This is a genomic window from Leuconostoc fallax (assembly GCF_004354645.1).
Classification (GTDB): Bacteria; Bacillota; Bacilli; order Lactobacillales; family Lactobacillaceae; genus Leuconostoc_B; species Leuconostoc_B fallax.
In genome coordinates this window covers 288,358-332,586 of the sequence record NZ_PUFI01000005.1, presented here as the reverse complement: position 1 = coordinate 332,586, position 44,229 = coordinate 288,358, and the positions used below count along the sequence as shown (strand labels likewise).

Annotated in this window: 42 protein-coding genes (1 of these 42 only partly in view); all 42 read right to left on the bottom strand. The window is 37.8% G+C overall.

The annotated features are described in order from the left end of the window. On the bottom strand, positions 1 to 1,413 hold a 1,413-nt coding region (locus C5L23_RS02185; RefSeq protein ID WP_133264226.1), incomplete at its 3' end, for an ABC transporter substrate-binding protein/permease. Positions 1,414 to 1,540: 127 nt separating this feature from the next. Next, positions 1,541 to 2,002 carry an SsrA-binding protein SmpB gene (gene smpB, locus C5L23_RS02180; RefSeq protein WP_010008679.1) on the bottom strand — a complete coding sequence of 154 codons (462 nt, stop codon included), beginning with the start codon at positions 2,000 to 2,002 and terminating at the stop codon, positions 1,541 to 1,543. Between the two features lie 36 nt (positions 2,003 to 2,038). Then, positions 2,039 to 4,372 carry a ribonuclease R gene (rnr, locus tag C5L23_RS02175; RefSeq protein WP_010008680.1) on the bottom strand — a complete coding sequence of 778 codons (2,334 nt, stop codon included), beginning with the start codon at positions 4,370 to 4,372 and terminating at the stop codon, positions 2,039 to 2,041. Positions 4,373 to 4,486: 114 nt separating this feature from the next. Continuing rightward, positions 4,487 to 4,723 carry a preprotein translocase subunit SecG gene (secG, locus tag C5L23_RS02170; protein WP_010008682.1) on the bottom strand — a complete coding sequence of 79 codons (237 nt, stop codon included), beginning with the start codon at positions 4,721 to 4,723 and terminating at the stop codon, positions 4,487 to 4,489. 70 nt (positions 4,724 to 4,793) lie between these two features. Continuing rightward, on the bottom strand, positions 4,794 to 5,567 hold the full coding sequence (locus C5L23_RS02165) for a TrmH family RNA methyltransferase (protein ID WP_010008684.1): 774 nt from the start codon (positions 5,565 to 5,567) through the stop codon (positions 4,794 to 4,796). A 67-nt stretch (positions 5,568 to 5,634) separates the two neighbouring features. Then, positions 5,635 to 6,576, bottom strand: a complete 942-nt coding sequence (gene yidC, locus C5L23_RS02160; RefSeq protein ID WP_010008687.1) for a membrane protein insertase YidC — start codon at positions 6,574 to 6,576, stop codon at positions 5,635 to 5,637. A 60-nt stretch (positions 6,577 to 6,636) separates the two neighbouring features. After that, on the bottom strand, positions 6,637 to 6,912 hold the full coding sequence (locus C5L23_RS02155) for an acylphosphatase (protein WP_010008688.1): 276 nt from the start codon (positions 6,910 to 6,912) through the stop codon (positions 6,637 to 6,639). Next, positions 6,912 to 7,994, bottom strand: coding sequence for a sensor histidine kinase (locus C5L23_RS02150; protein WP_029508731.1), 1,083 nt, complete (start codon positions 7,992 to 7,994; stop codon positions 6,912 to 6,914). Before C5L23_RS02150 ends, C5L23_RS02155 begins: the two co-directional genes overlap by 1 nt. Before the next feature lie 22 nt (positions 7,995 to 8,016). Beyond that, the gene (locus C5L23_RS02145) at positions 8,017 to 8,706 is read right to left on the bottom strand and encodes a response regulator transcription factor (RefSeq protein ID WP_133264217.1); all 690 of its coding nucleotides are present in this window, start codon (positions 8,704 to 8,706) and stop codon (positions 8,017 to 8,019) included. A 98-nt stretch (positions 8,707 to 8,804) separates the two neighbouring features. Next, positions 8,805 to 9,353 carry a YceD family protein gene (locus tag C5L23_RS02140; protein WP_029508732.1) on the bottom strand — a complete coding sequence of 183 codons (549 nt, stop codon included), beginning with the start codon at positions 9,351 to 9,353 and terminating at the stop codon, positions 8,805 to 8,807. Positions 9,354 to 9,389: 36 nt separating this feature from the next. Then, positions 9,390 to 10,592 (bottom strand): nucleotidyltransferase, encoded by a 1,203-nt coding sequence (locus C5L23_RS02135; RefSeq protein WP_133264216.1) that lies wholly within the window; start codon positions 10,590 to 10,592, stop codon positions 9,390 to 9,392. Between the two features lie 18 nt (positions 10,593 to 10,610). Beyond that, positions 10,611 to 11,351: a class I SAM-dependent DNA methyltransferase gene (locus C5L23_RS02130; protein ID WP_133264215.1), complete on the bottom strand. Its 741-nt coding sequence runs from the start codon at positions 11,349 to 11,351 to the stop codon at positions 10,611 to 10,613. Between the two features lie 69 nt (positions 11,352 to 11,420). After that, on the bottom strand, positions 11,421 to 11,786 hold the full coding sequence (gene rsfS, locus C5L23_RS02125; RefSeq protein ID WP_010008696.1) for a ribosome silencing factor: 366 nt from the start codon (positions 11,784 to 11,786) through the stop codon (positions 11,421 to 11,423). A gap of 35 nt (positions 11,787 to 11,821) precedes the next feature. Next, positions 11,822 to 12,400, bottom strand: coding sequence for a bis(5'-nucleosyl)-tetraphosphatase (symmetrical) YqeK (gene yqeK, locus C5L23_RS02120; RefSeq protein ID WP_010008697.1), 579 nt, complete (start codon positions 12,398 to 12,400; stop codon positions 11,822 to 11,824). After that, on the bottom strand, positions 12,393 to 13,025 hold the full coding sequence (locus C5L23_RS02115; RefSeq protein WP_133264214.1) for a nicotinate-nucleotide adenylyltransferase: 633 nt from the start codon (positions 13,023 to 13,025) through the stop codon (positions 12,393 to 12,395). Before C5L23_RS02115 ends, yqeK begins: the two co-directional genes overlap by 8 nt. A gap of 15 nt (positions 13,026 to 13,040) precedes the next feature. Then, positions 13,041 to 13,355: a ribosome assembly RNA-binding protein YhbY gene (gene yhbY, locus C5L23_RS02110; RefSeq protein WP_010008701.1), complete on the bottom strand. Its 315-nt coding sequence runs from the start codon at positions 13,353 to 13,355 to the stop codon at positions 13,041 to 13,043. Further along, the gene (gene yqeH, locus C5L23_RS02105) at positions 13,355 to 14,494 is read right to left on the bottom strand and encodes a ribosome biogenesis GTPase YqeH (RefSeq protein WP_010008702.1); all 1,140 of its coding nucleotides are present in this window, start codon (positions 14,492 to 14,494) and stop codon (positions 13,355 to 13,357) included. The genes yhbY and yqeH overlap by 1 nt, the downstream gene beginning before the upstream one ends. Next, complete coding sequence (locus C5L23_RS02100) at positions 14,484 to 15,020, bottom strand: YqeG family HAD IIIA-type phosphatase (RefSeq protein WP_010008703.1); 537 nt, start codon at positions 15,018 to 15,020, stop codon at positions 14,484 to 14,486. Before C5L23_RS02100 ends, yqeH begins: the two co-directional genes overlap by 11 nt. 170 nt (positions 15,021 to 15,190) lie before the next feature. Beyond that, positions 15,191 to 16,507 (bottom strand): APC family permease, encoded by a 1,317-nt coding sequence (locus C5L23_RS02095; RefSeq protein WP_133264213.1) that lies wholly within the window; start codon positions 16,505 to 16,507, stop codon positions 15,191 to 15,193. A gap of 130 nt (positions 16,508 to 16,637) precedes the next feature. After that, entirely contained in the window at positions 16,638 to 17,876 is a 1,239-nt protein-coding gene (locus tag C5L23_RS02090; protein ID WP_010008706.1) for a PTS sugar transporter subunit IIC, read from the bottom strand. Positions 17,877 to 17,947: 71 nt separating this feature from the next. Beyond that, complete coding sequence (locus tag C5L23_RS02085; RefSeq protein WP_010008707.1) at positions 17,948 to 18,943, bottom strand: D-2-hydroxyacid dehydrogenase; 996 nt, start codon at positions 18,941 to 18,943, stop codon at positions 17,948 to 17,950. A 165-nt stretch (positions 18,944 to 19,108) separates the two neighbouring features. Next, the gene (locus tag C5L23_RS02080) at positions 19,109 to 19,717 is read right to left on the bottom strand and encodes an ATP-dependent Clp protease proteolytic subunit (protein WP_010008709.1); all 609 of its coding nucleotides are present in this window, start codon (positions 19,715 to 19,717) and stop codon (positions 19,109 to 19,111) included. An 85-nt stretch (positions 19,718 to 19,802) separates the two neighbouring features. Next, positions 19,803 to 20,750 (bottom strand): DNA-binding protein WhiA, encoded by a 948-nt coding sequence (gene whiA, locus C5L23_RS02075; protein ID WP_010008711.1) that lies wholly within the window; start codon positions 20,748 to 20,750, stop codon positions 19,803 to 19,805. Continuing rightward, complete coding sequence (locus C5L23_RS02070; RefSeq protein ID WP_010008712.1) at positions 20,750 to 21,736, bottom strand: gluconeogenesis factor YvcK family protein; 987 nt, start codon at positions 21,734 to 21,736, stop codon at positions 20,750 to 20,752. The genes whiA and C5L23_RS02070 overlap by 1 nt, the downstream gene beginning before the upstream one ends. Before the next feature lie 93 nt (positions 21,737 to 21,829). Next, positions 21,830 to 24,697 (bottom strand): excinuclease ABC subunit UvrA, encoded by a 2,868-nt coding sequence (gene uvrA / locus C5L23_RS02065; protein ID WP_133264212.1) that lies wholly within the window; start codon positions 24,695 to 24,697, stop codon positions 21,830 to 21,832. A gap of 31 nt (positions 24,698 to 24,728) precedes the next feature. Beyond that, entirely contained in the window at positions 24,729 to 26,741 is a 2,013-nt protein-coding gene (uvrB, locus tag C5L23_RS02060; RefSeq protein ID WP_133264211.1) for an excinuclease ABC subunit UvrB, read from the bottom strand. An 85-nt stretch (positions 26,742 to 26,826) separates the two neighbouring features. Beyond that, positions 26,827 to 28,608, bottom strand: a complete 1,782-nt coding sequence (locus C5L23_RS02055; protein ID WP_010008717.1) for an ABC transporter ATP-binding protein — start codon at positions 28,606 to 28,608, stop codon at positions 26,827 to 26,829. 1 nt (position 28,609) lies between these two features. Then, positions 28,610 to 30,322: an ABC transporter ATP-binding protein gene (locus tag C5L23_RS02050; RefSeq protein WP_010008720.1), complete on the bottom strand. Its 1,713-nt coding sequence runs from the start codon at positions 30,320 to 30,322 to the stop codon at positions 28,610 to 28,612. 63 nt (positions 30,323 to 30,385) lie between these two features. Next, on the bottom strand, positions 30,386 to 31,039 hold the full coding sequence (locus C5L23_RS02045; protein ID WP_029508735.1) for a YfbR-like 5'-deoxynucleotidase: 654 nt from the start codon (positions 31,037 to 31,039) through the stop codon (positions 30,386 to 30,388). Between the two features lie 155 nt (positions 31,040 to 31,194). After that, positions 31,195 to 32,898, bottom strand: a complete 1,704-nt coding sequence (locus C5L23_RS02040; RefSeq protein WP_133264210.1) for a phospho-sugar mutase — start codon at positions 32,896 to 32,898, stop codon at positions 31,195 to 31,197. Between the two features lie 83 nt (positions 32,899 to 32,981). Further along, a complete protein-coding gene (gtfA, locus tag C5L23_RS02035) occupies positions 32,982 to 34,433 on the bottom strand; it encodes a sucrose phosphorylase (RefSeq protein WP_010008723.1) in 1,452 nt (483 codons plus the stop codon). 40 nt (positions 34,434 to 34,473) lie between these two features. Further along, positions 34,474 to 35,691 carry an MFS transporter gene (locus tag C5L23_RS02030; protein WP_010008724.1) on the bottom strand — a complete coding sequence of 406 codons (1,218 nt, stop codon included), beginning with the start codon at positions 35,689 to 35,691 and terminating at the stop codon, positions 34,474 to 34,476. Between the two features lie 197 nt (positions 35,692 to 35,888). Further along, positions 35,889 to 36,839, bottom strand: a complete 951-nt coding sequence (locus C5L23_RS02025) for a LacI family DNA-binding transcriptional regulator (RefSeq protein ID WP_133264209.1) — start codon at positions 36,837 to 36,839, stop codon at positions 35,889 to 35,891. 77 nt (positions 36,840 to 36,916) lie between these two features. Continuing rightward, positions 36,917 to 37,861, bottom strand: coding sequence for a thioredoxin-disulfide reductase (gene trxB, locus C5L23_RS02020; RefSeq protein WP_010008726.1), 945 nt, complete (start codon positions 37,859 to 37,861; stop codon positions 36,917 to 36,919). An 85-nt stretch (positions 37,862 to 37,946) separates the two neighbouring features. Next, a complete protein-coding gene (gene galU, locus C5L23_RS02015) occupies positions 37,947 to 38,822 on the bottom strand; it encodes a UTP--glucose-1-phosphate uridylyltransferase GalU (RefSeq protein WP_010008728.1) in 876 nt (291 codons plus the stop codon). Positions 38,823 to 38,909: 87 nt separating this feature from the next. Next, positions 38,910 to 39,920: an NAD(P)H-dependent glycerol-3-phosphate dehydrogenase gene (locus tag C5L23_RS02010; RefSeq protein ID WP_029508736.1), complete on the bottom strand. Its 1,011-nt coding sequence runs from the start codon at positions 39,918 to 39,920 to the stop codon at positions 38,910 to 38,912. A 1-nt stretch (position 39,921) separates the two neighbouring features. Further along, positions 39,922 to 40,878: an HPr(Ser) kinase/phosphatase gene (gene hprK / locus C5L23_RS02005; protein ID WP_010008730.1), complete on the bottom strand. Its 957-nt coding sequence runs from the start codon at positions 40,876 to 40,878 to the stop codon at positions 39,922 to 39,924. A gap of 2 nt (positions 40,879 to 40,880) precedes the next feature. Beyond that, entirely contained in the window at positions 40,881 to 41,237 is a 357-nt protein-coding gene (locus tag C5L23_RS02000; protein WP_010008733.1) for a phage holin family protein, read from the bottom strand. Between the two features lie 140 nt (positions 41,238 to 41,377). Further along, positions 41,378 to 42,052, bottom strand: a complete 675-nt coding sequence (gene phoU / locus C5L23_RS01995; RefSeq protein ID WP_010008735.1) for a phosphate signaling complex protein PhoU — start codon at positions 42,050 to 42,052, stop codon at positions 41,378 to 41,380. 99 nt (positions 42,053 to 42,151) lie between these two features. Beyond that, complete coding sequence (gene pstB / locus C5L23_RS01990; protein WP_133264208.1) at positions 42,152 to 42,922, bottom strand: phosphate ABC transporter ATP-binding protein PstB; 771 nt, start codon at positions 42,920 to 42,922, stop codon at positions 42,152 to 42,154. A 29-nt stretch (positions 42,923 to 42,951) separates the two neighbouring features. After that, entirely contained in the window at positions 42,952 to 43,794 is an 843-nt protein-coding gene (gene pstB, locus C5L23_RS01985) for a phosphate ABC transporter ATP-binding protein PstB (protein WP_010008737.1), read from the bottom strand. A 21-nt stretch (positions 43,795 to 43,815) separates the two neighbouring features. Beyond that, positions 43,816 to 44,229, bottom strand: partial view of a phosphate ABC transporter permease PstA gene (gene pstA / locus C5L23_RS01980; RefSeq protein WP_133264207.1) — the end only. The gene runs 474 nt beyond the window's last position; 414 of the gene's 888 nt are visible here — the last part of the coding sequence; the start codon falls outside the window, past its right edge — the gene reads right to left on this strand; the stop codon is at positions 43,816 to 43,818.

Sequence of the window (44,229 nt, the reverse complement as noted above, 5' to 3'; positions counted from 1 at the left end):
CCATGTTAACAATGTAATGACAATCAAGTACATCACCGCAATGATTGCCCACACTCTGAAGCCTTGTGAATTACGTGCCACAATTAAGGTTCCGGTCTGCGTCAATTCTAACAACCCGATCGCTGATAAAATAGACGTGTCCTTTAACGTAATAATGAATTGGTTAATAAAGCTCGGTACCATAATCCGCAACCCTTGCGGAACAATGACCTTCCGCATCGCTTTACCATATGGCAAACCTAATGATCGTGCTGCTTCCATTTGACCCTTTTCAACTGCCTCAAAACCACCGCGAACAAACGCTGCTGTATAAGCACCCTCATTCAATACCAAAGTGATAATTCCTGCTAAGAAGGCTGGTACCTTGGTACCAATAACTGTTGGTAAACCAATATAGATGAAGAATGCCAACACCATCAAAGGTAACCCACGGAAAATATAAATCACCGTTGTGGATACGCCGCGCAACCACTTTGTTTCACTGATACCTAGAATACCTAAGAAAATACCCCAGATAGAAGCCAAAATAATAGCGAGTACTGTTAACTTAATCGTTTCAATCAAGCCATCAATGAAGGCCTTTCGATTAGTCTTTAACAAACCAAGTACTGAATTATTGTCACTTGTCTTACCAGTGAAGTGTTCTTGACTTTTACCAAGATAAGACTTCACAATTTTGTCATATGTGCCATCTTTTTGAATTGACTTGAGCCCCTGGTTGAAAGCAGTTAACAAGGCTTTGTTTTCACCCTTTTTTACAGCAAAACCAGACCAGCCGGCATCAAATAATTTATCAGCATTCATTATTTTAAGCTTCAATCCATTTTTGATCGCATATTGAATTACTGGTGCATCTTCAAATGTCGCAACCGAGTTACCAGAAACAACATCGTTATACATAATATTTGAATCATTGAAATATTTAACTTTAAAGCCATACTGAGACTGAATCTTCTTAGCATAATCAGCACCTGCAGTACCTGTCTTTAATGCAACCGTTTGTCCTTTCAATTCGCTAAGAGATTTAATATTGCTACCTTTTTTAGTGGCCCAAACAACGCCAGTTTTATAATAAGGCGTACTGAAATCAAAAACTTCTTTTCGCTCATCAGTAATTGACATACCGGCAATGACACCGTCGGCTTGGCTACCAGCAACTAATTGAGTAGCAGAATTGAAACTCATTGCTTTTAACGTGTAAGTAAACCCTTCACGCTTAGCAATTTCTTTTAGAATATCAAGATCAATCCCCACATATTGATTATTTTGATCTTGAAAATCAAACGGTGGAAAACTTGCATCAGTTGTAATAACATAATGCGGTTGTTTATCTGCATTAACCTGTTCACTTTGTGTCACTATCGTGATTGTTGCAATAAATATTGCAATACATATTAACCATATTTTTTTCATCATGATTTTATTTTAGCAAAAAAAGAATGTAAGTTTTCATACCATGTCATGTTTTATTATTTAAAATATAAAAATATTATATTTTTTATCAGTCACAAATAAAAGAGAATATACTCATCGTATATTCTTAATGTTTTAACCGACGCCCCAACTCTCGTTCTTGGTCACGGCGCTTGATATCTTCACGTTTATCGTACTTTTTCTTACCTTGTCCGATACCAATTAATACCTTAGCAAAGCCGTGTTTCATATACACTTTCAGTGGCACGATTGTAATTCCGCTTTCCTGAACTGCTTTTTCTAGCGCAACAATTTCTCGTTTGTGTAACAATAATTGTCTCGTTCTTAGCGGATCAACATTGAACTGATTACCTTGTGCATAAGTCGATATGTGAACATTGGTTAATAATGCTGTTTTATTATGAACTGTCACAAAACCATCGCTAATTGTTATTTGTCCAGCACGGACTGACTTAATCTCCGTACCTGTTAATGCAATGCCTGCTTCATATGTATCGATAATGTTATAGTTGAAACGTGCTTTACGATTTTGTGCAATAACATTATCATTTACATTCTTTTTTGCCAATTAACTCCTCCCAAAATATTACATCAAATATTATTGTCAAAAATTACGCTTATTGTCTCGTTTTTGTCCTTTCTTCTGATCCAGCTGGCCATGCTTTAATTTAGGACCTTCAGACTGACCACGGCGTTCTTTTTTCCGACGTTCCTGACGATTACGGCCACCTGCTTTTCCGTATGAACCACCTGACTTTGACGCAACACGTAGTTCAGTAGTTGGTGCACTCTCAGGATTAACTAAGATAAAATCTACCGTTTTCTCTTCTTTATTGACGCGTAATACTTTAATCCGTACTTTCTGGCCTATTTGGAAAATACGATGAGATGAACGGCCAATTAATGCCGCATGTTTTTCATCATATTCATAATAATCGTCCGTTAAGTTAGAAATATGCACCAAACCTTCAACCGTATTATCCAAGCTGATAAATAGTCCAAACTTCAAAGCGGAATTAACAACACCGTCAAATTCCAGACCAACCTTATCCATCATATACTCAGCCTTCTTCAAAGCATCAACATCGCGCTCTGTATCAATAGCGCGTCGTTCACGTTGACTCGTATCTTGGCCAATTTTCCCTAAATGACTGGCATACCGCTCTTGTGCAGCCACACCTGTACCATGTTGCGCATACCACTTAATCAAACGATGGACCGTTAGATCAGGATAACGTCGAATAGGCGATGTAAAGTGTGTATAGTATGATGCGCCTAAGCCAAAATGTCCCAATGGTTCTGGTGAATATTTGGCTTGTTTCATCGCACGTAACATCATCGTCGCAATCATTTGTGCTTCTGGCTTACCCTCAACATCTGTCATGAGTTGCTGAAGCATAGCAGGCGTTACTTTACTTGGATCACCATATACAGGGTGTCCGAGTGCCTTTGCGAACTCAAAAAAGCTCTTAGCACGTTCTGCATCAGGGACTTCGTGGATACGATATAAGAAAGGTACTTTCAACTGATCAAAATGCTCAGCTACGGTTTCATTAGCCGCTAACATAAAGCTTTCAATCATTCTTTCAGCCGTACCACGTTCTCTTAATTGAATATCGACGGCTTTACCTTCATCATCAACAATAATTTGTGCTTCTGGTGCATCAAAATCAATGGCGCCACGACTTTTTCTCATATTTAACAAAATATCATGTAACTCACCCATTGTTTTAAACATTGGCACTAGGTTCGCATACTCATCCTGTACGAAAACATCACCTTCGAGTATCTTATTAACAGCATCATATGTCATACGAGCATGAGATTTAATGACACTCGTGTGCAAACGATGGTTAACGATATTACCTCTTGGATCAATCTCCATTTCAGCAGACATCGCCAAGCGAATGACATTGGGATTCAATGATGCAATACCATTAGAAATATTACGCGGTAACATTGGAATAACGCGATCAGTTAGATAAACTGAAGTACCACGATTATAGGCCTCAACGTCGATATCAGCCCCCTCTTTAACATAGTGACTAACATCAGCAATGTGCACGCCCAAATGATAATTACCATTATCCATTTTCCAAGCAACTACGGCATCATCAATATCCTTAGTATCTGCACCATCAATTGTAACCAAGGTCTGATCTGTTATATCTTCTCGGCCTTCCCACTCTTCATCCAAAACATCTGTAGGAATCTTTGCTGCTGCATCTAACACAGCTTGTGGAAATTCATGTGGTACCTTTTTAGCATAAACAATTTGTAAAATATCCATGCCAGGTTCATCTTTATAGCCAATTGTTTCAACTGCAGATGCAATCATTTGACGTGGCTTTTCCGCATTAGGAAACTGATTTACTTCAGCCACGATGACTTGTCCATCATTAGGGCGCAAACCATTACCATCAATCAAAACTTGATAGTTCATAGCTTTTTTGTCACTAATTGCTAACTCACCAATATAATTTTTAGCTTCTGAACCTAAAGTAAAGGTTCCGACAATACGTTCAAAACCATGGGTAATGATTTCTTCTACTTTGCCTTCAGGACCACGATCTGCAGAGGCAGATGGTTTAATGATTGATACCTTCACGCGATCGCCTTGCATTGCCTGTTTTGTATTGTCAGGAGACACAAATATATCTGGCAAAGTTTCATCATATTTAACAAAGCCAAAGCCCTTATCATTAGATCTGAAATCACCCAAAATATAACCAGCATCTTCATTATGCTGAAAAGCGCCATTATCATCCACAATAATATCGCCTTGACGTTCTAGCGCATTTAAAGCATTAACAACCTGCTTATATCCTTGTTCATCTGTCATGCGCAATCCATCGGAGAGATTTTGCGCTGTAAATTTTTGCATTGCATTGGCCTTTAAGAAGCCAGCCAATTGAGACTTTAATTGTTCTAATTCCATAAATTATTTTCCTAACATGTGATAACGCGTACGTTATACATTCTTTATTATAAACTAATAAAAAGCTGGGACATCTACGTAGCGAAATACGTAAAATGACCCAGCCTCGTTACACTAATGTGCTGATAAATACATCAACACGAATCCAATGATAAACCAAATTGTGCCCAAAACTGCCGTCGTTCGTCGCATAACAGCTTCAAACCCACGTGACTTACGCTCTGCAAACAAATCACCAGCACCACCAGAAAGTGCTGATAATGCATCTTGCTGTTTACTTGGTTGCATCATGACTGTAATAATTAACATGACACCAACAACGATTAAGGCAATGGTAAGTATATTTTCCACAGCACGCGTCCCCTAACTCAATTACTATCTAGTAGTATATCAAAAAAACAAAGATTTAGCTAATACTGTACTAATTACCTAAAGCTAATGTAAACATCAAAATGCCACCTGCAATAGCAACATTCAAGCTTTCAGCACGCCCTTGAATTGGAATATACAAATTAGCTGTTGTTTTATCAGCTAATGCTGCACTCATGCCATTACCTTCATTACCAACAATTAAGCCAAACTGTGTTGCTGGCTGCACATCGTGATATGATTTGGCTTCTTCATTAAGTAGTGAGCCATACACTGGTAGATCATTGCTAATTAATGCATCTGTCCACTCATCCAAATCGCCATTCAAGACTTCCAAATGGAACTGAGAACCCTGCATAGCACGAACGACCTTAGGTGAATAAGCATCAGCTGTACCTGCACCTAATACGACACCTTTAAAGCCAGCAGCGTCTGCTGTTCTGACTAATGTTCCAACATTTCCTGGATCTTGAATGTTATCCAATAATAGCCAAGCACCGTCATGCACATATTTAGGATCGAAAGTCTTCTCTGGCAAACTAATTTCGGCAAATATTCCTTGTGGCGAGTTCGTTCCAGCAATATGCTTTGCAACTTCTTCACTAATTTCAAATGCTGGAACGCCATGAGGAACGTCTGGCAAATGTTCGGCCATTTGTGTTTCTGTTGCCATCACCGCATGAAACTTTGCCTTTACTTTGATAGCCTCTTCAACTAGATGCCAGCCATCTAATAAATAAGTACGGTTCTCTTGACGGCCTTTTTTAGTTGCCAATTTTGCCCATGCTTTTACGCGTGGATTTTGATTAGATAAAATTCTATCCATAATTTACTTCTTTCTACTCTTGTCGAGCACGTTAAAAATAAAATAACAACAGCCCATCTATGGATGCTTAATTGTCTTTATTTTGATTGCGATTTTGTTTACCAGAATTACGACCATGCTTATTATTAGTTGGCGTAGTATGATCATCTTGCTCTTCATTAACATCCGAATTTGGCTGTGTAACTGGTACTTTTTTCGCTGCACTTTGTAACAAGTCTTCAGCAGTTTTTTCCACTTTGAATTCCTTGCTAACTTTTTCTTCCATTGCTGGGCGTTGCAAATGATTAATAGCAGACTGGAACAATAAGAAGATACCGCCAACGATAAAGTACAAACCGATTGCACCGGAAGCATACATTGAGAAAGCAAAGATCATAATTGGACTAATATACATCATTGCACTTGATGCTTTGCGCTGCTCCTCTGGCAAGTGCTTAGCCATCAACCAAGCTTGTGCCAAATAAATCAAACCAGCAATTACTGAAAAAACAATCTGTGATTGATTTAAATTGAATCCAAAGAATGTCGCATCTCGTAACGAAGGTGAATGTAAGATAGCAGAATATAATCCAGAAAATACCGGTACTTGCATGGCCATTGTTAGAAATGAAATACCACCAGTCAAACTAACATTATTTTCACGATACAGTGACATCATCGCCATACTAGCTTGCTGTTGCTCTTGTTGCGTACCTGCTTTACGCGTAATAGCCTGTAATTTGTCAATTTCGGGCTTTAGCTGTTGCATTTTAATTTGGTTAATTGTAGATGCCTTTTGTTGGTTAAGAAAGAAAGGTAACAATATTAAACGTAGCACAGCAGTAATAATAATAATTGCCCAACCAATACCGTTTGTACCACCAACAAAGTTCGCGATACTAGTCATAATGTCTGCTAGTGGGTGCCCAATCCAACGATACATCCGGCTATGCTGATCGTATCCGCCAGTGATTAAAATAATATCAAAAATAACAAAAATAATTGTTAAAACTCTTTTGAGTTGTTTCATGTGTCCATGTCTCCTAGATTATGACGCACGTCATCGTACAAGTAGCCATTATATCAAATACTATGGCTTAATAGCAAAATCATTTGCTGTAAAGGGTTTAATTTCAGTTATTTTGATATGGTCAACATGGCTATATTCACCGGGTCCCGCTTCAACAGCACTCAAAAAAGGTTTAATTTGCTCTTCAAGCCCTTGTACACAAATTTCAACAGACCCATCACGTTTATTTCTAACCCAACCAACTAAATGGTGCTGCTGTGCTATATGTTGTGTATACCAACGAAAACCAACACCCTGCACTATACCACTAACATTTATCATTAAATATTTTGTCATCATTCACTCACTAGGGGCAAGCGTATTGTAAAAATTGACCCTGAACCTTCGGCGCTTTCTAAATTAATATCTCCACCATAAGCTTTCACTAGTCTTTCAGCAATGCTTAATCCTAATCCACTGCCGCCTTTTCGTCTTGAACGCGCCTTATCAGCCCGATAGAAACGATCAAAAACATGTTGCGCATCTTCTTGCGACAATCCCTCGCCAAAATCTTGAATACCAATTTCTACTTGATGTCTTGTTCGTGATACCGCAAAATGAATCTCTTTTCTATCCAAAGAATACTTAACGGCATTATCTGCCAAAATGATAAGAATTTGTTCTAAATGATCTTGACGAATGCGCGCATGCGCAGGTTCTAGAAGATCATCATCCATCGTAAAATTAAAATCTGGATGAATCATTTTAAAGTTTTCGAATACACGATGAACCGTCCCATCTACTTCGGTCATATCCTTAATATTTTCAACGGGAATCTGCTCAGCCCGTGTTAAATTAAGCATTTCATTAATGAGGGTTTCCATGCGTTGTACTTCAGCCAAGGATGAACTAATTGAATCAGCTAATACTTCAGGATCATCCTTTCCCCAGCGGTTAAGTAACTCCATATGTCCCTTCACGATGGTTACAGGTGTTCTCAATTCATGTGACACATCTGACACAAATTGTTGCTGGGCACTAATCAGTCCCTGTAAGCGATCCATCATACGGTTTAAAACTTTAACAACATCTGTTAATTCATCGTTAATTTTACCCTCGCTAGCACGTTGACTTGTCATCGGATCTTCTTGGAACGCTTCAATTGTTTTTTCAATTGACCGCACGGGTTTAATAATACGCATGACTAGAAAATAAGAAAACGCTGTAATTCCTAGTCCACCAATGAATACAAACGCAATAAGCCAATAATAAATCGTATGTGCCAATGGCCCAAAGTAATTACGTAATAGTTCGGTAACCGCTAATGCAAATAAAATAAAGATGACAAAAAAGCCTAACGTCATTCCAATAGCTAATTGCCAGCGTAACGAGAAACGACGGGGGGCTTTTTCTGTTGTCTGATCTTTTGTTTCTTCCATTTTACTTAACAATACACATGCCTTAGCTTCTCATGACATATCCAGTACCACGTACTGTTTGAATGTAAGAAGCCTTACTCTCAGGATCATCAATTTTATTACGTAAGTAACGAATATAAACATCTACAACATTGGTTTCAACTTCAGAGTCAAATCCCCAAACTTCTTTAAGTAATTGCTCACGTGATTGTACAATGTTAATGTTCTCAACTAATGTGAGCAGCAAGTCGTATTCGCGCTTTGTTAAATTAATAATCTGATCATCACGACGCGCTATCCGATTCTCTTTTTCAATACGTAGATCCTTAAACTGAATAATAGAACGGTGTTGATCACTTGATTTATTTTCAATTGCAATACGTCGCAATAATGAACGCACGCGAGCTAATAGCTCTTCAATTGCAAATGGTTTTACAAGATAATCATCAGCGCCATAATCCAATCCAGAAACACGATCAATAACTGAATCACGAGCTGTCATCATGATAATCGGTGTTTTTTTACTTTCGCGCAAACGGCGCGCTACTTCCAACCCATTTAACTCAGGCAACATCAAATCTAAAAGAATGACATCATAGTCATTCTCTAAAGCTGAATCTAATCCAGTACGACCGTCCATAACAGTTTCAACGTCGTATCCTTCATGTTTTAATTCGAGGCCAATAAACTTTGCTAAGTTTTCCTCATCTTCAACAATTAATACTTTACTCATATTCGTCCTCAATATTTTTAAAATGGGGACTCTCTCCCCTTATAAATACTAATCTTAACTAAGCTTAAAGGATTTTTTCATTCTATGCAAGTATTTTCTCATTCTTTGAAAAAATCATCTAACTTTGCTAGCCGAGGATCTAATTTTTCAGAATCCTTTTCGGCTGATGATTCTTTTTCAAAATCATCTTCGCTAACAACAACCCAATCTTTTCCAGCAGGTAAATCATCACTTTGTTTCTCTTCATCAGTCAGAATTTGTAGTGGCAAACTTGCCATAATATTATCTAAAACTGATTGGTCGACATCCAGCATATCATTTTCTAACAAAAAGGCAGCTTCTGTCTCTTCAAAGTGCTCTAATCTTTCTTCCTTTTCAACATACCTTTCGTTGATCATTAAGTCGAGTGGTAGTTGAACTGGTAATAGCGAACGCGAAGAAGGTACTGTGATTTTCCCCTTCACTGTTGCATTAAACAGTACGTCATTTTCTGGAGAATAGCTCACTTCTCCAGTAACAGTTAATTGACTCAAGGCCAATACAGTTTTTGGGAATCGCTCTTTAGCAACATCTTCCAATGAAATATCTTCTTTAAAAGATAATGGCTCATCATGATATTTTTGAATTTGTCTTTTTGCAAATTTCATATTTAAACAATTCATTAACAGTGATAACACCGTTAATTACTTCTCCTTCTCTACTAAAATTGGTACTCGACTCACATCTTGTTGTGGCACGTTATCACCTGTAGCCAACATCTGCCACAGTTTACCGGCCTTATAATCTAACCTTAAATTACTCTTAGCCAAACTCATATCGACTTTGCTAATTAAGGGTAAATCCAAATGTTTCTTTGTTACATTGAGATACTGTTGTCCGAGAGGCGTAAAACCTAATACCCTCAAATAAGCATCTTGCATGGCTGCTTGCATTTGATCAACCTTGATATTAGCTAACGTATAAAGCAGTGTTCTTTGTATACGAGCAAAAGTATAACGCTTTGATTTAACTGCTTTAATATAACTTTGATAACTTTGTGGACCTGGTTCACCTAAAGCCATCGCTGATAGACGATGCTCTAAGCCTTCCGCCATTTGATAAATCTGGCCTAACTGTCCCACGGTGTCTGTCACTAAACGATATTTTAACAATTGCCAAAATGGTTGTTCAAAATTAATTGTATTTGCACTACTTGATAATAATGCCTTTGTCTCATTGGGGACAACATCAGCTAGCTTTTCTAACTTGCCCTTGTGCAATGCCAGACGAATCGAAGATGCTGATGCAATTTTTTGGTCTTCAGTAAACGTTTTATCATGATACCCAGCACTCATTCGTTGTATAGGGCGTAAATTAATTTGACTTTCTAGCCCTAGTTTTGATACTGCTCTCGCATAACCAAAGGCCAAGATATCGTTAGGATCTTCTAGCTTAAAGCCTGTACTCATTTCCAATTCGTGCGCATAAGCACTCGCAAAAGTTTGCTTTTTGTCTTTAAAATTACCTGCATCACTTTTTTTAGATAATTGGACATCTGGTGCATTTTTCGCTAATGTCAAAAAATCAACATCAGCATGTTCACTACCAAAGACAATATCCTCAACACCCATTGCAGCAAGTAGTTTCACTGCGCCTTCGGTAAAGATATGACTTGGTTGCACGGCAAAAAAAGTGGGTAACTCTATGACAATATCAACACCGTTTTGTAAAGCAACTTGTGCACGCGTCCATTTATCAAAAATTGCTGGTTCCCCTCGTTGCACAAAATTACCTGACATTACAGCAATAACAACATCTGCACCTGTTAATTTTTTAGCTTGTTCAATGTGATATAGATGACCATTATGAAATGGATTATATTCAGTGACAATACCGACTGCTTTCATATCGTTACCCTTCTTCATTTATTTTTTCATTTTAAAGAACCAGCGATCAGTTTCTAAATCAATGGGTTGTTGTCCAAAAGCAGATGTCACTTCAATATCTTTAAAACCAACAGTGGTTAAAAGTTGCATATAAGTATCCAGTTCGTAAGTCTGTTCATGATGCACCTCTCTTAATAACTTAAACCCATCGATTTTTTCATTATAGACGAAGAACTTTAAATCATGATCAACACTATTAGCTATTTCTCCAGGATAACTGGTCCACATAAAGATATTTTCTGGATCGTCATCATTATTATAAAAGTAATTATCATACAATACGTTAACTTGATATGGCGTAATAACGTCAAACATGAACGTACCACCCACAACAAGATGTTCAAAAACCTGTTGTAACGTCTTTACCATATCATCTTGTGTTGGTAGATAATTCAAAGCATCAACAGAGCTAATAATGAGTTCATATTGCGTCTTCCAATCTGACCATTCTCGCATATCTGCTTGCAATAGCTGTATAGACTGATTAGCTTGAGCACTATTTTTTTGAGCCAACATTAGCATTTCAGGAGACAAATCTAAAACATCCATTTTGTAACCCAATTTTGCTAATTCAATGGCTAATCTGCCTGAGCCACCCCCTAAGTCTAGGGTTGAGCCAATTTGAGTATTTTGACTCACGTAATCTGCCCACTGCTTATACAAAGTCTGATCAAACAGCTCATCATACTTCTCTGCAAAGGTATTATAATTATCGCTCATTTATTCATCCCTTTGTCACTACATGAAAAGTGACTGAAAATAAAATTTCAGTCACCATCTACTTAATCTTTACTCTGCAATCATCCACTGTTGTAAATCTACATAAGGTGCATCGCCCCACAAACGCTCTAGATTGTAAAAATCTCGATCTTCTGTAGCAAAAATATGGACAATAACATCTCCCAAATCGAGTAATACCCATTCACTAGCCTTGACACCTTCAATACGATTAATTGTGCCACCAGCTTCGGCAACCTTATCTTTAATTTCATTAACGATGGCTTGAACTTGTCTTGGCGAGGCTGCATCAGCAATAACAAAATAATCCGCCATTAGGCTGACCTTCTGCATATCTAAAGCAACAATATTATTCGCTTTTTTACTATCCGCAGCTTTAACCGCTGTTTCAAGCAATTGTTGTGCATCTAATGTCATTAGAATTTCTCCTTTAATATCTAAAAAATAAAAACTCACGCATGTTTTACCCAATAATTATACGTCGTTAATGATAAGGGATGAATTGGCAAGGACTGGCTGGCCAGATAAGCAAGCGTATGTGTAATTTGATATTTCACACCACTTTGTAAATTATTATCAGTTAACGCTCTTGCTTCTTCAACGCCTGGAAAATGGCGTCCCATTTCAAGATAATCCGCCATAAATAATATTTGTGATAATAACGACATATTATCCGACCCTGTGGTATGTTGACGAACGGCATCTAAAATTTCCGAATCAGTAATACCCAATTCATCATGAATCATCTCCGCACCCACAACGCCATGCCAAATAGCATTATTCCAATTTTTCAAATCCGGATCTAGATGTTTTGCATCAATGACATTCAAAAAATCAGAATCAGATCGGTCTTTGGCATAATCATGGACAAGGGCTGCAACTTCTGCTTGATCCGAATTAACGTTATATTTTTTAGACAAGACAATTGCATAGTCTCTTACTCTCAAAATATGTTCAAAACGCTTTTGTGAAACAGCTTTAGCAACGATACTTTCTAGTTGCGCTACTGTCCCACTATAATACTTACTCATACAATCCTCGATATAAATGATATTCTTCAATAAAGGCCACTTCGCGATCTGGCACTAAATAATTAATACTTTGATTCAAGCGAATCCGCGTTCGAATATCTGATGCACTGATATGAACATCAGGCACATCAAACCACAAAGCAGGATATGCGGATTCCCTTTTTTGTCCTGCTCTTAAGCCCGCCACAAAAGTAACTAATTGACTCAGTTCCTCAATATGATCCCATTGTGGTAAGAACTTCATTTTTTCTGCACCCATAATAAAGTAATACTCATTTTCTGGATGCTGTTTAACAAGTTCTTGCATTGTGAAGAAAGTATGTGATTCACCACCATTACGTATCTCAGTCAGGTCAATATCAAACAAAGGATTATCCATAATGGCTAATCGTACCATTTGTGCACGATATGAGGGCTCAATAGCACTCGTATGCGTTGCATCAACGGGTATAGCATTAGGCATCCAATATACTTTTTCTAAACCAAGTTGTTTGCCAACACTTTCGGCTAAAATAAGTTGACCAATATGCGGCGGATTGAATGTACCACCGAAAATGCCCACTCGTTTTTTTAACTTTTGTGATGTTGATTGGACCTGTGTCTGTGTACTAATAGTTGCAATCATATACTCCTCCAATATTTAAAGATCGTTAACTAACAACGATAATTTAGCATATTTTGGATTAATTGCCGGTAAATATAACACCAATGTTTTACCAATGGTCTGCACAACAGTAATATTTGAATGATCTTCAATATATTGTGCAACCTCTTTGACCGTAACATCTGCACTTTGCTGTACATTTACCTTAACTAATTCACGTTTGTTGAGTGCTACAACGATTTCATCCACCCATGTTTGCGTCATACCATTTTTACCAACTGAAAAAATAGGGTTCATAGTATTCGCTTGCGAGCGCAAAAAACGTTTTTGTTTCCCAGATAATTGTATCATTAAATCATAGCCTTTCGAATTAAAACATTAACACCTGCTGGTGCCCATCCTCTTATATGCATTCCCGCAGGAACTGTAATCCATCCTAGTCCTGCAAAAACCAGGTCACTTTTTTCACTAGTCCTAAATTCATGCATCACTAACGTGTTGCCTTGAGCGGGAATGGGTTGTAATAAATTACCCGCATGTTTATCGTAAAAAGCATCTGCATTAGCTAATTTTGTACGATGTAGCATCAAATTATTCTCAAAATAAGCAGTAACAGCAGCGCGTTCTCCATTCACAAAATCAAAACGTGCTAGTCCACCGATAAAAATCGTTTGTTCTGCATTTAATTGATAAGTTTTTGGTTTAATTTCATGATTAGGCAAAGCAAATTTCAAATCTTTTTCAGATAAAGCATGCGCCATTTGATCACGTTTCACAATACCTGGCGTATCTACTAATTGTGCCCCATCATCCAGTGGTATCTCAATACGATCTAATGTGGTACCTGGAAAGCGTGATGTTGTAATCAATTCTTGAATGCCTGTTCTAGACTTGATAATCCGGTTAATCAATGTTGATTTTCCAACATTTGTCACACCAACAACATAGACATCTTCGCCTAATCTTAACTCATCGATCTTTTCAAGTAATTCATCTAAGTTTTGAGGCTTCTTAGCGCTTGTCAAAAAAGTATCAACTGCTTGAATACCCTGCTCTTTTAGCACACCTTGTAACCATTGTTTTAAGCGTTGCTTGTTTAAAGATTTAGGTAACAAGTCTACTTTATTAGCGACAACCAAAATCGGGTTGTTCTGTCCAACGAACCTAGGTAGACCAGATATGATTGAACCTGTCACATCAAATACATCGATAACATAAACAACTAGCGCACGCGTTGCCGAAATTTGATGTAGCAGACGAGCAAAATCATCGTCTGTCAATTCAACGGGTTGGATTTCATTGTAGTGTCTTAGCCTAAAGCAGCGCTGGCATAACAATTCATCATTGTCAATTTGTTTTCTTAATGCGCTAAGCGGTAAATAACCAGCATGCTCAGGTTCATCAATCTGCATACGGGCACCACACCCAATACATTGTAATCCTTCAGCTAACTGCGCCTTAAGATATTCGTCTGTGATTTCAATTGTCACGAAGTTTTTTCTCCCATTTTAACTGTGGATGTGCTTTAAAGACTACTTTTTTAACCTGCTTTTCAATTGCTCGATTTATCCAAGTTTGCCACATATCTGATTCTACAAGTCGTTTTACTAACACACTACGTATACCTGCACTATGCGCAGCCCAGACATCGGTCAACATTTGATCGCCAACCATAATGACTTCTTCTTTTGTTAAATCGTGCGTTTTCAAGACATGCAAAATACCCCTTGGTAATGGTTTAAGTGACCAAGAGACGAATTTTACATTCAGTGGTGCCACTGCTTTAGCAACTCTTTTTGTTGTATTATTCGAGATAACAATTAACTCAATTCCTTCATCACGCAGACTTTTTAACCATTCACGTAATTCTGGTGTACCCTCGGGATTATTCCAAGCTAATAAAGTATTATCTAAATCCGCTAAAACGGTGGTTATACCGCGCGTTTTTAAATCATCAACTGTTAAGTCATATATTCTTTCAACCATGAAAGTTGGTGTAAAGTATTCTAAACGCATCTTGTCAGCCATCCATCAATAATTCTTATCTTACATTATACATGAAAGCGAACATGTCTGTTACAACAAAAATACGAACAATGTGATGAAATGCCTTTCACGATTACTCTTAGCTTCCATATAGAATAAAAAACAAGCAATTTATATTGCTTGTGCTTTTAGAACCAGTGTTAGTGGCGCTTTAAGTATAAATAAATTGGATATCCCACAGCTACAATCAACAATGAAATCACAACACCATAAAAGTCATAATATATTTCAGATATTTCAACATAAAGTGATCCTGCAATCGCCACTAAAGGTATCATTGGAAAAAATGGTGTTGAAAAGCCAGGTTTAACACCCATGGTATTATGTCGACGTAATTTAATCACACCCACAAAGGCCATAATATAAAATAGAAACGTTGTAAAAATAGCAATATCAGATAAACGATTAGGATCAGCAACCGCCATCATCACAATCGCAATCATAATCATAAGCCAAATGGCTGCGTTGGGTGTCCGTGATCGCATGTTTATCTTAGCAAATGTCTTCGCAAACGGGAAAATACCTTCATTAGCCATCGCAAATAATACACGTGGGAAAGAGACAACTTTACCATTTAAAGTGCCTAATAAAGATACTAAAATGGTGACACTTAATAAACGGCCACCAAATTCACCAAAAGCTTCTTGCGCAACACGTAAAGTCGCATTTTCGCCAAAACTAATAATTTGGTTGGCTGGTAAGCTCTGATACACACCATAAGTTACCCCAACATAAGCAAAAATAACCAACACAATACCAAAAACAATTGCTTTAGGTAATGTTTGACGTGGATTCTTAATTTCACCGCTAATGTTAGCCAATGTTACCCATCCATCATAGGCAAACAAAGTTGCTAAAATAGCAACACCAAAGCCGCCACCGCTATTTGATACTTGATGAACAACCTGACCAAATGCATCATTTTGGCCAAAGAAAAAGCCAAAAATAACTAATGCTAATACCGGTAATAACTTAATAATTGTTGTTACAATTTGAAAACCAGCACTAAAACGATTAGGAATCGAGTTTAACAAACCAATAAACATTAGTGTCACTGCTGATAATATTAAAGAATACTTTTGTGGCAGACCGAATAATCCTAGGCACAGATAAGAGAAATAAGTTGCAATCGCTCCCATCATGGCTGGACCATAAAAAATAACCTGCATCCATCCTGTTAAAAATCCCCAAGTTTTACCATAAATATGGCCGATATATTGAAATATACCACCTGTCTTGGTCATCTGGGAACCGAGTTCAGCAATACTCAATCCGGAAGCCAATGTCAAAATACCACCAACAAGCCAAGCAAGCAATCCTGCTGTTGTCCCACCAGCAGAAGACAAAACACTACCTTGCTTAAAAAAGATGCCAGATCCGATAACAGTTCCAATAACTAAAGCCAAAGACGCCCATAATCCAAAGCCCCGATGCAGTTTTTTTTCGTTTGAATCCATCTTATATCTCCCACAATAATCTTAGTTACTAGTATAGCACGTGATTTTCTGTCTTCTAAACATATACAAAATAAAAAAGCACCTATTTCTTAAACATAGAAATACGCGCTTCATGATAAATAATTAAAGATTAAAGATCTTGTTGGAAGTCCATTGGTGAATACAACTTCAATAATTTACTAAAGATGTATTGAGAAATCAAACCAGCAATGATAGGTACAACCAACCATGCAATTAATCCAACCATTGGATTCACAAAATTATTCATTACTGTGCTAGGTACATTAGGGTCCTTAACCATTGATTGAATAGGTGAAACTAATCCAATATAACCGAAACCAGCCGTAATCGGTGTACCTTGAATATTAAACAAAGCCACTGGAATACCTGAAATAGCAGCAGTCAATAAGAACGGTATCATGGTAACAGGCTTAGCAAACACCGAAGGCATCATTCCCTTCATGGCACCTAATGCAATTGCGACTGTAACACCTGGCTTGTTGACACGCCATGAGTTAATCAATAACACAATAGTCGTAGCTGCAACACCCATACCAGCTGCACCTGATCCAATACCAGATAAGCTAATTGCCAAGGCAATACCGACAGTTGATACTGGTGTAATAATAATAATAGCAAAAGCCATTGCAATCAACATGGCCATTGGTATTGGTGCCAAACGTGTAAACGTAGCCACCACATCACCAATCCAAGTTGTGACATAGGCCACATATGGTGCAATTTCTTTACCTATCCAACCAACACCGCCGCCGACGATAATGGGACTCAAAATGATTGCAACTGAACCAAAGCCTTTGAGATAACGTGCAACTAACCAAGTAACGAACACTGCTAGTGCAGCAACAATCATCGCATTAATCACGTCACCGGCACCAGAAGCAATATAGACTGTTGATGGCGCTGGTAATGCTACCCCGGTTACTGGATTAACAAATCCTTTCGGTGCTGTTGCCCATTTAATTGATCCGGATGCAACTGCCGTCGCAATTGCGACAACACCAACATCTAGACTCTTCATTTTAAATTGCAATGCAATTGCCATTCCAATTAAGAATGGAATTAACGATGTAAATAACGTTAAAATTGCGTTGAAATCAGCGCCCAACGCTGTTGTTCCTAATCCTGAATATTGAATAATGTACTTCATTACCGCACTAGGTAGCACACCAATCAAGATACCTTGAGCAGATCCAGATAACACTTTAAAGAAGAAATCTTTCAAATGTAACTGTTGTGTACCATCAAAAATCTGAGGGGCAGCTTCTGAGGCTTTACGTGCATATTCAACATTACGTTTACCCTGCGATTCTTTGGAAGCCCATTTGGAACCATTAGCTTTAATAGCCATCTCACTCATCTCCTAAATTATTACGTAAAAAACACCCAAGCACTAGGCTTAGGTATTTATATGCTATTATTTTAGTACTTTACTACAACGGCTGGTGTTTCACCCTTTGCAAACTTGACAGCAGCATCAAATGACTGATGAACCATTTCCTTAACGGCCTTAGTTGTATAGAAGGCTGTATGTGGGGTAACCAAAACATTTTCGCGATCAATCAAATCAGCGATCTTTGGATCTGGGAACTCCTTGTTAGACCAATCAACGTTGAATAGACCAACTTCTTCAGCATAAACATCCATTGCAAATGCAGAAACCTTGCCAGAATTCAAACCATCAATGATAGCATCGATATCCATCAAGTTACCACGTGAAACGTTGACAATCACAACACCATCTTTCATCTTAGCGATGGCTTCGGCATTAATCATCTTATCGTTTTCAGGAACACCTGGCACATAAAGTGAAATAGCATCAGCTTGTGCATATAATTCATCTAATGAATCAACATACAATCCTTCAGCTTGCAATTCAGGATTAGGATACTTATCATAGGCGATCACTTTAGCACCAAATCCCTTAAGGATGTTGATTGCCACACGACCGATATGTCCAGTACCAATAACACCAACAGTTTGCATACGCATTTCACGGCCAATTGTTGGTGCCCAACGTAGGTCATGCTTTGCAACCTTGGCGTCTAATTCCTTTGCACGACGCAACAAACGTGATAATTGAATCATTGAATGTTCAGCAATAGCGTTTGGTGAATAAACTGGAACGTTTGAAATATTGAAGTTCAATTCACGTGCAGCATCCAAATCAATGTTGTCAATACCAACATTACGCAATGAAAGATTATGAATACCTTCATCTGCTAAAGCCTGTAAAGTCTCACGTGTGTAATCCAATTGTTGATAAACAACAACACCGTCAGAACCAGCAGCTAACTTAGCATTATCAGGTGTTAACAACTCTTGCGTGTAGTCAACTTCAATCTCTGAATGCTCAGCTTTCCAATCTTCTAATGATGGCTTCTCATCATCACGAATACCATAAGCAAAAATCTTCATGATTTCCTCCAAATAATTTATCTTACTATATCAATTATATATCAGTTACTTAAATTTAGCACGTAATTGTTTACATTTTCACGAACAAAATGATAGTAAACGTTAAACAATTATGGCCAAAATAAAAATGATAACACACGATTACTGTTACCATTTTTATCAGTATTAATTTTGTTTTGTTACAGGCATTTCACCAGATTGCGTTAAAATACCATCAATCAAGCCATAATCCAAAGTCTCTTCAGCACTCATCCAATAATCACGTTCTGTGTCATTACGGATTTGTTCAAGTGGTTGCCCTGAGTTTTCAGATAGTATCTTATTCAAACGTTCACGGGTTTTAGTCAATTGTTGTGCAATAATGGCCATATCTGTCTGCTGTGTACCACCAGCAGCACCACCCATTGGTTGATGAATTAAGTATTCAGCATTAGGCAACATAAAGCGCTTACCCTTGGTACCTGAAGAAGCAATAATTGTTCCCATTGATGCAGCAAGCCCCATAACAATTGTGGTCACTGGCGCTTTAATAAAACGCATTGTATCAACAATTGCTAATCCAGCAGTTACTGAACCACCTGGTGAATTAATATACATTGAAATTTCTTTGTCAGAATCCTGTGCCTCTAGGAACAAGAGTTGTGCCACAATGGACGTTGCCATCTGGTCCTCAACTTCACCTTGCACTAGAATAATACGGTCTTTCAGTAAGCGAGAAGGCAAATCATAACTTTCACGCCCATTTGCAGTTTGTTCAATAACACCTGGCCACATAATTTATTCCTTTCACTAGTTCAAATAAACATTATAAATGATACAACTTCATTTTAGCACACAACGATAAAGAGTGCTAATTTATTTATATTTTTGTCAAATCAATCGACAATCCCTGCTCCAATGCCTGTGCTAATTGCGTCAATTTACGCATACGATGATTAACACCTGATTTACTAATTGGCTTTCCTTGCACTAACTCGCCTAATTCACTCAATGATTCATCTGGATGTGCTAATCTCAGTTCAGCAATTTCTCTTAATTTATCAGGCAATACAGTCAATCCTATTTTGTCACGAATTAACTCAATTTGCATTACTTGTCGATTAGCTGCAACAGCTGTTTTTTGCATATTTGCCGTCTCCGCATTAACCAAGCGATTAACGGAATTACGCATATCACGCATAATGCGAATATCCTCGAAATGTAACATTGACTGTGTTGCGCCAATCGTGCTCATGAAATCAACTATTTTTTCGGCACGCTTAAGATAGATAATAAAGCCAGAACCACGATCTGCTATTTTAGCTGGTAAATTAAATTCGCGCATCAATTGTGCGATTTGATCAGCTAACTCTTCATGTGTTGTATAGATTTCTAAATGATAATTGGATTTTTCTGGTGAATTAACCGATCCAGCCGCCAAAAAGGCCCCTCTTAAAAAAGAACGTCGCTTATCAACTTGGTTTAAAATACGTGTGGGAATGATAACATTTAATCCAAATGGATCAATGCCTAAATCATCTAAGACATCATCAACGGCATCTTTCATCAAAACACCATAACTTTTGTGTTGTGATAAATGAACATGATCACTTACTAAAACTTCAACATCAATATGATAGGTTTCTTTTAATAATGTATAGATACGCCGCGCAATTGCAGCATTTTCTGTTTGCACAGTAACCGTCTGATTATGTCCTAATGTGCTCACGCCATTCATTCTAATCAGCGCTGATAATTCTGCTTTAGCATTACCATCATGCACGATTAAACCAGTCAGCTCTTTTTTAACATCCGCTGCATATGACATTAATTATTCTCCAGAATTTTTAATAGTTCCTGCGTAATTTTATGACCATCATGAAACGCCCCTGAATCACGTAAGTCCAAAAAATCTCCAGCAATCTGCTGAGCATGTTGTACTTGAACAGCTGCTTGATCTAGTTTTACTTGACTAGATATCTCATTCCACCGTTGAAAATCAACAAAATCATCTGGTACTTTTGTGGCATTAGAAATGACATAATCAACAGTTTGCTCACCAATGTGTGCGTTCAGAGCTAATAAATGCTGCGCATCAGTGTAAGCATCCGTTTCACCTTTTTGGGTCATAATATTAGCAATGTATACTTGCTTGGCTTTAGTAGTACGTAACGCTTCACCCACTTCTGGTACTACTACATTAGGTAAGATACTGGTAAACAAGCTTCCTGGCCCATAAACGATAAGGTCCGCATCTTGAATAGCTCGTAACACAGCTGGTGCAGCTTGTGGTTCTTCACCTACTTCATCCCCAGTTACCCAGACATGATCAATTGTTTTATGTGCATGTGTAATTTCTGATTCGCCCGCCTGCTGCTGGCCATCTTTAAACTCAGCATGTAAAACGAGTGGCTCATTAGACACCGGATAAACATGACCTTTAATATGCAAAAAGTCAGCCATACGCTGTACGGCTTCAAAAACATCATCATATTTCTCAATCAAGGCAGCAATAATTAAATTTCCTACCGCATGTTTTGCAAAAAAATCATCTTGCGCATTAAAACGATATTGTAAGATGCTTAAAATATCTGGCTCAGTATTCGTAGCCATTGCGACTAAAATATTCCTAATATCGCCTGGCGGTACAACGTTAATGTAGTTTCGTAGGACACCAGACGAACCGCCATCATCAGCGACTGTTACAACAGCAGTCAAATCAACATCTTCTTGAACCAGCGGCTTAATGATAACGGGAAGCCCAGAACCACCGCCAATAATCACGATTTTTGATTTTGGTTTGCTTTTGGTCATTTTTACCTCCATAGCTGCATCTCAGTATATGATGCCAGTTCTATTTTATCATTGAATGCCCACTGAATTTTATATCAGCATAACAATACCCTATCAATCTGGCATTACACGTGCACGATTTCTTTCAATGACTTGTTTCAAATATTGGCCAGTATACGATTCTGCAGTATTCATTACCTTATTAGACGTCCCAGCAACTAATACTTTACCACCACCAGCACCACCTTCTGGTCCCATATCAATAATCCAGTCTGCAGATTTAATGACATCTAAATTATGTTCAATCACAACAATGGTATTCCCTTGATCAACTAATCGGTTGAGAACTTCTAACAATCGTGCAATATCATCTGTATGCAAGCCTGTAGTTGGTTCATCCAAGATGTAGAGCGTTTTGCCATTCGTACGACGATGCAGTTCGGAAGCTAACTTCATGCGTTGCGCTTCACCACCTGATAATGTTGTCGCACTTTGTCCTAATTTAATATAACCTAAGCCAACATCAACAATAGTTTGTAGTTTACGTGCAATTTTAGGTATTGGTGAAAAGAATTCGAGTGCTTGATTGACTGTCATCTCTAAAATTTGAGAGATATTCATTCCTTTGTACGTCACCTCTAGCGTTTCTGAATTATAACGCGTTCCACCACAGACTTCACAAGCCACATAAACATCAGGCAAGAAGTTCATTTCAATCTTGATGACGCCATCCCCACGACAATTTTCACAACGGCCACCTTTGGTATTAAATGAAAAGCGCCCTTTATTGTAACCACGCATTTTGGCGTCATTCGTTTGTGCAAATAGTTCACGTATATCATCAAATACACTAGTGTATGTTGCCGGATTAGATCGTGGTGTTCGGCCAATAGGTGATTGGTCAATATCAACTACTTGTTCAATATTTTCAACGCCTTCAATTGCTTTGAATTTTCCAGGCTTTTCAGAGTTATTATTCAATTTTTGTTTCAGTGCACGTTTTAGGATGGTATTCACTAAGGTTGATTTACCTGATCCAGAAACGCCACTCACAGCAATAAATTGACCGAGTGGGAATTTCACATTAATATTTTTTAGGTTATTTTCTTTAGCGCCTTTTATCGTAATAAATTTACCATTACCCTTACGTCGTTCTTGTGGTAACGGTATTGCTTTCTTACCCGATAAATATTGGCCAGTTAAAGAATCGGGATTAGCTTCAACTTCCTTTGGCGTGCCATTGGCAATGATTTTACCACCTTGCATTCCCGCACCTGGACCAACATCAATCAAATAGTCAGCAGCTCGCATTGTATCTTCATCATGCTCAACAACAACTAAGGTATTCCCCAAATCTCTCATGTGTCGCATGGCATTTAACAGCATATCATTATCACGTTGATGTAACCCAATTGATGGTTCGTCTAAAACATATAGCACACCCGACAAATTAGAGCCAATTTGTGTGGCTAATCTAATACGCTGTGATTCACCGCCGGACAAAGTCCGTGCTGATCTTGATAACGTTAAATAAGATAACCCAACACTTTGAAGGAATCCCAAGCGATCTTTAATTTCCTTAATAATCGGTGCAGCAATTTCTGTATCCTGTTGTCCCAAAGTTAATGACGCAAAAAAGTCGAGTTCCTCATTAACTGGTAATTCGGAAACTTCACCAATATGTTTGCCAGCTATTTTAACGGATAAGGCGGCTGGGTTCAACCTATAGCCATGACATTGCTGACACGTTAACGCCGTCATATAATGGCTCATCTGTTCTCTAGTAAAATCAGAATTTGTTTCATTAAATCGACGTTTAATATTATTCAATACGCCCTCAAAGGCAACATCGACATCGCGAACACCACCAAATTCATTTTGATAATGAAAATGGAATGTTGTTTCTCCCGAACCATTTAAAATCAATTGTTGCTTATCTTTAGTCAGTTTTTCAAATGGTATATCCATATCAATATCAAACTGATCAGCAAATTGACGTAACATTTCAGGGTAGTAATTCGATGAAATCGGATTCCATGGTGTAATGGCGCCATCAGCTAATGATAAACTCATATCCGGTACAACTAAATCAATATCAACTTCACGTTGAACACCTAATCCTTGACACACGGGGCATGCACCTAAAGGCGCATTAAAACTAAAGAGTCTTGGCTCTAGGCGACCAACACGAAAATCACGTAACTCGCCTAAATAATGTGTTGAAAATTTAAGTAATTGATTCTCTTCATTTGTGTCTCGCGATACCATTTCTAACGTCACTTGTCCATCTGTCAAGCGTACAGCAGCTTCAAGAGAGTCAAACAGTCGCGATCTAACATTATCTCGTAACACAATACGATCAATCATGACATCAATATCATGATATTGATTTTTATTAAGATGAATATCTTCACTATCAACTTCTTGGATATCACCATCAATTTTGGCACGAATATAGCCCTGCTTGCGCATATTTTCAAACGCCGTTTCATGAGAACCACGTACATGTTGAATAATCGGCGCAAAAATTTGTAGCCGTGTCCCTTCAGCCAAATTTTTTTGTACATAATCAACCATTTGATCAACAGTATACATGATTTTAGTACCGTCTTCTGGATCGTCTGGTCGTCCTATTCGTGCATAAAGCAAACGAAAATAATCATTAATTTCAGTAACAGTACCAACAGTTGAACGTGGATTATTACTCGTTGTTTTTTGATCAATAGATATCGCAGGTGACAGGCCGTCAATTGAATCAACATCCGGTTTATCCATTTGTCCTAAAAATTGGCGCGCATAAGAACTTAATGATTCTACATACCGCCTTTGCCCTTCGGCATACAAAGTATCAAAAGCTAATGATGACTTCCCCGATCCAGAAAGGCCAGTCACAACAGTCAAACTTTCCTTAGGTATATCAACATCAATATTTTTCAAGTTATGTGCTCTTGCGCCTCTTATTTCAATATGGTCCTTTGCCATTTAAATCCTTCTTTTCTTTTATTCCACAAAATCAAAGTCCAGCTGACGTTTTTAACTCCATAATTAAGTCACGTAAATTCGCTGCTTCTTCGAAATCAAGCGCTTTAGCTGCTGCACGCATTTGCCCATCCATATTATTTAAGATTGATGTCTGTTCGTCCTTTGGCAAATCTTTGAAGGCAACCTTTGTTAAATCGATTGTTTCTTCTTTATTATTTGTCTCATGTGATACAGAAATTAAATCACGAATATCTTTCTTAATGGTTCTAGGTGTAATACCATGTTTGGTATTATATGCTGTTTGTATTTCTCGACGGCGCCTTGTTTCATCCATTGCGCGTTGCATAGAATCTGTTACTGAATCAGCATACATAATCACATGCCCATTCTCATTACGCGCAGCCCGACCAATTGTTTGAATTAAAGACCGTTCATTACGAAGGAATCCTTCTTTGTCTGCATCCAAAATTGCAACTAACGATACTTCTGGAACATCAATTCCTTCACGTAATAAATTAATACCAATTAAGACATCATATTTTCCCAATCGCAAATCACGGATAATTTCAGTACGTTCAAGTGTTTTTATGTCCGCATGCAAATAGGCAACTTTGATACTTAAGTCCTTGAGGTAATCCGTTAAGTCCTCTGCCATTCGTTTGGTCAAAGTTGTAATAAAGACGCGTTCGTCTTTTTCAACACGCTGATTAATTTCACCAACTAAATCATCAATCTGCCCCATCACTGGCCGCACTTCTATTTCGGGATCCAGTAATCCAGTTGGTCGAATAATTTGTTGTGCAATATATTTTTCAGGTACACGTTCACTTTCATACACACCTGGCGTTGCTGACATATAGATAATTTGATTGACGTGTTTTTCAAATTCTTGTAGTGTTAATGGTCGATTATCTAAAGCGCTTGGTAAACGGAAACCATAATCAACTAATTGCTGCTTACGTGCTTTATCACCATTGTACATCCCCCTCACTTGTGGCATTGTCACATGGCTTTCATCAACTACAATTAAAAAGTCATCTGGGAAGAAATCGAGTAGCGTAAATGGTGGTTCCCCAGGTTTGCGACCATCCATATGTCTTGAATAATTCTCAATACCATTGGTATAGCCCATTTCCTCCATCATGGCTAAATCATATTCTGTTCTTTGCTTCAGGCGCTGTGCTTCAAGTAACTTACCTTCTTGTTCAAATACTTTAAGCTGTTCATCAAGTTCTACTTTAATTGTCCCAATGGCGCGATTCATAATCGCATCATTTGTCATAAAATGCGTTGCTGGGAAAATAGCAATATGATCTAATTCAGCCACAACCTCACCCGTTAGCGCATGAAATTCACGAATACGATCAATTTCATCACCAAAAAATTCAATACGTAATGCGTTTTCATCAGAAGATGCTGGGAAAATTTCAACAACATCGCCACGCACACGGAAACGGCCACGTTGAAAATCAATATCATTGCGTTGAAATTGGATGTCAATTAAATCTCGAAGTAACTGATCTCTACCATACTCTAATCCATTACGTAAACTGACAACATGATCTTGGTACTGATGTGGATCACCCAAGCCAAATATTGAACTTACTGATGCCACAATAATCACATCGTCACGCTCAAACAAAGCGCTAGTGGCAGAGTTACGTAATTTATCAATTTCATCATTGACAGATGAATCTTTTTCAATATACGTATCCGAACTAGGTACGTAAGCTTCTGGCTGATAATAATCATAGTACGATACAAAATATTCAACCGCATTATTTGGGAAGAACTCTTTAAACTCACCGTATAATTGGCCAGCTAGTGTTTTATTATGACTCAAAATTAATGTTGGTTTTTTGATATCTTGAATGACATTAGAAATTGTGAAAGTTTTCCCCGTACCAGTAGCACCAAGAAGAATTTGTTCTTTCACTTTTTCTTTCAAGCCCTTAGTTAATTGCGATATTGCTTGTGGTTGATCGCCAGTCGGTTTATATTTTGATACCAAATCAAAATCACGATTTATTCTATGTTCAATCATATATTTTTGTCCTCTAAAAAGTTATCTATATTATACCAAAGATATAAAAAAACGAACAAATGTTCTAACATTTGTTCGTTTTGATTTACTCAAAAACCATTTGATTATGATACAGCTCGGCATAAAAGCCTTCTTTTTCAAGTAATTCATGGTGTGTGCCAGATTCAATAACTTGACCATCACGCAATACAACAATTTTATCGGCATTCAAAATTGTTTTCAGGCGGTGCGCAATCACAAAACTAGTTCTCCCAGCAATCACATTATCCATTGCTTTTTGAATACGATTTTCTGTGACCGTATCCACGTTTGATGTTGCTTCATCTAAAATCAACAGATCAGGATTTGTCAAAATCGTACGAGCAATACTCATCAATTGTTTTTGTCCGGTTGAAAATACTGAATTTTCATCACTAATTTTAGTTTGATAACCATCTGGTAGACTGCTAATAAAATCATGAATATGTGCCTGCTTAGCAGCTTCAATCATCGCTTGGTCATCTATTGTCGGTTGCCCAAATTTAATATTTTCTGCAATTGTACCCGAAAATAGCACTGCGTCTTGTAAAACAATCCCTACATGATCACGTAATGATTGCAAACTCACATGACGAATATCCTGATTATCAAACAAGACTTGCCCAGCGTCGACATCATAGAAACGATTTAGCAGATTCATCACTGTTGTTTTACCCGAACCAGTTGGTCCGACCAACGCTACCATCTCACCCTTTTTAACCTCAATCGTTACATCATGTAGAATTTCTTTGCCTGGATTATAGCTGAAATGAATATTTTTTAAAGTAACCTTATCTTGGATGTAAGGTAAATTCTCAGTATTTTCTGATTCAATTTCTTCATCTTGTTGATGCACTTCACTTAATCGACGCGCACCTGTAATCGCTAATTGCAGCATATTATAGATAGATGTAATTTGTGTAATGGGCTGATAGTACTGCTGTGAGAAAGATACAAAAGTAGCAACTAATCCCAAACCAACAGCTTTGTCCATACCGTCGTTCAAAACAAGCCAAGAGCCAAAGAAAATAACAACCGCGAGATTAATTAAAGACATCCCCTGCATCAATGGGAATAATAATCCAGAATAAATTTGGCCCTTCAATGTTGTTTGGCGTACGTCTTTATTATAGTCAGTAAATTGGTGTAACGATTGTGCCTGTAAGCCATTAGTAATAATAACCTTTTCACCATTTATCTGCTCATTGACAAAGCCATTTAAGCGACCAACTGCATCTTGCTGTTGGTCAATAGCTGTACGTGCTTTTTTAATCACAAACCAAGCAAATAATATTGCTACTGGTGTCGATATCACAGTTACCCAAGCTAGCTTGGTGTTTTGCTGGAACATCACAATAATGACACCAATCCAAAGCGCTAAATTAGAAAACAAACTAAATATCGCTTGATTCATTGCATTGAAAATATTATCTAAATCAGATGTAAATAACGATAATATTTTACCATCTTGATGACTATCAAAATATTTGATCGTCATTTTCTGTAACTTACCAAACAAACCATGCCGCATTTGGCCGGTTGCTTCTGAAGAAACTTTTGAAATCAGCATTGAGGATAGGAACATGGCAATGGCATTTGCAATATAAAAAGCAAGTAACATCAATAATGCTGTATAAAAATGTTCTTTTGACGCTGTAGAACGTGTCATTGGGTTCATCCAGGTTGTTAAGAACCTTGCGAGTTCAGTCAAAGATTTTCCCATGTAGACTGGCGCTGTTACTTGAAAGTAAGTGGCCATAATCGTCAAAATAGCGCCTAAACTCAGTGCTTTCCAGTACACTTTGAGATAAAAACTAAAGAAAATAACTGCTTGTTTAATATCTTTCATTTTATATCTCCTTAGCTCGTTGTGTCTCAAATATTTCACGATAAACAGCAGATTCTTTTAGCAACGTTTCATGCGGGCCATTACCCACTAAGCGGCCATTATCCAATACCAGAATGCGATCGGCATGTCTAACTGAACTAATCTTTTCTGCGATCACGATTGTTGTCGTGTCCTTTAAATGAGTTGCTAAAGCATCTTGCACTAACTTTTCGCTTCTGGCATCCAATGCTGAGGTAGAATCATCCAAAATTAATATTTTGGGCTGCCCAATAACACCACGCGCAATTGATAATCTCTGCTTTTGACCACCAGATAAATTAGCCGATCTTTCAGATATGAGATGTTCAAATTGATCATCATATCGATTAATAAATTCACTAGCTTGCGCGATGTCGGCTGCGTTTTGCATCTCTGTTAACGTTGCGTCTTGTTTACCTTGTCGCAAATTTTCAGCAATAGTACCCGAAAATAAAATAACACGTTGTAGTACATAAGAAATACCGCGACGTAAAGATTCTTGGCTAATATTTTTAAGGTTAACCTGATCGATCAAAACATTACCGTGTGTCGGATCATATAACCGCCCAATTAGCTGTGCCAACGTCGTCTTACCTGATCCAGTCGCACCAACAATACCAACCATTTCACCTGGTTTAATGTTAAAACTAATGTTTTTCAGCGTTGTGTCATTACTTTCTGGATATTGAAAACTAACATCTTCAAATGCAATATCACCTTTAATTGTCATATCGTTAACATCTTCATCAATCAAATCCGGTGTTGTTTGTAATACTTCACCAATTCTGCGCAGCGCCACTAGTCCACGAGAAGCAAATGTAGAAATCATACCGCCAATCATAATTGCAAATAATACCTGCATTAAATAAGTTACAAACGCTGGAATAGCTGCTAAATCTTGGGGATGACTGGCAACACCTAAACTAACAAAGTAAATGGCAACAGTTATCGCAAGATTAGCAATCAACATAAATCCGGGAAACATCGCTGAGAAAAGGTAACCAATTGTTGTATTGAGTTGCGTTAAATTATCCGAATCATGATCAAATTTTTGCTGTTGGTTATTTTCTTGATTGAAACTTTTAACAACACGAATACCTTGTAAATTTTCCTTAGCTATTGTGTTAATACGGTCAATTAATTTTTGTACACGACCAAAATACTTGCCCATCCGTTTAAAAAGTATTTGTGAAGCTAAAATAATGCATACAATCATCAAAATCATTACCCACCACAATTTAGGTAGGGTCGTAATAGCTAAAATAAACGCACCAATAAATAGTATGGGAATCCTGGCTAATGACTGTAGTGACATCATAATCAATGATTGTACCTGCCAGACATCATTCGTTAATCGTACAACTAAATGGCCAGTAGAAAATTTTTCAATATTACTTAAGGAGAAACTTTGTACCTTTTGGTAAGCTTCTTCACGTAAATCAGCAGCAATTCCCTGTGCTACACGCGCAGCAAATATTGTATTCAAGATACCACCAATTAACCCAACACAGGCTACTGCAATAAGTGCGATACCATATTGATTAACAGTGTCCTGATCACTAGCCATAATCGCTTTTAATATTTCTTGCAATAAACGAGGTTGCAATAAAGTAGCGCCAGCCATCACCATAACTGAAATCACAGCAAAAAATATATCAAGGCGGTATGTTTTAATATGACGTTTTAAAATGTGCATCTTTGTATCCTCTTACTCTGTAGTGCAATAATTAGCACGATAAAAAATAAAAATACCACTGAACTATTCAGCAGTATGCGCTTTGAAATCAGGTAACAATGATTTAGCTAAATCAGCGAGTTCCTTTTGATGAATGAAATTACTAGAGAATATTTCTGGTAAAATTTCACTCGCAAAATATTTAACACTTGCCATATTTTGATAAGCAGCTAAAGCCTCTAAACTACTTTGAAAAATATCAACAAATACGGGTTCGGGATTAAACTTTTCTAGTTCTCCAAAAGCTTCGTATAACAAGTCAACTTTATCCGCAACTGCTAAGATTCTACCCTCTAAGGAGTCATCTTTCCCTTCACCTAGCCGTCTCTCATAAGCTTTTTGAAAATCTTGTGGTATTTCATTACGAATGAAGTTTTCAGTCATTGTTTCTTCAACATCTGCTAGCATTGAACGTAATGTTGCAGTGGCATATTTAACTGGTGTTTTAATATCGCCAATAAAGCGTTCCGTGTAATCATGATTCAGCGCTTTTTCATAAACAGATTGCCAATTAATATCTGAACCAGCCTCTACTTCAACGTCAGCCAAAAATTGTGCAATCTGTGTTACCTTCCATGAATGGGCAGCAACTGAATGAGGTTGATATTTAAAAAATCCCGGTGCGCGATTAATCATTTCCAACTGATTCATGCCCATGAAGAATTGATGCATTCCCATATAAAAAACTTTGTACCGTTTTTCAATCTCTTAACAGTACTTCCCCCTTTTACTATTGTTATAGATGATTATACACGAATATAAAATGATGTGGTGCTTGTCATTTATGAAAAATATCATAATAAAAAAGAATAGGATAATCCTATTCTTCTTTATTATTTAACGCGCTTCAATAGATCACTTTCGATATCATCTAACTTAGCTTGTGATTTAGCTTGTGAATCTGATTCAACACCGACATATAATTTCAACTTAGGTTCTGTACCAGAAGGACGTACAGCTACCCATGAGCCATCAGCTAACCAATACTTCAATACATTTGCTTTTGGTTGTGTCAAAGTAGTTGTTGCGCCTGTGGTAATATTTGTTTCAGTCTGGGTACTAAAATCTTGTAATCTTTCAACGGCTATACCACCAACAGTAACTGGTGCATTGTTTCGGAAATCAGCCATAACACCGGCCATTTCATCAGCACCATTAATACCTGGGAAGTCTAAGCTAACCGTCTTTTCTTCAAAATAGCCAAATTGCGCAAACAATTCTTGTATGCCATCATACATTGTCTTATTTTGTGATTTGTAATAAGCTGCAACTTCGGCAAATAATACCAATGCCTGAATAGCATCTTTATCATGTGCAAATGGCTTAACTAAATAACCGAAACTTTCTTCAAATCCAAACAAGAAAGTTTTTTCTTGTGTTGCTTCAAAACGATCAATTGTCGCAGCAATATATTTAAATCCTGTCAAAACGTCTGTCGTTGTAACACCAAAACTTGCAGCTACCTTTGATGCAAAACGCGATGACACCACAGAAGTAACAATAGCACCATTATTGGGCAAAGTACCTGTATTTTTCTTAGCTGTCAAAAGATAATTGACCAGCACTGCAGCAATTTGATTTCCTGTTAGCACCTGATAAGAACCATCATTCAGACGTACTGCTGCACCCAAACGATCAGCATCAGGATCAGTTGCAACAACCGCATCCGCATTATTTCGCTTAGCATACTCAATAGCTAAAGCCAACGCTTCAGGATCTTCGGGGTTGGGTTTCTTCACCGTAGGAAAATCGCCATCAATAACAGCTTGTTCTTTAACAATTGTGTAGTTTGTAAAGCCAGCTTGCTGTAATGCCTTCTCACCAATATACTGTCCCGTACCATGTAAAGGTGTAAAGACAAATTGCAATCCCCTACCTTCTCGGGCAACCAAATCTGCATCAACCGTTACATTTTTAACGTTTGCTAAATATTTATTATCAACATCATCGTCAATTTCAGTCACATGTTGATTTGTTGAATCTAATTTAATATTGAAGATATCCTCAATATCATTTAATTCTGAAACAACTGCGTCAACAGCTTCTGGTGTCATCTGTCCACCATCTTCGCCATAAATCTTGTACCCATTATATGCTTTGGGATTGTGAGATGCTGTAATCATAATACCCGCAAATGTCTTCAATTCACGAACTGTAAAAGACAATTCAGGTGTTGGACGGAGACTAGTGAATAGGTAAGATTTTATGCCGTGAGCACTGAGCACTTGCGCAGCATCCCTTGCAAATTCAGGGGAGAAGTGACGTGAATCAAAACTGATTGCAACGCCTCTTTTTTTAGCTTCTTCACCAACAGAATCCATGTAACGCGCCAAAGCTTCAGTTACTTGTCTTACCGTGAAAATATTCATACGGTTACTACCAACGCCTAAAATACCACGCATACCTGCTGTGCCAAAGCTTAGGTTTTGATAAAAAGCATCTTCTAATTGTTCTTCACTTAAATCATTCAACTCTTCTTGAAGGTAATCAGGTAATTTTGCTGACTGCCATTGTGACAAAGTCTCTTTCCACGTCATATGATTAATACCTCTTTTTTTATTGACCTTTGTTTATTATAACAAAAAACACCGCATTCTAGCAGAATACAGTGTTTAATCGCTTACTTTGTTGCAAAGATTGTCTTACCATTCTCAGTTACAGTAAACTGCTTTGTTGCAAAGTTTGCATTCAAAGTTGCTGAAATTTTGCCATCGGCTGATGTACGTGTCACAGTCAAATCATTTTCACCATCGTTCTTAACATCAATTGAACCTTCCAAATCAAAGGCTGCAGAAGTGTTACGGAACTTCAAAAGTGTGAACAAGTCTTGAACAACTGGACGCTTTGTTGTTTCTGCAATTTCTTCAAGGTCATAGTAATGACGGTTGATGTTACGACCTTCTTTTGAACTTTCAAGCAATTCAATATCATTTTCACCAGCTAACAAACCAACATAGTAAACTTGTGGAATACCAGGTGCAAAGATTTGAGCCGCACGTGCCAATAAGTATGATGCATCATCATTACCCAAAGCTGAGTAATAAGTTGTGTTAACTTGATAAATATCCAAGTTGTTATAGGCAGCTGAAGAGAAAATCTTCTTAACATTAGCACCGACTTTATACATTTCTTCTGTTGTATAGTCAGTTTCTTCTTGTGTCAATAAGTCCTTGGCATCAACAACACCAATACCATCATGTGTGTCTAATGTTGTGAATTGCTTCATTGGGCTTTGGCGCAACCAATCAGCAATACGGTTAGTCTTACCTGAGTACAATGAGTACAATGTAATCAATGGCAAAGCAAAGTCATATGAATACATGTCATGTTCAGTAATCTTACGAACAATCTTGTAATGTTCATGAATTTCTGGTAATACTTCTGAACCTTCTGCCTTCAAGATGTCGACAACTTCTTGTAAGATTTCCCAAATTTCTGGTTCAACGAAGAAGTCATTTGTGTCCAACTTCTTAATGGCATAAGCAAAGGCATCCAAACGAATAACTGATGCACCATGGCGAGCCAAGTTAACCAAGTTGTCTTTAATAAACTTCTTAGTCACTTCTTTTGTTACATCCAAGTCCATTTGTTGGTCACCGAAAGTGTTCCAAACTTGGTCTGTTGTGCCATCAGCAAAAGTAACAGGTGCGAAAGGTGCCTTATCCTTACGCTTATAAATCATATCGATATCTGCTTCTGTTGGGCGGTTTTCAGGCCAAAATTCAGAATACTTAATGAACATATCCCAATATTCTGACTTTTCTTTCTTTTCCAAAAAGTCTTGGAAGTACTTTGATGCTGGAGAAATATGATTCAACATAAAGTCAAACATCAAGTAATACTTATCGGCCAACTTTTCAACATCTGCCCAGTTACCGAATTGTGGATCAACCGTTTCATATTCTTCTGGTGCAAAACCACGGTCACCAGTTGATGGGAAGAATGGCAATACGTGTACACCACCAACAACACCATCAAGTTCATTAGCCAATACTTGATCTAATTCTTTTAAGTTCTTACCAAGGGAATCAGCGTATGTAATCAACATCGCTTCATTTGTAAGCTTCTTCATAATTCAAATTCTCCTAAATTAAAATAAAATATTTTTATCACTACTCAGCAAGTAGTGGTTTCTTCTCGCGCGCTGTAAAAATTGTCACAATAGCAATAGCCAGTAGCACAACACCCAAATAAGGGATAGACTCATACGCTGCTCGATTATCAGCTGAGTTCAAAATTGCGCCCATAGTCGAAATGACAAATGGTTCAATAAACACACCAACGTTAAAACCGATCAAAATGATTGACGTTACCAATGCTTGTTTTCTCAAAGGTGCTAATTTTGGCAATTGATTAAATATAAATGGTGAAATTAACTGTAATGGGAAACCGATGAGTAAGACACCAGCACACAAAACAAAGAAGTTACCATTTGAAAAGGCCACCATAAAATTAGAAAGTGCCATTAACACCAAACCAATTTGTAATGTAAAACGGCCAAACATATTTTGAAAACGACCATACAATATACCACCAAGCATTGCTGCAATCAACATTGCTGATAGAACTGGAGATGCATTATATCCATCTCCTTTTAGCTCAGCAGCCATGAACGGGAAGCTCAACTGAATCGCCATATAATCAATCACCAAGAAAGCTGCAAATAGTGTCAAAACACCCACTAAGGCACTCACTTTTTGTGGTTCGTCTTGTAGTGTTGTGGTTGTGGTACCCGCATCTTCATCATCTGATGAAACAGCTACTTTACCAATCATCTCAGATGTATCTGGCACTTGACGATAGAATAGATACAAAATTGGGAAAGCGATTAAATATACTAGGAACGTTTCTCGCCAACCAAAAGATAATAATAATCCAGCTGCAAACGTTAAGACAGCTTGCCCAATTTGTTCAGAGGCAGCACGTATACCTAGCATGCTAGAGCGTACCTGCCCATCATACATCACACTAATCATCGAAACAGCCAAAGAATTAAAAATTCCAAATCCCGCACCTAAGACAGCACGTGAGGCTAAAATGATGGGATATGATGAAACGAAAAATGGTACGACACCTGCAACCCCTACTAAAGTAACACCTAAAATAATCGTTCTTTTATCACCTAATTTATTAGCAATAAAGGAACTCAACAAAACAAAAATTGTAACAGCAATCGACGGCGTTGTCGCCAATACTTGAGACTGTGTCGTCGTGATATGCAATTCCTCGGTCATCTTTGGCAGTGCGCCGTTAATTGCATATGCACTGGTTAAGACGAAAGATATACCAAGAAAAGCTACTTTGGTAATCCACTTGTCTTGACTTGCCATGTTCTTCTCCTTTCACTTGCGCACTAGATTATTATCTCAATTTTGTTTAACGTTGTACATAGATAACAAAACAAAAAGCGCTTAACAATCTAGATTGTTCAATAAAGCACAATTAATTGTATACGCTTTCGTTACGTTTGTCAAATTTTTTCACAAATGAAAATATAAAGAAAATATCGCGGTGTTTTCAGAAAACATCACTTGTATTTCAATGAAACTGACACAATGTTATCCGTTGTGATTTCTGCCGAGTTATCACCTATTTTCACAAGCATAATTTCAACTAATTTTTTCACAATTTCATCAACTGGTTGCACAATTGTCACCAAATCTGGATGCAATAATGTCAAAAGTGGTGTTCCATCATAACCTACTATAGGTAAATTAGGCAAAACATTTTTCAACATAATAGCTGTTAAATCATTATTAGCAAAAATACCGTCAATTTGATTATCTAGAACAAATTGTTTGATTTTTTCAACATCGGCTTGTTGCATGCTCAACTTATCAGAAACTTCATATCTTAAAGCTTGAACATTGTGTCGCGTCATATAGTTCACAAAACCTTGACCACGCTTCACAGTTGGCGAATTAGAATTATCATCATCGCGAATGACTAGTGGTTTGTGCACCTGCTGATTAAGCAAATACTGTGCAGCCAATTCGCCACCATGATAGTTATCAGAACTAACAGTTGGAATATCATCAGAAAGATGCCGATCAAAAGCCACAATGGGTAAAGAAGCATCTTCGTATTCTTCAATACCTAAATTATGTGAACCAGTAATAATGGCTTCAACTTGGTTGGCCGCCAACATTTGTAGATATTGTCGTTCTACTTCTACATTATTAGCAGAACTAGCAATAATCACTTTATAGCCACGTTCAAAAAGTGCTTTTTCAAGTGCACCAGCCAGCACACCAAAAAAAGGATTATCAATAGTCGGTAAAATCACACCAATAAACTGTGATGACTTTCCTTGTAAGCTACGAGCCATCGCATTTGGCTGATAGTGTAGTTGTCGCATCGCAGCATGCACTTTATCCTTAGTTTTTTGGCTAATCGGGCCATACGAATTGATAACACGTGACACTGTCGCGACTGAAACACCGGCCAATTCCGCGACATCTGATAATTTTGCAACCATTATATTTCTCCATCTGAATTATTAAGCTAACAAAAAAAGGTGGGACGATAATGTCCCAGCTTTCTTGTCTTGACGACCTACTCTGCCTGGATTTCTGATTTAGTATTAAGACGACTTACATAATCGTATGCTGCTTGTCCAGCAATACCACCATCACCAACAGCTGTGGTAATTTGTCGTAGATCTTTAACACGTACATCACCAATTGCAAAAATACCGGGTATATGCGTTTGCATTTTCTCATCGGTTATTACCCATCCGGCATTGTCAAGAATGTCTAAATCACTAAACATACTTGTATTAGGTTGAAGGCCAACATAAATGAACACACCACTAGTATCAATATGTGATATTTCATTCGTTTGATTATCAAAAACCTCTAAGCCTGTAACTTTATCGCCATCACCAATAATTTGCTTAACCTCAGTATGCCACTGAAAGTGAATTTTATCGTTAGCAAAGGCACGTTCTTGAATAATTTGTTGGGCTTTTAGCTCATCGCGCCGATGTAAAATTGTAACAGATCGCGCTAACTGTGTTAGATACAATCCCTCTTCAATTGCAGAGTCACCACCGCCAACAACAATAACATCTTCATCGCGGAAGAAGGCACCATCACAGACTGCACAATAACTCACACCACGTCCTTGATAATCTTCCTCGCCTGCTACGCCCAAATGGACATGCTCAGAACCAGTAGCGATAATAACGGCTTTAGCACCGTAATCGCCCATGTCTGTGTGGACAATTTTACTTGTATCTTGTATCTCAATACCGCTCACAACGCCAAAACCATACTCCGCACCAAATTGCATAGCAGAATGATACATTTTTTCAGATAAATCAGGACCCAAAATCGAATCAAATCCCGGATAATTTTCTACATCAGCCGTATTATTCATTTGCCCGCCATAAATACCTTGATCAAGCATCAAAACGGATAAATTAGCACGTGATGCATAAGTAGCTGCAGTCATGCCGGCAGGTCCTGCCCCAATAATTACCACATCATAATTTTTCATAGCATGTCCTCCACTAACTTTTAGTTCATAAACATTTTACGTGATTATTTTCAAATTGTCGAGTACACACTCAAAATGGTTGAGCTTACAACTTAGATGCTAATTCTTTAATATAAGCACGCAACTTGTCTTTTGTCTGCGGATGCTTTAAACCAAACTCAATATTAGTCTCTAAGAAGCCAATTTTAGAGCCAATATCATAACGATCACCCTTAAATTCATGGGCATAAACATGTTGACGATTGTTTAAAGAATCAATTGCATCTGTTAATTGTATTTCGTTACCTTTGCCTGGTTTAGTCTTTTCGAGTTCTTCAAAAATTTCAGGTGTAAGTAAATAACGACCAATAATAGCTAAATCAGAAGGTGCATCTTCTGGTTTTGGCTTCTCAACAAAATTTTTCACGCGATACAAACCATCTTCAGTAATTTGCGTTGCCGGATCAATCACACCATATTCTGATACCTGTTCATGTGGTACTCGCATAACGGCTAGTGTTGACTCACCTGTTTCATTATAACGGTCAATCAATTGCTTAGTCAGTGGTGTCTTATCTTGCATTAAATCATCGCCTAACAAAACAACGAATGGTTCATCACCAATAAAGGCCTTAGCTGTCAACACAGCGTCACCAAGACCATTAGGATGCGATTGACGGATAAAGTAAAGATTAATATCAGTTGTCTCTTGGACCAACTTCAACATTTCATCTTTGTTCTTTTCTTTTAAGTTATTCTCTAATTCAGGGTTTGAATCAAAATGATCTTCAATTGAGCGCTTTGATTTACCATCGACAATGACAATATCTTCAATGCCAGAAGCGATTGCTTCTTCGACAATAAATTGAATGGTTGGCTTGTCAACAATTGGTAACATTTCTTTGGCTAGAGCTTTAGTAGCTGGTAAAAAACGCGTGCCTAATCCAGCTGCTGGAATAATCGCTTTACGTACAGGTTTCATAATAACTCCTCAATGACAAATAATTAGACTACTGTTCAGATTATACCATAATATTGTTTTATCAATATTGGTAACGCTTACAAATTTTCAACTTTCAGACTTTAATGGCCGTGACATCAGCTCATCAATGGCGTCTGGTATAGACAGTCCTTCGTACAATACACGATAGATAGCTGCTGTAATCGGCATGTCTACTTTGTATTGCGTTGCAAAATCATAAACAGCCTTAGTTGTGTTAACGCCTTCAATAACCATGCCCATATCTTCTTGAACAGCGGCTAAAGTTTTTCCCTCACCCAAAGCCATACCAGCTCGATAATTACGAGAATTCTTGGACATCCCCGTCACAATTAAATCACCAATCCCTGATAACCCTAAAAACGTTTCAGGTTGCGCACCCATCGCTTGACCTAAGCGACGCATTTCCACTAAGCCACGGGTCAACAAAGCTGCCTTGGCATTATCACCATAGCCCAAGCCAGTCAACGCACCAGAGCCAATCGCAATAATATTCTTTAAAGCAGCGGCTAATTCAGAACCTAGTAAATCGTGATTGGTATACGTACGAAAATGACGATTGGATAATACTTTTTGTAGTAACTTTGCAGCCTCGTCATCTGTACTTGCAATTGTCACTGCTGTCAGATCATGTTTAATCACATCTTCAGCATGAGAGGGTCCTGATATAACAGCTAACGCACTACGACGTTGTACTGGGACTTCCTCAGCCAACATCTCTGAAATACGCTTATATGTACCTTGTTCCAGCCCTTTTGTTGCGTGCGCCAAAATAACAGTATGATCTAATAGTTCTAGTGTCTTCGCCAGTTCTTTGGCAACTTCGCGTACTGCTTTAGTTGGTACAACATTTAATACAATATCCGCACCCGCTACAGCAGATGTCATATCTGATGTAGCTGTTAATGTCTGTATTAATTTTGCGTTTGGTAAGTAGCGCGCATTAGTATGATTTTGGTTGATCTCGTCAGCTTGTTTAGGGTTATGCGTCCACAGGTGCACTTCTGTCCCGTTTTCTGCTGCGGTGTTAGCTAATGCTGTGCCCCATGAACCGGCACCGAGTACTGCCATTTTAGTCATATTATGCATTCTCTCCATTCAATGCTGCATTCTTTTCCATTTCTTCTGTCATCCGGTTTTCCAAAGTAGTTAAGGCATCAAATCCCATATTTTGTGTGCGATTTTTCAACGCAGCAGCATCAATGACACTGGCTGTATTACGACCTGGTGTCACCGGTACAACCATCTTAGGAATTTTCACACCAGAAATCTCTAATGTATCACCATCATTTCCCAAGCGATCAAAGTTCTTTTCACCAATGCGCGCATTGGAAAGATGAATATTCAAAGAAACTGTTGAATGTGAACGAATAGACATCGCACCATAAACTTGCTGAACATCAATAATACCAACACCGCGAATTTCCATCATGTTTCGTAATACTTCACTTGGTTCACCAATCAAGCGTTCTTCATCCTGCTGATAAATATCCACACGATCATCTGCAACCAATCGTGCCTTCCCTTGTTGAATTAATTCAAGTGCAGCTTCAGTTTTACCGATACCAGCATCACCAGTAAGTAGTACACCTAATCCATGCACGTCAATTAGCACACCGTGCACCGATTCACGTGGTGCGAGTTGTCCACCCAAATAGTACGTCATATTTGACAAAATACGTGACGATGTCAATGAAGAGGTCAAAATTGGAATATGTGCTTCAGCAGCAGCCTGTTTGAGTTCTTCACTGATATCTAACCCAGTTGATACCACAAATGCAGGTGTTGTGTCACAAGCCATACGGCGATAAACCATCAATAGTTCATCATGACGCATACGCTCAGAAAACGATGTTTCGGTAATACCTAATAATTGAACACGTTCTGGTGCATAATAATTAAAATATCCCGTCATTTCTAATCCAGGGCGACTGATATCAGATGTTGTAATTTCACGTTCCAAATATTCTTTACCGGAAACAATTTCTAAACGTGTATTTTCAACTAATTGTTTTACTGTAACTGATGTTTTTGGCATAATTAATCTCTTCCTGACGTGACATGCACATCGCTTGTTAGTAGCATATTAACGACTGATAACAAAAATGCAATGAACATAGCCCATCCAAAACTAGCAAATTCGAAACCAGAAACTAAGTTGGCTGTGATGTCTAACATTAAACCATTAATGACTAAGGCAAAAAGCCCAAAAGTAATAATTGTGAGTGGCAAGGCAAACAAACTAATGATTGGTTTGATAATCGCATTTAAAATGCCTAACACAATAGCTGCTATTAATGCTGTTCTCCAGTTATCTACACGAAAACCGTTCTCAAAAATCGTTGATAACACTAAGAAAAGTAACACATTAATTGCTAGCCTAGCTAGTAAACGCATGCAATTCTCCTTAATAATATTGATAAATAACCTATCACTTTGATTGCATCAAAGTATCTATTCATATTATAACAAACACCTCAATAAATGGCTGAAGATACTCTATTCTCAAGACAAATAAAAAAGGCACATTGTGCCTTTTAAATAAAGAATGATGATCCTGGATTTAATTCAATAATTTTTCCTGTTCGCTTATACACAATCCATTCTGCAATATCTGTTGTATAATCCGAAATTCGCTTGAGATAACCGGCAATCACCAAGTAATCAGCAGCTGAATCAACCAATTCTGCGTCTTCTTTCATACCATTAACGGCATCTAAACGTACTTGCCCGGCTTTCTTAGCTAAATCGCGACTCTTAGCAGCAATCGCTTCAGCACCGATGGCATCATCTTTGACATAGTAAGACATCACCTCAGAAACCATACTAGCGACTTCTTCACCCATGTCGCCCAATTTAGCCTCGATTTCGGGAACGTGTTTTGTCCCTTTAACGCGAATTGTTGAATTGGCGATGTTTCGTGCTTGATCCCCCATTCGTTCAAGAACAGAAACGGCCTTTAGTATTGTTACAATTTCACGTAAATCTGTTGTCACTGGCTGATACAAAGCAATCATTTCAAACGTTTTCTTTTCAATTGCTGCTTCACGTTCATTGATACGATAATCGTTATCAAGAATGAGCTTTGCTGTTTCACGATTATGATCCACAAAGGCCTGTACTGACTTCTGAATTGTTTGTGAAACTAACATTCCCATTTCTGTAAAGGAACTATCCAAATCTGCTAGTTCTTCATCAAATAATCGACGCATAAGTTTACCCCTTTTCAATAATGTTAATTATTTTTTCTACATAGAATAACATATCGTTCATTTCTAAAGCTAGAATAATGCCCTCAAAAAAAAATATGATTAACCAAAACGCCCACTGACATAGTCCTGCGTTTCTTTCATTGAAGGATTTAAGAAAATGGACTTTGTTTTATCAACTTCGATTAAGTTACCATCTAAGAAGAATGCTGTTCGATCTGATACACGCGACGCCTGTTGCATATTGTGTGTCACGATAATAATGGCATAATCATCGCGTAATTTAAGCATCGTCTCTTCAATATTGTGACTAGATACTGGATCTAGAGCAGAAGTTGGTTCATCAAGTAATAGCAATTCTGGTGAAGTTGCCAACACTCGTGCAATTGATACACGCTGTTGCTGTCCGCCAGAGAGGCCCAGTGCTGATTTATTTAAATCATCTTTAACCTCATCCCAGACAGACGCCTGTCGCAATGTCGTTTCAACCGCTTCATCTAAAATTGCTTTATCTTTAACACCAGCCAAACGTAATCCGAACACCACGTTTTCGTAGATTGAAAATGGGAACGGATTAGGTTGCTGAAACACCATACCAATGCGCTTACGTAAATCAACTGTATCAGTTGTTGGTGCATAAATATCTGTCCCATTGAAATCAAACGAGCCAGTTACAGTCACACCATCAACCAAATCATGCATTCTATTAATCGCGCGCAAATAAGTCGATTTACCAGAACCAGAAGGTCCAATTAGAGCAGTGATGCCACTGTCAGGAAAAGAAAGATTAATACCATGCAATGCTTCTTTTTTACCGTACCATAAACGAACATCTTTAGTTGTTAAAATTGTTTTATTGTGACTATCCGTCATTCTCCTGCCTCATGTCTCTATTGATTTAATTAACCGAAATTACCTGAAATATAATCATTTGTTAGTGCTACCTTAGGACGGGTAAATATCTTACGTGTCAGATCATATTCAATGACTTTACCTAAATGGAAAAATGCAGTGTAATCACTAATTCTAGCAGCCTGTTGCATATTATGCGTCACGATAACAATCGTATATTTCTCTTTTAATTCTAACAAGGTGTCCTCTACTTGAGCTGAAGATACGGGATCTAAAGCACTAGATGGTTCATCCAATAATAGAATATCGGGCTTCAATGCCAGTGCACGTGCAATCACTAATCGCTGTGCCTGACCACCAGACAAGGCTAATGCACTTTTATTCAAGTTATCTTTTACTTGATCCCACAGTGCTGCTTGTTTGAGACTTGTTTCAACAATTTCATCTAATTCATCTTTAGTGTAATTACCGCGTTGTGTTAGTGCAAATGTAATATTTTTATAGATCGATTTAGCAAAAGGATTGGGGCGTTGAAATACCATGCCAATATGACGACGCATTTCATACACATCGATTTTACTTGAATTAATATCCAAGTCACGATACATAATATTACCTTTAACAGTGGCCACACCGTCGTTCATACGATTTAAAGAACGTAAAAAAGTTGATTTTCCCGACCCAGATGCGCCAATTAAACTCGTGATTTTAAAACGCTCAAAATCTAAATCACCCTCGCTTAGTGCTTCGTTGTCGCCATAGAAAACTTTTAAATCATGGGTTGATAATGCAATTTCATGCTTATCTGGATTCATTTTGTAAATAAAACGTTCCGGTGCTTCATCAGGAATAAAGTCTTTAACTGTTTTTAAGTTGATGTTTGGATTTGTCATATTTTTCTTTCTTAAATATTATTAATTCGCACTCGTTAACTTATTATAAAGTTTTTGTCCTAATTTACGTGCACTAAAGTTGAAAATCAATACTACAATAATCAAAACTGCTGAGGCACCAGCTGATACAGCATTCACATCCGGCATAATACCTTCTGAATTAATTTTCCAAATATGAACAGCTAATGTTTCAGCCGGGCGCATTGCATTTAATGGACTCGATATATTAAATGGATTCCAATCTGTAAAGTCCAATGCTGGAGCAGACTGACCAGCAGTATAAATCAAAGCGGCCGCTTCACCAAAGACACGCCCTGCAGATAACACAACCCCTGTCACGATACTTGGTACCGCAGCCGGTAAAATCACATGCATGACTGTTTCCCAGCGAGAAAGGCCTAACGCAGCACCTGCTTCACGTTGTAAATTAGGAAT

Coding starts and splice junctions, on each gene's coding strand:
- gtfA (WP_010008723.1), bottom strand. CDS start 34,433: ATGAAGAAGCTTACAAATGAAGCGATGTTGATTACATACGCTGATTCC.
- whiA (WP_010008711.1), bottom strand. CDS start 20,750: ATGTCATATGCAGCGGATGTTAAAAAAGAGCTGACTGGTTTAATCGTG.
- C5L23_RS02155 (WP_010008688.1), bottom strand. CDS start 6,912: ATGACAAAATATTTAATGATAAATGTTAGTGGTATAGTGCAGGGTGTT.
- C5L23_RS02100 (WP_010008703.1), bottom strand. CDS start 15,020: ATGCGTTTAGAATACTTTACACCAACTTTCATGGTTGAAAGAATATAT.
- C5L23_RS02080 (WP_010008709.1), bottom strand. CDS start 19,717: ATGTGGCCAGGTGTTATTGAACAAACTGCAAATGGGCGTGAAAGTTAT.
- C5L23_RS02165 (WP_010008684.1), bottom strand. CDS start 5,567: ATGGATAGAATTTTATCTAATCAAAATCCACGCGTAAAAGCATGGGCA.
- C5L23_RS02045 (WP_029508735.1), bottom strand. CDS start 31,039: ATGGGAATGCATCAATTCTTCATGGGCATGAATCAGTTGGAAATGATT.
- yqeK (WP_010008697.1), bottom strand. CDS start 12,400: ATGAGTAAGTATTATAGTGGGACAGTAGCGCAACTAGAAAGTATCGTT.
- C5L23_RS02090 (WP_010008706.1), bottom strand. CDS start 17,876: ATGGCTATTAAAGCTAATGGTTCCAAATGGGCTTCCAAAGAATCGCAG.
- C5L23_RS02040 (WP_133264210.1), bottom strand. CDS start 32,898: ATGACGTGGAAAGAGACTTTGTCACAATGGCAGTCAGCAAAATTACCT.
- rsfS (WP_010008696.1), bottom strand. CDS start 11,786: ATGACATTAGATGCACAACAATTGCTTGAAACAGCGGTTAAAGCTGCG.
- uvrA (WP_133264212.1), bottom strand. CDS start 24,697: ATGGCAAAGGACCATATTGAAATAAGAGGCGCAAGAGCACATAACTTG.
- C5L23_RS02135 (WP_133264216.1), bottom strand. CDS start 10,592: ATGAAAGCAGTCGGTATTGTCACTGAATATAATCCATTTCATAATGGT.
- C5L23_RS02145 (WP_133264217.1), bottom strand. CDS start 8,706: ATGAGTAAAGTATTAATTGTTGAAGATGAGGAAAACTTAGCAAAGTTT.
- phoU (WP_010008735.1), bottom strand. CDS start 42,052: ATGCGTCGATTATTTGATGAAGAACTAGCAGATTTGGATAGTTCCTTT.
- C5L23_RS02130 (WP_133264215.1), bottom strand. CDS start 11,351: ATGAGCGATAATTATAATACCTTTGCAGAGAAGTATGATGAGCTGTTT.
- C5L23_RS02010 (WP_029508736.1), bottom strand. CDS start 39,920: ATGACTAAAATGGCAGTACTCGGTGCCGGTTCATGGGGCACAGCATTA.
- C5L23_RS02095 (WP_133264213.1), bottom strand. CDS start 16,507: ATGGATTCAAACGAAAAAAAACTGCATCGGGGCTTTGGATTATGGGCG.
- hprK (WP_010008730.1), bottom strand. CDS start 40,878: ATGCCAAAAACATCAGTTACAGTAAAACAATTAGTTGAAAATACACGT.
- C5L23_RS02150 (WP_029508731.1), bottom strand. CDS start 7,994: ATGGAAGAAACAAAAGATCAGACAACAGAAAAAGCCCCCCGTCGTTTC.
- trxB (WP_010008726.1), bottom strand. CDS start 37,861: ATGAAAAATTATGATGTGGTAATTATTGGGGCAGGACCTGCCGGCATG.
- C5L23_RS02140 (WP_029508732.1), bottom strand. CDS start 9,353: ATGAAATTTGCAAAAAGACAAATTCAAAAATATCATGATGAGCCATTA.
- C5L23_RS02025 (WP_133264209.1), bottom strand. CDS start 36,839: ATGGTTGCAAAATTATCAGATGTCGCGGAATTGGCCGGTGTTTCAGTC.
- pstB (WP_133264208.1), bottom strand. CDS start 42,922: ATGACGGATAGTCACAATAAAACAATTTTAACAACTAAAGATGTTCGT.
- galU (WP_010008728.1), bottom strand. CDS start 38,822: ATGAAACCTGTACGTAAAGCGATTATTCCAGCAGCTGGATTAGGCACG.
- yhbY (WP_010008701.1), bottom strand. CDS start 13,355: ATGATACAATTATCTGGGAAACAAAAACGTTTTTTGCGCTCGCAAGCG.
- C5L23_RS02050 (WP_010008720.1), bottom strand. CDS start 30,322: ATGCACATTTTAAAACGTCATATTAAAACATACCGCCTTGATATATTT.
- C5L23_RS02070 (WP_010008712.1), bottom strand. CDS start 21,736: ATGACCAAAAGCAAACCAAAATCAAAAATCGTGATTATTGGCGGTGGT.
- uvrB (WP_133264211.1), bottom strand. CDS start 26,741: ATGATTGAACATAGAATAAATCGTGATTTTGATTTGGTATCAAAATAT.
- C5L23_RS02055 (WP_010008717.1), bottom strand. CDS start 28,608: ATGAAAGATATTAAACAAGCAGTTATTTTCTTTAGTTTTTATCTCAAA.
- rnr (WP_010008680.1), bottom strand. CDS start 4,372: ATGGAATTAGAACAATTAAAGTCTCAATTGGCTGGCTTCTTAAAGGCC.
- C5L23_RS02115 (WP_133264214.1), bottom strand. CDS start 13,025: ATGATTGCAACTATTAGTACACAGACACAGGTCCAATCAACATCACAA.
- yidC (WP_010008687.1), bottom strand. CDS start 6,576: ATGAAACAACTCAAAAGAGTTTTAACAATTATTTTTGTTATTTTTGAT.
- C5L23_RS02030 (WP_010008724.1), bottom strand. CDS start 35,691: ATGGCAAGTCAAGACAAGTGGATTACCAAAGTAGCTTTTCTTGGTATA.
- C5L23_RS02085 (WP_010008707.1), bottom strand. CDS start 18,943: ATGAAGATTTTTGCTTATGGTATTCGTGATGATGAGAAGCCATCATTA.
- pstB (WP_010008737.1), bottom strand. CDS start 43,794: ATGACAAATCCAAACATCAACTTAAAAACAGTTAAAGACTTTATTCCT.
- C5L23_RS02000 (WP_010008733.1), bottom strand. CDS start 41,237: ATGCGTTTACTAGCTAGGCTAGCAATTAATGTGTTACTTTTCTTAGTG.